Origin of the sequence: Bacteroides timonensis, assembly GCF_000513195.1 — a bacterium.
GTDB lineage: Bacteria > Bacteroidota > Bacteroidia > Bacteroidales > Bacteroidaceae > Bacteroides > Bacteroides timonensis.
Map to the genome: position 1 here is coordinate 1 of NZ_CBVI010000094.1, position 57,671 is coordinate 57,671.

The 57,671-nt window shown below is 42.9% G+C and carries 51 protein-coding genes and 3 pseudogenes (1 of these 54 running past the window's edge); 36 read left to right on the top strand and 18 right to left on the bottom strand.

Features of this window, described 5'->3' with window-relative positions; all coding sequences use genetic code 11:
- Positions 1-161: 161 nt before the first annotated feature.
- Positions 162-752: an HdeD family acid-resistance protein gene (locus BN161_RS17600; protein ID WP_044268803.1), complete on the bottom strand. Its 591-nt coding sequence runs from the start codon at positions 750-752 to the stop codon at positions 162-164.
- A 373-nt stretch (positions 753-1,125) separates the two neighbouring features.
- Between BN161_RS17600 and BN161_RS17605 the strand changes: the two genes are divergently transcribed.
- The 27 genes and pseudogenes from BN161_RS17605 to BN161_RS17730 all read left to right on the top strand — a co-directional run bounded on the left by BN161_RS17605 (position 1,126) and on the right by BN161_RS17730 (position 30,818).
- Positions 1,126-1,812, top strand: a complete 687-nt coding sequence (locus tag BN161_RS17605) for a hypothetical protein (RefSeq protein WP_044268805.1) — start codon at positions 1,126-1,128, stop codon at positions 1,810-1,812.
- Positions 1,813-1,818: 6 nt separating this feature from the next.
- On the top strand, positions 1,819-2,283 hold the full coding sequence (locus BN161_RS17610; RefSeq protein WP_044268806.1) for a T9SS type A sorting domain-containing protein: 465 nt from the start codon (positions 1,819-1,821) through the stop codon (positions 2,281-2,283).
- A 292-nt stretch (positions 2,284-2,575) separates the two neighbouring features.
- The gene (gene trpB, locus BN161_RS17615; protein ID WP_209441911.1) at positions 2,576-3,754 is read left to right on the top strand and encodes a tryptophan synthase subunit beta; all 1,179 of its coding nucleotides are present in this window, start codon (positions 2,576-2,578) and stop codon (positions 3,752-3,754) included.
- A 25-nt stretch (positions 3,755-3,779) separates the two neighbouring features.
- Positions 3,780-5,180: an anthranilate synthase component I family protein gene (locus BN161_RS17620; RefSeq protein ID WP_044268808.1), complete on the top strand. Its 1,401-nt coding sequence runs from the start codon at positions 3,780-3,782 to the stop codon at positions 5,178-5,180.
- A gap of 48 nt (positions 5,181-5,228) precedes the next feature.
- Positions 5,229-5,846: an anthranilate synthase component II gene (locus tag BN161_RS17625; protein ID WP_044268810.1), complete on the top strand. Its 618-nt coding sequence runs from the start codon at positions 5,229-5,231 to the stop codon at positions 5,844-5,846.
- Between the two features lie 181 nt (positions 5,847-6,027).
- Positions 6,028-7,023 carry an anthranilate phosphoribosyltransferase gene (trpD, locus tag BN161_RS17630; RefSeq protein WP_044268812.1) on the top strand — a complete coding sequence of 332 codons (996 nt, stop codon included), beginning with the start codon at positions 6,028-6,030 and terminating at the stop codon, positions 7,021-7,023.
- A gap of 11 nt (positions 7,024-7,034) precedes the next feature.
- Positions 7,035-7,877: an indole-3-glycerol phosphate synthase TrpC gene (gene trpC / locus BN161_RS17635; RefSeq protein ID WP_044268814.1), complete on the top strand. Its 843-nt coding sequence runs from the start codon at positions 7,035-7,037 to the stop codon at positions 7,875-7,877.
- A gap of 94 nt (positions 7,878-7,971) precedes the next feature.
- A complete protein-coding gene (locus tag BN161_RS17640) occupies positions 7,972-8,595 on the top strand; it encodes a phosphoribosylanthranilate isomerase (protein ID WP_044268817.1) in 624 nt (207 codons plus the stop codon).
- An 89-nt stretch (positions 8,596-8,684) separates the two neighbouring features.
- Entirely contained in the window at positions 8,685-9,461 is a 777-nt protein-coding gene (gene trpA / locus BN161_RS17645) for a tryptophan synthase subunit alpha (RefSeq protein ID WP_044268819.1), read from the top strand.
- A 122-nt stretch (positions 9,462-9,583) separates the two neighbouring features.
- Entirely contained in the window at positions 9,584-9,877 is a 294-nt protein-coding gene (locus tag BN161_RS17650) for a nucleotidyltransferase family protein (RefSeq protein WP_044268822.1), read from the top strand.
- The gene (locus BN161_RS17655; protein ID WP_044268824.1) at positions 9,870-10,241 is read left to right on the top strand and encodes a HepT-like ribonuclease domain-containing protein; all 372 of its coding nucleotides are present in this window, start codon (positions 9,870-9,872) and stop codon (positions 10,239-10,241) included. The genes BN161_RS17650 and BN161_RS17655 overlap by 8 nt, the downstream gene beginning before the upstream one ends.
- Positions 10,242-10,254: 13 nt before the next feature.
- Positions 10,255-11,294: pseudogene (locus BN161_RS17660) on the top strand (asparaginase).
- A gap of 242 nt (positions 11,295-11,536) precedes the next feature.
- The gene (locus tag BN161_RS17665) at positions 11,537-14,104 is read left to right on the top strand and encodes an LruC domain-containing protein (protein ID WP_044268828.1); all 2,568 of its coding nucleotides are present in this window, start codon (positions 11,537-11,539) and stop codon (positions 14,102-14,104) included.
- 199 nt (positions 14,105-14,303) lie between these two features.
- Complete coding sequence (locus tag BN161_RS17670; protein ID WP_044268830.1) at positions 14,304-16,703, top strand: LruC domain-containing protein; 2,400 nt, start codon at positions 14,304-14,306, stop codon at positions 16,701-16,703.
- A 58-nt stretch (positions 16,704-16,761) separates the two neighbouring features.
- Entirely contained in the window at positions 16,762-17,121 is a 360-nt protein-coding gene (locus tag BN161_RS17675; protein WP_044268832.1) for a response regulator, read from the top strand.
- Between the two features lie 23 nt (positions 17,122-17,144).
- On the top strand, positions 17,145-18,317 hold the full coding sequence (locus tag BN161_RS17680; protein ID WP_044268834.1) for a sugar transferase: 1,173 nt from the start codon (positions 17,145-17,147) through the stop codon (positions 18,315-18,317).
- Between the two features lie 27 nt (positions 18,318-18,344).
- Positions 18,345-19,178, top strand: a complete 834-nt coding sequence (locus BN161_RS17685) for a TolC family protein (RefSeq protein WP_044268838.1) — start codon at positions 18,345-18,347, stop codon at positions 19,176-19,178.
- 7 nt (positions 19,179-19,185) lie between these two features.
- Complete coding sequence (locus BN161_RS17690; protein WP_044268841.1) at positions 19,186-21,345, top strand: GumC domain-containing protein; 2,160 nt, start codon at positions 19,186-19,188, stop codon at positions 21,343-21,345.
- Between the two features lie 28 nt (positions 21,346-21,373).
- Complete coding sequence (locus BN161_RS17695) at positions 21,374-22,852, top strand: O-antigen ligase family protein (protein ID WP_044268843.1); 1,479 nt, start codon at positions 21,374-21,376, stop codon at positions 22,850-22,852.
- 6 nt (positions 22,853-22,858) lie between these two features.
- Positions 22,859-24,049 carry a glycosyltransferase family 2 protein gene (locus BN161_RS17700; protein WP_044268846.1) on the top strand — a complete coding sequence of 397 codons (1,191 nt, stop codon included), beginning with the start codon at positions 22,859-22,861 and terminating at the stop codon, positions 24,047-24,049.
- Positions 24,050-24,066: 17 nt separating this feature from the next.
- Positions 24,067-25,194, top strand: coding sequence for a glycosyltransferase family 4 protein (locus BN161_RS17705; RefSeq protein WP_044268849.1), 1,128 nt, complete (start codon positions 24,067-24,069; stop codon positions 25,192-25,194).
- Between the two features lie 18 nt (positions 25,195-25,212).
- Positions 25,213-26,361 carry a glycosyltransferase gene (locus tag BN161_RS17710; protein WP_044268853.1) on the top strand — a complete coding sequence of 383 codons (1,149 nt, stop codon included), beginning with the start codon at positions 25,213-25,215 and terminating at the stop codon, positions 26,359-26,361.
- Positions 26,336-26,956, top strand: coding sequence for an acyltransferase (locus BN161_RS17715; protein WP_044268856.1), 621 nt, complete (start codon positions 26,336-26,338; stop codon positions 26,954-26,956). The genes BN161_RS17710 and BN161_RS17715 overlap by 26 nt, the downstream gene beginning before the upstream one ends.
- 140 nt (positions 26,957-27,096) lie before the next feature.
- Positions 27,097-27,255, top strand: coding sequence for a hypothetical protein (locus tag BN161_RS29910; RefSeq protein WP_167332551.1), 159 nt, complete (start codon positions 27,097-27,099; stop codon positions 27,253-27,255).
- A gap of 309 nt (positions 27,256-27,564) precedes the next feature.
- Complete coding sequence (locus BN161_RS17720; protein ID WP_044268860.1) at positions 27,565-28,515, top strand: DUF7833 domain-containing protein; 951 nt, start codon at positions 27,565-27,567, stop codon at positions 28,513-28,515.
- A 180-nt stretch (positions 28,516-28,695) separates the two neighbouring features.
- Positions 28,696-30,510, top strand: a complete 1,815-nt coding sequence (locus tag BN161_RS17725; RefSeq protein ID WP_044268861.1) for a DnaB-like helicase C-terminal domain-containing protein — start codon at positions 28,696-28,698, stop codon at positions 30,508-30,510.
- A 62-nt stretch (positions 30,511-30,572) separates the two neighbouring features.
- Entirely contained in the window at positions 30,573-30,818 is a 246-nt protein-coding gene (locus tag BN161_RS17730; protein WP_044268862.1) for a DUF4248 domain-containing protein, read from the top strand.
- Between the two features lie 136 nt (positions 30,819-30,954).
- Here BN161_RS17730 and BN161_RS17735 read toward each other — a convergent pair whose 3' ends face one another.
- The 3 genes from BN161_RS17735 to BN161_RS17740 all read right to left on the bottom strand — a co-directional run bounded on the left by BN161_RS17735 (position 30,955) and on the right by BN161_RS17740 (position 33,727).
- Complete coding sequence (locus tag BN161_RS17735; protein ID WP_052356320.1) at positions 30,955-32,280, bottom strand: DEAD/DEAH box helicase; 1,326 nt, start codon at positions 32,278-32,280, stop codon at positions 30,955-30,957.
- 14 nt (positions 32,281-32,294) lie between these two features.
- Entirely contained in the window at positions 32,295-32,495 is a 201-nt protein-coding gene (locus BN161_RS28165) for a DEAD/DEAH box helicase family protein (protein WP_052356321.1), read from the bottom strand.
- 140 nt (positions 32,496-32,635) lie between these two features.
- Positions 32,636-33,727: a helicase-related protein gene (locus BN161_RS17740; RefSeq protein WP_044268866.1), complete on the bottom strand. Its 1,092-nt coding sequence runs from the start codon at positions 33,725-33,727 to the stop codon at positions 32,636-32,638.
- Between the two features lie 407 nt (positions 33,728-34,134).
- Here BN161_RS17740 and BN161_RS17745 point away from each other — a divergent pair, with 407 nt between their 5' ends.
- Positions 34,135-34,944, top strand: coding sequence for an MBL fold metallo-hydrolase (locus BN161_RS17745; RefSeq protein WP_044268868.1), 810 nt, complete (start codon positions 34,135-34,137; stop codon positions 34,942-34,944).
- Between the two features lie 27 nt (positions 34,945-34,971).
- On the opposite strand, the gene BN161_RS17750 is transcribed toward BN161_RS17745, so the two are convergent.
- Together BN161_RS17750 and BN161_RS17755 are read right to left on the bottom strand one after the other, a co-directional pair.
- The gene (locus BN161_RS17750) at positions 34,972-35,694 is read right to left on the bottom strand and encodes a head GIN domain-containing protein (protein WP_167332552.1); all 723 of its coding nucleotides are present in this window, start codon (positions 35,692-35,694) and stop codon (positions 34,972-34,974) included.
- 141 nt (positions 35,695-35,835) lie between these two features.
- Positions 35,836-36,918, bottom strand: coding sequence for a helix-turn-helix domain-containing protein (locus BN161_RS17755; RefSeq protein ID WP_081743737.1), 1,083 nt, complete (start codon positions 36,916-36,918; stop codon positions 35,836-35,838).
- Between the two features lie 121 nt (positions 36,919-37,039).
- On the opposite strand from BN161_RS17755, the pseudogene BN161_RS17760 reads away from it, so the two are divergent.
- The 5 genes and pseudogenes from BN161_RS17760 to BN161_RS17775 all read left to right on the top strand — a co-directional run.
- Positions 37,040-37,433 (top strand): annotated as a pseudogene (locus tag BN161_RS17760) (IS982 family transposase); the annotation flags it as partial.
- Positions 37,434-37,689: 256 nt separating this feature from the next.
- A pseudogene (locus BN161_RS17765) lies at positions 37,690-38,832 on the top strand (ATP-binding protein); the annotation flags it as partial.
- Between the two features lie 292 nt (positions 38,833-39,124).
- Positions 39,125-39,625 (top strand): HU family DNA-binding protein, encoded by a 501-nt coding sequence (locus tag BN161_RS17770; protein WP_044268879.1) that lies wholly within the window; start codon positions 39,125-39,127, stop codon positions 39,623-39,625.
- 39 nt (positions 39,626-39,664) lie between these two features.
- On the top strand, positions 39,665-39,760 hold the full coding sequence (locus tag BN161_RS29915) for a smalltalk protein (protein ID WP_149934701.1): 96 nt from the start codon (positions 39,665-39,667) through the stop codon (positions 39,758-39,760).
- Positions 39,757-40,206: an N-acetylmuramoyl-L-alanine amidase gene (locus tag BN161_RS17775; RefSeq protein ID WP_044268882.1), complete on the top strand. Its 450-nt coding sequence runs from the start codon at positions 39,757-39,759 to the stop codon at positions 40,204-40,206. Before BN161_RS29915 ends, BN161_RS17775 begins: the two co-directional genes overlap by 4 nt.
- Before the next feature lie 273 nt (positions 40,207-40,479).
- Here the strand turns inward: BN161_RS17775 and BN161_RS17780 are convergent, their stop codons facing one another.
- The 6 genes from BN161_RS17780 to BN161_RS17805 all read right to left on the bottom strand — a co-directional run bounded on the left by BN161_RS17780 (position 40,480) and on the right by BN161_RS17805 (position 46,716).
- Positions 40,480-41,655 carry a glycosyltransferase family 4 protein gene (locus BN161_RS17780; RefSeq protein ID WP_044268886.1) on the bottom strand — a complete coding sequence of 392 codons (1,176 nt, stop codon included), beginning with the start codon at positions 41,653-41,655 and terminating at the stop codon, positions 40,480-40,482.
- 105 nt (positions 41,656-41,760) lie between these two features.
- Positions 41,761-42,663, bottom strand: a complete 903-nt coding sequence (locus BN161_RS17785) for a glycosyltransferase family 2 protein (RefSeq protein WP_044268962.1) — start codon at positions 42,661-42,663, stop codon at positions 41,761-41,763.
- 8 nt (positions 42,664-42,671) lie between these two features.
- Complete coding sequence (locus tag BN161_RS17790) at positions 42,672-43,730, bottom strand: glycosyltransferase family 2 protein (RefSeq protein ID WP_044268890.1); 1,059 nt, start codon at positions 43,728-43,730, stop codon at positions 42,672-42,674.
- Positions 43,727-44,710 (bottom strand): glycosyltransferase, encoded by a 984-nt coding sequence (locus BN161_RS17795; protein WP_044268893.1) that lies wholly within the window; start codon positions 44,708-44,710, stop codon positions 43,727-43,729. The genes BN161_RS17790 and BN161_RS17795 overlap by 4 nt, the downstream gene beginning before the upstream one ends.
- A gap of 7 nt (positions 44,711-44,717) precedes the next feature.
- Positions 44,718-45,590: a glycosyltransferase family A protein gene (locus tag BN161_RS17800; protein ID WP_044268897.1), complete on the bottom strand. Its 873-nt coding sequence runs from the start codon at positions 45,588-45,590 to the stop codon at positions 44,718-44,720.
- Positions 45,577-46,716, bottom strand: coding sequence for a glycosyltransferase family 2 protein (locus tag BN161_RS17805; RefSeq protein ID WP_044268900.1), 1,140 nt, complete (start codon positions 46,714-46,716; stop codon positions 45,577-45,579). Before BN161_RS17805 ends, BN161_RS17800 begins: the two co-directional genes overlap by 14 nt.
- 102 nt (positions 46,717-46,818) lie before the next feature.
- Between BN161_RS17805 and BN161_RS17810 the strand changes: the two genes are divergently transcribed.
- Positions 46,819-48,348, top strand: a complete 1,530-nt coding sequence (locus tag BN161_RS17810) for a lipopolysaccharide biosynthesis protein (protein ID WP_044268903.1) — start codon at positions 46,819-46,821, stop codon at positions 48,346-48,348.
- A 6-nt stretch (positions 48,349-48,354) separates the two neighbouring features.
- On the opposite strand, the gene BN161_RS17815 is transcribed toward BN161_RS17810, so the two are convergent.
- The 6 genes from BN161_RS17815 to BN161_RS17845 form a co-directional block, all read right to left on the bottom strand.
- Positions 48,355-49,230 carry an alpha-1,2-fucosyltransferase gene (locus tag BN161_RS17815; RefSeq protein ID WP_044268905.1) on the bottom strand — a complete coding sequence of 292 codons (876 nt, stop codon included), beginning with the start codon at positions 49,228-49,230 and terminating at the stop codon, positions 48,355-48,357.
- The gene (locus BN161_RS17820) at positions 49,227-50,282 is read right to left on the bottom strand and encodes a glycosyltransferase family 2 protein (RefSeq protein WP_044268908.1); all 1,056 of its coding nucleotides are present in this window, start codon (positions 50,280-50,282) and stop codon (positions 49,227-49,229) included. The genes BN161_RS17815 and BN161_RS17820 overlap by 4 nt, the downstream gene beginning before the upstream one ends.
- 34 nt (positions 50,283-50,316) lie before the next feature.
- Positions 50,317-51,489, bottom strand: a complete 1,173-nt coding sequence (locus BN161_RS17825; protein WP_044268911.1) for a glycosyltransferase — start codon at positions 51,487-51,489, stop codon at positions 50,317-50,319.
- Positions 51,490-51,500: 11 nt separating this feature from the next.
- Positions 51,501-53,591 carry an LruC domain-containing protein gene (locus BN161_RS29510; RefSeq protein ID WP_044268914.1) on the bottom strand — a complete coding sequence of 697 codons (2,091 nt, stop codon included), beginning with the start codon at positions 53,589-53,591 and terminating at the stop codon, positions 51,501-51,503.
- Positions 53,592-54,166: 575 nt separating this feature from the next.
- Positions 54,167-54,835, bottom strand: a complete 669-nt coding sequence (locus BN161_RS17840; protein WP_044268920.1) for a bifunctional 4-hydroxy-2-oxoglutarate aldolase/2-dehydro-3-deoxy-phosphogluconate aldolase — start codon at positions 54,833-54,835, stop codon at positions 54,167-54,169.
- Positions 54,836-54,852: 17 nt separating this feature from the next.
- Positions 54,853-55,878 carry a sugar kinase gene (locus BN161_RS17845; protein ID WP_022210192.1) on the bottom strand — a complete coding sequence of 342 codons (1,026 nt, stop codon included), beginning with the start codon at positions 55,876-55,878 and terminating at the stop codon, positions 54,853-54,855.
- 255 nt (positions 55,879-56,133) lie between these two features.
- On the opposite strand from BN161_RS17845, the gene BN161_RS17850 reads away from it, so the two are divergent.
- Positions 56,134-57,192 (top strand): LacI family DNA-binding transcriptional regulator, encoded by a 1,059-nt coding sequence (locus BN161_RS17850; RefSeq protein ID WP_007218685.1) that lies wholly within the window; start codon positions 56,134-56,136, stop codon positions 57,190-57,192.
- Between the two features lie 10 nt (positions 57,193-57,202).
- Positions 57,203-57,671, top strand: the start of a protein-coding gene (locus BN161_RS17855; RefSeq protein WP_044268963.1) for a UxaA family hydrolase. Its footprint extends 1,022 nt past the window's final position; only the first 469 of its 1,491 coding nucleotides appear in the window; the start codon lies at positions 57,203-57,205; the stop codon falls past the right edge of the window.

Here is a 57,671-nt window from a genome sequence, read left to right on the forward strand (position 1 = left end):
CAGAAAAAGGGATGCACATTACGTAGAGCGATGCCCTACGCTATATAATGCAAGCCTTTCAGGCTTAAAATTCAGCCCGATAAATTATCATTTCACCGCGTAGCCTAACACTGCGTAGCCCCTTGTTCCCTTGTCAACTTGTTCCCTTGTCAACTAAATTTTCATTTATCTTCTATAATTTCCGCGTCCTCAATATTGTCTACAGCCTTTGAAGAAGCTCCCGGCATACCCGGTGCTTTCGGCCGTTTGCGAGTGAATGTGAACCAATTTATCAATTCGGAAACTGCATATACGATGCTGGTGATACCGATAATGATAAATGCCGTGGAACGCACGCCCGTCGGATTGAACAAGGCAATCAGCCCTGCAATCAGAATGAGCACCGGAATGATGTAAAATCCCACACGAACCGGCATCCAGCGACGGGCTGCGGAAAGCGATGCAATCTGTTGCACACCACCCAGCACAAGGATAAATCCCAGTACAAACGTCAGCAAATCCGCAAAGAAACCGGGCATAATGATCAGCCACAGGCCAAACAGCAAACTACCGATTCCTTCGATAGGAAGGCGACGTCTCTCTTCCGCACTCATGGCAAAATACCCGATGATACTTAGAAGTGCCGGTATCAGAAATATAACACCGATCGTTATAACAAAATAATCTCCGGCTTCATTGGGAAACATCACCAATACCAAACCGATTATCAGCGCACATATCGTACGCAAAAATGAGTTACTTATTCCTTTCATGAGCTTATGATTTTTTGCGAAGATACATTTTTATCCGCACAACTCCACAAGAAAGTCACGAAAAATTAGTTTACGTCCAACCAAGCGTTCATATCTTCGGCCACCAATAGCCAATAAAGTAACAAGAGTATAGCAATAGATACGCCAATGGCTACTAAATGTTTTCGTTTCATAGTTCATCCTTTCTTTATTTATATAAATAATAGTTGTTCAAAACACGACTATAAAACAAGTTCGCATACAAAAGGTTTACTGATTTCCCTAAATACAATAAGAAAGAGTAAAAGAAAAAGAGCACACCTATACTAACAATCTACAAAATAATTCCTTATATTTGCATCACTCATTATTAACATTGTAACATTATAAAACAATGAAAAAAATTATTCTTTTATTTTTTCTGATTGCCAGTTGTTGTATTCAGAACTTATCAGCACAAGCCCCTCAAGAAATGGCTTATCAAATCATGGTTCTCGACCCTAAAACAGGTAAAATTCAAGCAGATGAAGATGTAAGCATCCGCATTGAAATCCGTAAAAATACCCCCAACGGGAGTGTGGTCTGGGAAAAAGATTTTAATGGACATACTGACCAAACAGGAGTATGTAATCTCACTCTCGATTTTTCAGACAAAATAGACTGGAGTGCGGAAAGTTACTATTTGGCTACTATCATAAATGGCATCGAATGTGGAAGTCCTAAAATAACTTCTGTTCCTTATGCATTGCATGCGGCATCTCTTGAAGGTATCATAACGCAGAAAGAGTTGATAGGTACCTGGAAATACTCCGGAGACGAATTTACAGACGTTTTCACTTTCAAAGAAGATGGTACAGGACTATTTCAAACATCTGAAGATGGAATCACAGACTATCACGGTTATCCTTTTAAGTGGATGCTCAACAAAGCAGGATTTTTAGCAATCCAAGATACAGGAAGCGAAAGTTATGATGGAAAAGGATTTGATAGAAACAGTATATGGTACACTATGAAAATAGCTGATAACCAAATATTTCTCGCTAGCGACGGAGATGGAGGATATATTTATATAAAACAATAAGTAGCCATGAAAAAATACATTATTTTCCTCCTATTTACTTGTACGGCCACTCTTGTCTATGCACAAGAAGTTTCGGTCATAGTACAACCCGTAGTTTGCACCTCAAGATCGGCAAATGGAAATGTTCTTGTTTCATCAGTACCGACTGCCGGAGCAAAAGATGGAAAGAACCACTACCAGATAGGTTCCTTTGTATATACTCCAGAAAGCTTCCCAACAGGAATTGAAACACCCTCTTCTGAAATTAAGCAATATCCGCTATACAATCCAGAAAGTGATTCTTTCATAATTTCCGCTTTCCCAGTAAAAAGCGTAATATCCCTTTATTCTGTAGAAGGAAAATTATTGCAGCGGATACAGCCTACAGGAGAGAATATCACACTGGATGCCAATGCTCTACCTACCATTACAATTCTTCGTATTATGAACGGGGAGTATTCCTATAGTTTCAAGCTGATGAAACAAAAATGAGCCGTTTAAAGAAAAAAAGCAAGAAATTCTTTGGTAATTAAAACAAAGTGCTTACATTTGCCCCCAGCTAAAACAAAAAGACAATGAAAACAATGCTCATAAATACATATTGGTGGTGGCGCCCGTTACAACTCCGACAGTCGTAAGGGAGCAGCGCTCGTATGTATATATGTAAACATAATACTGATTAAGAAAGAGCCCTGTCGCAACCTGCGACAGGGCCCTTTTCTTTTATCCGGTTTTGAAACCCGGACAAATCCCAATAGTAAATAGTTAAATCGTAAATAAAATGATGAGTTTTTTAGTAAATCAAGATGGTTATTACGGAGAATTCGGTGGAGCATATGTTCCCGAAATACTCCACAAATGTGTGGAAGAGTTGCAGAACACCTATCTCAAAGTACTGCAAAGCGAAGATTTCAAGCAAGAGTTCGACCAGCTGTTGCGTGACTACGTAGGACGTCCTTCCCCACTCTACTATGCCCGCCGACTTTCCGAAAAGTATGGCTGCAAACTCTACCTCAAACGTGAAGACCTGAACCACACAGGAGCTCACAAGATTAACAACACCATCGGACAGATTCTTCTGGCACGCCGCATGGGCAAGCATCGCATCATCGCCGAAACCGGTGCCGGACAACACGGCGTAGCTACTGCCACCGTATGTGCCCTGATGAACATGGAATGCATCGTCTACATGGGAAAAACGGATGTAGAACGCCAGCATGTCAATGTAGAAAAAATGAAGATGCTGGGTGCAACCGTCATCCCCGTCACTTCCGGAAACATGACGCTGAAAGATGCTACCAACGAGGCAATCCGCGACTGGTGTTGTCATCCTGCCGATACCTACTACATCATTGGTTCTACAGTCGGTCCTCATCCTTATCCCGACATGGTGGCTCGCCTGCAATCCGTCATCAGCGAGGAAATCAAAAAGCAACTCATTGAAAAAGAAGGCCGTGACTGCCCCGACTACCTTATCGCTTGTGTAGGTGGTGGTAGCAATGCCGCCGGAACCATTTATCATTATATCGACGATAGCCGCGTGCAGATCGTCCTTGCCGAAGCCGGTGGTAAAGGAATAGATACGGGTATGACTGCCGCTACTATCGCCCTCGGACAGATGGGAATCATCCACGGTGCACGCACGTACGTCATTCAGAACGAAGACGGCCAGATCGAAGAGCCCTATTCCATCTCTGCCGGACTGGATTACCCGGGTATCGGCCCCATGCATGCCAATCTGGCTGCACAAAAACGTGCCATCGTACTTGCTGTTAATGATGATGAAGCCATCCGCGCCGCCTACGAACTGACGAAACTGGAAGGTATCATCCCCGCCTTGGAAAGCGCCCACGCCCTCGGTGCTCTCGAAAAACTGAACTTCAAACCCGATGATGTCGTTGTACTGACCGTTTCGGGACGTGGAGACAAGGATATAGAAACTTATCTTAATGAAGAATTATGAATTATGAATTAAAAATTGAAGGGTTATGAATACATATAATTATCAAACACATAGCCGTACTATTCTTGGGGACTTGCACACTCCTGTAAGTACTTATCTGAAAGTTCGTGATGTGTTTCCCCAAAGTGCACTTATGGAAAGCTCCGACTATCACGGCAGTGAAAACAACCGTTCATTCATCGGACTCTGTCCATTGGCAAGCGTCAGCATCGACCATGGAACAGCCATCTTCCGCCTGCCCGACGGTACTCGCGAAGAACGCCCCATCTCACCGGAATACCCTGTAGAAAAAGCTTTAGAGGATTTCCTCGGGCGCTTCCATGTGGAAGGCGAATATGCCAATTACTGCGGTCTTTATGGCTACACTTCTTTCAATGCCGTACGCTATTTCGAAAATATTCCCGTAAAAGACAGCCGCGAAGCCACTAACGACGCACCGGATATGCTCTACATCTTGTATCAATACCTCATTGTCTTCAACGACTTTAAGAATGAAATGGTTCTTCTTGAAATGCTTGCCCCCGGTGAAGAAAGTGAGCTGGATACGGTGCAGAAAGCCATCAACAACCGCAATTACACCGCCTATGATTTCCGTGCCGTTGGTGAAACCACTTCCCCACTGACCGACGAACAGCATAAAGCAAATATCCGTCAGGGAATCGCCCACTGCCTGCGCGGGGATGTTTTCCAGATTGTTCTCTCCCGCCGTTTCGAGCAACGTTTCGTAGGCGATGACTTCAAACTTTATCGTGCCTTGCGCAGCATCAACCCCTCTCCTTATCTGTTCTATTTCGATTTCGGAGGTTTCCGCATCTTCGGTTCATCACCTGAGACGCACTGCCGCATCGAAGGCCGCCACGCCTACATCGACCCCATCGCCGGTACTACCAAGCGCACCGGAGATCCCGAACAGGATGCGCTGAACGCCCAATACCTGCATGATGATCCCAAAGAAAATGCAGAGCATGTCATGCTGGTCGATCTCGCCCGTAACGATCTTTCCCGCAACTGCCACGATGTAAAAGTGGATTTCTACAAGGAAATGCAGTATTACAGTCATGTTATCCACCTGGTAAGCCGCGTCAGCGGTACGCTGAACGAGGATGCCCGCCCTATCAAAGCATTCATCGACACTTTCCCGGCAGGCACTCTGAGTGGTGCACCCAAGGTACGCGCCATGCAACTCATCAGCGAACTGGAACCGCACAATCGCGGCGCTTACGGCGGTTGCATCGGCTTCATCGGACTGAACGGTTCACTGAACCAGGCCATTACCATCCGTACTTTTGTCAGTCGCAACGGTGTACTTTGGTTTCAGGCAGGCGGCGGCATCGTGGCCAAGAGCAATGAAGAATACGAATTGCAAGAGGTGAACAACAAACTGGGAGCACTGAAAAAGGCAATCGTAATGGCGGAGAAAATGTGAGGAATCACCACCTTCTATTTAATTTTTAATTATTAATTTTTAATTCCCATGATAGTAATCATAGACAACTACGACTCTTTCACCTACAACCTTGCCCATCTGGTAAAAGAACTCGGCGCAGAAGTAGATGTGCTGCGCAATGATAAATTTGAACTTGAGGAATTGGAGAAATATGATAAGATCATCCTTTCACCCGGTCCCGGCATTCCCGAGGAGGCAGGCTTACTATTAGAGGTCATCCGTACTTACGCAGGACGGAAACCCATACTTGGCGTCTGCCTGGGTGAACAGGCCATCGGACAAGCATTCGGTGGAAAGCTCACCAATCTGAGTGAAGTCTTTCACGGCATACAAACGAATATAGCGATAAAGGATGAGGGATTATTGATTAGTAACTCATCGCTAAACACTAAGCACTTACCGCTAAGCGCTGATTACATTTTCGATGGTCTTCCCAGTGAAATACCAGTCGGTCGTTATCACTCCTGGGTAGTGGATACGGACGGATTTCCCGAAGAATTGGTTATCACCGCCATCAGCCCCGAAGGTCAAATCATGGCACTGAAACATCGGGAATACGATGTTCACGGCATCCAATTCCATCCGGAATCGGTACTGACTCCCGATGGAAAACAGATTGTAGGCAACTGGATGAAAGGCATCTGAAATGCCACATCTCATGAGGCCAAATGCCACACTTCATGAGGCCAAATGCCACACCTCACAGGTCGGAATGCCACACCTCATGACCGTCAACATGTGGCATTCCGAACGCTAAAGTGAGGCATTCCAAACACTACAGAATTTTCAATCGTAAATTGTAAATCGTCTAATCGTAAATAAGAAAATGAAAGATATATTAACCCGTCTCTTCAACCACGAAGAGCTCACTTCGGAAGAGACCAAGCAAATTCTCCTGAACATCACCCGGGAAGCTTACCCCGAAGCACAGATTTCCGCATTACTCACTGTATTTCAGATGCGTAGCATCACAGTAGATGAACTGATCGGCTTTCGCGAAGCCCTCATGGAGACTCGCATTCCTATCGACTTCGCGCCTTATCGGCCTATCGATATCGTAGGTACGGGAGGTGATGGAAAGAACACGTTCAACATTTCCACTTGTGCCTGTTTTGTGGTAGCCGGAGCCGGTTACAAAGTTGCCAAACACGGCAATTACGGCGCCACTTCCGTCAGCGGCGCAAGCAACGTCATCGAACAGCACGGCGTCCGTTTCACCAACAACCCCGACAAGCTGAAACGCAGCATGGACGAGTGTAACATCGCCTACCTGCACGCCCAACTTTTCAATCCGGCAATGAAGTTCGTCGGTCCTGTGCGCAAGGCATTGGGCGTACGTACACTGTTCAACCTTCTTGGCCCGCTTGTCAATCCCTGCAAGCCTGCTTACCAGTTGCTCGGTGTGGCCGATCTTGCACAGATGCGGCTCTACACAAATGTTTTTTACAAACTCGGCATTGATTTTGCGGTAGTCAACAGCCTCGACAGCTACGACGAAATCTCCCTCACGGACGAATTCAAAGTCATGACGCGCAATTACGAACGGATTTATCGTCCGCAAGCGCTGGGTTTCAATGCCGCGCAACCCGAAGAACTCTTCGGCGGAGCCTGCAAAGAGGATGCCGCCCGCATCTTTGACAACATCCTTAATAACCGTGCCACACGTGCCCAAACGCAATGTGTCATTGTCAACGCCGCCTTCGCCATCCAGGTGATGGAACCCGAAAAGGAAATCGAAGAATGCATTGCCATCGCTCGCCAATCGCTGGAAAGTGGACGGGCGCTGGAGACGCTGAAGAAATTTATAGAAATCAATCAATGAGCTAAAAAAATATGAAAGATATTTTATCCGAAATCATCGCCCACAAGCGGATTGAGATTGAGCAGCAAAAGCAAGCTGTCTCTCTCAGTCAATTGCAAGAGCAAGCTGCTGTCATGATGCAGGAAGCTGTCGGAACCGGAGCTTCCGGTACAACGCCCGTCCGCAGCATGAAGCGTGCACTCGCAAGCTCTCCATCCGGCATCATTGCCGAGTTCAAACGCCGTTCCCCTTCCAAGGGCTGGATCAAGGAAAGCGCACAGGCCGGTCTCATTCCACCAGCTTATGAAACTGCCGGAGCTTCCGCCCTCTCCATCCTCACGGATGAAAAGTTCTTCGGCGGAACTCTGCGTGACATCCGTACAGCGCGCCCTCTGGTCAACATCCCGATCCTGCGTAAGGACTTCATCATCGACAAGTATCAGCTTCTGCAAGCCCGTATTGTGGGTGCCGATGCAGTGCTGCTCATTGCCGCCTGCCTCACGCCTGATGAGTGCCGCACGCTTACTATGCAGGCGCACGAACTTGGACTTGAAGTCCTGCTCGAAGTACACAGCACCTCCGAACTCTCCTATATATATAAGGAGACGGATATGGTCGGTGTCAACAACCGTAATCTGGGCAGCTTCGTCACCAATACAGAAAACTCTTTCCGCATTGCGGAAGAGTTGAAAAATGCTGTTGCTGAAATTGATTTTCAGACGCCTCCGCTGCTCGTTTCCGAAAGTGGTATTTCGCACCCTGAAACCATCCGTGAGCTACGCTCGGCAGGCTTCCGTGGTTTCCTTATGGGAGAGACTTTCATGCGTACAGACGATCCCGGGAACACATTGAAAGAACTCATCCACAGCATATAAATTTGGAAATTCACACATAATTTCATATATTCGTGATTTTTAAACAAAGAGTTTTCAATCGTAAATTGTAAATCGTCCAATCGTACATATTATCATGAATACAATGATCAAAGTATGCGGAATGACCGATGCAGACAATATCCGCGATGTAGAAGTATTAGGTGTAGATATGATCGGTTTCATCTTCTATCCCAAATCCCCCAGATACCTGTATCAGATACCCGGGTACCTGCCTACGCTTGCCAAACGTGTCGGTGTTTTCGTCAACGAAACCAAAGAAAACATCCTTATGTATGTCGACCGTTTCGGCCTGAACTATGTCCAGCTGCACGGTGACGAATCACCCGAATATTGCCGCACCCTTCATTCACAGGGTATCCGGATCATCAAAGCGTTTTCCATCGCTTTGCCCAAGGATCTTCTTGCCGTTTCCTATTATGAAGGTTTCTGCGACTACTTCCTGTTCGATACCCGCAGCGTCCATTATGGTGGCTCCGGACAGCAATTCGACTGGAGTATCCTGCAACGTTACATCGGCAGTACCCCTTTCCTGCTTAGCGGCGGCATCAATTCCTACAGCGTCAAAGCTCTGAAAGAATTCCACCATCCCCGCCTTGCCGGTATCGATATCAACAGCCGATTCGAGACATCTCCGGGCATCAAGGATGTGGAACGGATCGGGCGCTTTCTCAAAGAAATGGGAAAATGCACCATTTGACGACTGAAGCACGCCATTGTGAAGAGCAATCGTCAAGTGAAAAGTAATTTCAATCGTAAATCGTAAATAATAAAATCGTAAATAATAAGATGAATCGTATAAATCAACTTTTTCAGGACAGCCCTAAAAACTTGCTGTCCATTTACTTCTGTGCCGGTTGTCCAACCCTGGAAGGTACTGCCGACGTCATCCGTACCCTCGAACGCAATGGGGTCCATTCAATTGAAATCGGTATTCCTTTCAGTGACCCGATGGCTGACGGCATCGTTATCCAGGAAGCTGCCACGCGCGCGCTTCGCAATGGTATGTCACTGCGTATTTTGTTTGAGCAGCTTCGCGATATCCGCAGCGATGTCCGCATTCCGCTCATCCTGATGGGGTATCTCAACCCTATTATGAAATTCGGGTTCGAGGCTTTCTGTCAGAAATGCGTAGAATGTGGTATCGACGGCGTTATTATTCCCGATCTTCCTTTCAAGGATTACGAAGAGACGTATAAACCTATTGCCGACCGTTACGACATCCGTGTCATCATGCTCATCACCCCCGAAACCAGCGAAGCCCGTGTCCGCGAAATCGACGAGCATACCGACGGCTTCATCTATATGGTATCCAGCGCTGCTACTACCGGTGCCCAGAAAGATTTCGATAGCCAGAAGCAAGCTTATTTCAAAAAGATACAGGATATGCACCTCCGCAATCCCCGTATGGTTGGCTTCGGCATCAGTAACAAACAGACATTTGACGCTGCTTGCACCAACTCTTCCGGTGCCATCATCGGCAGCCGTTTCGTCACCCTGCTGAATGAAGCTGAAGGAGATGCGGAAAAGGCGATCAAGCAACTAAAAGAAGGATTGAAGAAATAATTAGTAGGGAGCGATTAGTGATAAGCGGATTGTACAATAACAACAAAATGACACTTATCACTAATCACTTACCGCTAATCACTGTTTTTTTCTTATCTTTGCACTAGTAAAACCGAAATGTGATGAAAACTGTTGCCGAATATATTTCATTATTGCGTGACTATATGCAAAAAAATGCCGGTAAATATGGTATTTCCCGGATGGGCATATTCGGTTCTGTTGCTCGGAACGAACAAACAGAAACGAGCGACGTCGATATATACATTGAAGGGCAACTACATGGCTTCTTTGCTTTATCCGGCATAAAAAAAGAATTGGAAGAACTGTTAGGCTGTCCGGTTGATATTGTACGTCTACGTGATAAGATGGATGCACTCCTACGTGAAAAGATATTAAAGGAGGGTATTTATGTTTGATAAATTAATAGCTCTTCATACACTGAAATTAATTTGTGACTCTCTTGAACTAATAGAGAAAAGATGTTCTGATATTTACTCTGTAGATGATTTCCTGTTAAGTGATAGTGGAATGATGAAACTTGACAGTGTCTGCATGAAACTCACAGCCATAGGAGAAAGCATTAAAAATCTGGATAAAATCACCAATAAAGAATTATTTGTGAAATATCCGGAAATTCCGTGGAGGAATGTAATGGGTATTCGTGATATTATCGTACATCATTACTTTGATGTAGATGCCGACGAAATATTTAGAATTTGCAAGGAAGATGTTCCACAATTATATAAGGTGATTATTAAAATAATAAATGACTTGAAGTAACCCGATTATGTTTATGAAGATTGACTACCCATCCGTGTTGCTAATTTATACCGGCGGAACCATTGGTATGATAGAGAATCCAGAGACAGGTGCGCTTGAAAACTTCAACTTCGATCATCTTCTCAAACATGTTCCCGAACTGAAGCGTTTCAATTATCGCATCTCTTCCTATCAGTTCAATCCGCCCATTGACTCCTCCGACATGGAGCCCTCCCTCTGGGCAAAGATCGTAAAGATTATCAACTACAACTATGATTACTTCGACGGCTTTGTCATTCTCCACGGCACCGACACCATGGCCTATACCGCCTCCGCCCTTAGCTTCATGCTCGAAAACCTTGCCAAGCCTGTTATTCTCACCGGTTCTCAGCTCCCTATCGGCACCCTGCGTACAGATGGAAAAGAAATCTTATTACCTCTATAGAAATAGCCGCGGCCAAGAATCCCGATGGTACTCCCGTTGTCCCCGAAGTATGTATATTTTTCGAGAACGAACTGATGCGCGGCAATCGCACCACCAAGATAAATTCCGAAAACTTCAACGCATTCCGTTCCTTCAATTACCCCTCGCTGGCCCATGCAGGCATCCACATCAAGTACGATGCACATATCATCCGCCGTCCTGATCCGACACGCCCCATGAAGCCCCATTACCTGTTCGATACAAACGTCGTCATGCTCACCCTCTTTCCCGGCATCCAGGAGAGCATCATCAATTCAGTCCTCCACGTTCCCGGCCTGAAAGCCGTTGTGCTCAAAACCTTCGGTTCAGGCAATGCCCCTCAGAAAGACTGGTTCATCCGCCAACTGAAAGAAGCTACCGAACGTGGCATCATTATTGTGAATATCACCCAGTGCCAACGCGGCGCGGTCGAAATGGGACGCTACGAAACCGGCTTGAAGCTTCTCCAGGCAGGCGTCGTCAGCGGCTACGACAGCACCCCCGAATGCGCAGTGACCAAACTCATGTTTCTCCTCGGTCACGGCCTCGATCAAGCGGAAATCCGTTACCAGATGAATTCCGATCTCGCAGGAGAAATCACGAAAGCCTGAAACAGCCCCACCATCGGAAGGCCTGCTCGTGAGCGGAATATACAAGTCCGGTCAATCCCCGACCTTATCCACATTAAACAAATAAAACAGTGGAGAAGAACAAAAAAAGCAATATTCCTGATTGAGATATTAAATATAATCTATATCTTTGTGGCGAGAATATGCAAGAATTACGCATTCTCGAAATATTTCAAATAACTTAAGGACAACAAAACAAGCAAATATCATCAGTATTATTAATAATGAAACAAGTTAAACAATTATCAGTAATGGCTTTCATGGCAAGCGCCATGCTCTTAGCCAGTTGCGCGGACGATGTTTACGACCCCAGCAAAGAGCCGGAAACACTACCGACAGAAAATCCTTTCGGCGAAGGCTTCGCAGCACCGGACGGCTTCAGTTGGTCTATGATCAACACGGTCAGCCTGAATATTGAGGTAAAAGACGAATTCAACGGCCAGTACCAGTACCTGATTGAAGTATTCACCAGCAATCCGCTGACCGACGAGACGGCAAGCCCGATTGCAGCAGGTACGGCAAAGCAAGGAACAAATTATATTGCAGAGGTCAATATTCCTCAAACGGCTGAGAACTTCTATATCCGCCAGACGGATCCCAAACTGCGAAAGGAAATATATACATACGCAGTACCTGAAAACGGAGGTGCATTAAGCTGCAAATTGTACTATACCGAAGTTGACACAAGAGCCGCAGGAAATTCAGGTTCAGCATTTGAAGCCGCCAAACTGGATGGATTTACAGAACCGGAGCCTAAGGTATATAATGAGAAAGATGTAATACCTGAGGTACCTGCAACTTCTGACGGCTATGTTGCGTATAATCCGGGAGCCATAAACGCCGGAGGTAATTTCATTATCGGTAAAGATTACACATATAATACTCCTTTTAAAGATAATATACGAGTTTATAACAATGGCAGGGCAACCGTATTCGTTCAAGGCGTATGGGATCTGTCAGGCAAAGGTTTACAATCCAGCCTTGACATTTACATAATGAATGGCGGTAAAATTATCGGTTCAGGCATCACGTTCGGTGGTAACAACACCCTTACCATTCAAAGCGGAGGAAGCATTGAATCTAAGAGCGGTATTTTAAAGTTAGGATGTCCTGTTAAAGTTTATGGTTCCATCACAACAACAAACGTTAGGGTAAATGAGGGTACGCCGGAAATATACATTGGCGAAAACGGCAGCATCAAAGCCGTAGAAGCTTATTTCAACAATTCTCAAATATTCAATTACGGCGTGTTAAGCGCAGACAAGCTTGAGCTTGTCAATGCTACCATCTTAAATAAGTCAGATATAGAAGAATGTAAAGACATTCTGATCAACGGCAGTAAGATATTCAACTATGGTGATATTAAATTCAATGGAACACTTACAACCAATAACAATACGGATAAGGCAGTTCTTATTAATCACAATCAAGCTTCCATGACAGGAACTGAATGGGAGAATGGGGCTTCGGTCTACAATGACGGACGTATCCAACTTACCAATTTCTATAACACCGCAGTAGGCAATATTTATAACAGCTGTGCATTTATCATTGAAAAAGAGTTTACTTTCATTAATTTGATATTGGACAACGGTTCCATTACAGCTGGTCAGGATCAAGCAACCCACGAATGGTTACCCGTTCCAACCATTACCTGTAATCAAATGGTTAATCTCAAGATGAGAAATGGTTCAATAATCAAAGCAAACAATTTCACCTTGGGTAATTCACCCAATAGTATTATAGGCGAGACAAACGATATGTCTATGATAAAAGTCAGTAAATTATCATTAACGAGCGGTGGTCTGACCACTTTCAAAGGCAATTTGGTACTTGAAAGAGAGGATACACAAGAGTATGAGTCCTGGCGACTCAAGGTAGATTGCGCTACAACCGGCTACGATGAATCCAAATACACCATTGAAACCTGCGGCGGCATTTTCAACGAAGGCAACGAAGGCAAAGACCCCTCCACCACTCCTGAGTTTGAACCGACAGTAAACGACGCTAATACATATACTTATGTATTTGAGGACAACTGGCCTGCATATGGCGACTTCGACCTTAACGACATTGTCTTGACAATAGACGGAAGAGGAACGAAAGAAGTAGATGGTGGTGGTTATCTGAAAAGGGCCAACCTAGATGTCAATCTTGAGGCAGTCGGTGCAAGCAAAATCTTAGGAGTCGGCATCCGCTTCTTGAAGTTGCCAGCTAATATTACTCCAACGAAATTCAGAGTCTCCGGCAAAGACCGCTCCTTTGAAGCCGGACAAAGCCTCCCGACTTTGATACTGTTTGAAAATGCGCATAGCGAATGCGGGCATAACGACGAGAGACCATTCATCAACACCGTGCAAGATGCAACAACCAACACCAACGACGAACATAACTATGACATAATCTTTGAATTTGACGGATCCGACAACGTCCCCGTCTCTGCATTCAACATCAACAACTTAGATGTATTTATCATCACGAAAGCCGCTGATAAGAAGGGCAAACGTACGGAGGTTCACGTAGCGGGTTACGCTCCTACGGATTTGGCAAACAACAGCTTGTTCGGACAAGGCAATGACAATTCTTCATCGTCTGCCCAAAACTACTATTTCAGCAAAGAAAACTTAGCGTGGGGCATTGTTATTCCCGATAAATTCGCTTGGCCTTTGGAATACAGAAACATAAAAGATGTTTATACAGAATTTGCAAGTTGGGTGACCAGCGGAGGAAAAGAAGGCAAAGGCTGGTATAACAATTCCAATGGCAACGTATACAAAAAGAAAGAAAAATAAGCAAATACCCTCTTTAATGCAAAAGCCGATGAATGTCTTTATTCATCGGCTTTTTTAAAGCGATTTGGAAAGCGTACTATTCAAAAGCCATCATCATTGTTAAAAAACACTAATATACAAGTTTTTTCAAGCCTATAAAAGTTGCTGTTATTTTAATAGTCCGTACTTTTGTTAATAATCAAGCAAAGCAAACAGATTTATGAAGAAGAGAATCAAAATAGATCTAATCCTATCCATTGCATTGTTCACTTTAAGTGCTTTGTTGGGTAGTTGTGAAAAAGACGTCTTTAGCCCCGAGAGAGTAAAAGCTACTTACGAAGACAAGTTTCCGGTAAAAGACATCGACCCCGATATGGACTGGAAGATGACCAGACAGGTTACGATAGACATCTCTGTCTACGAAGATTATGGAGTAGATTATACCGTAGAAGTATTCGACCGCAATCCTTACTCCACTGACACTATACCCCATTTATTGGCAAGAGGAACCGCCAATCAGGAATTATCTTTCCGCACCACAATCGATTGCCCGTCCGCGCTTTCCACCCTTTATGTATCACGTACCGATGAAGCCGGGCGCAGAATATTCAAGCCTGTAGCCATAGCCAACGACAAACTGACCACCTCATTCGGTAGCCGGACATCGACACGTTCCTTTTCTCCCTCAACCAAAAGCGAGGATGATTTCAATATATCCGCAATGTCCCGCCCATACACCGATAACGAAATAGCGAACATGCTTTCCAAAGCCATCGAATATACAGGTCAAGACATGGATGCAGACATAGCCAATCAAAACATCTTCAAAATAACCGACACCTATAGAGGCGGCATCAATCATGGAGGTACCCCTACCCCTTCAGTAAGTACCCTAAAGTTGATCATTGCCCCGGGAGGCAAATGGAAAGTCACCTCTCCCCAAACCGTCAATCAAGGTCTTGAAATCATTGTCGCCTCCGACGGCAAGATAGAGTTGAGTTCCGGCAGTAACAACACCCCCGCCCTTAAATTCACCAACACCGCATCCCTCGCGGTTTTAGGAACCGCCTATCAGGAAGATGAGGAAGAAAAAGACGATGAAGACGATGATGTGGAAGACACCCGTGGAAGAATTTCCGGTAACGGCTGGATAGAATTCTCCAATGGAGGCACCAATTACAATGCCGGGCACATTGACATTGACGGTATCAACAACAACGGCGGCACCTTCTTCAATTACGGCAAAATCGACGTAAAGAAACTCTACGGTTCCTCTACCGGAAGCCTCTTTGTCAATCACGGAGATTTCGAAGCCGGTCAGATAGGCGACGATAATCAAAGCGTAGGTCCCTTGTTAGAGAATACTTGCAAAATCGAAGTTGATAATGATTTGACCTCTTATGGCATCACACTAGGAAGAGGGGCATACATCGAGTGCCAACATCTGCATGCTTCCGGCCATATCAACATGAGCGACAATTCCATGATAGAAGTCGAGAACAACTCATGGTTCAACAATTGCAATATTACTGGCCCCACAGCACCCAACAGCTATGCATTATTGAAACTTAAAAATATACAATATGCGAATTGGACGGGAAGTTGGCAAAGCGAAGTGACGCAAGGTTATGTCATCAATAACATATATTGCGAATATAAAGGCGGCGGTCAAAACGCTACATGGAATTTTGAGTACTGCTGCCTGAACGGCACTGCAGGAGGAAACGGAAGAAAAGGAAATGGTAACGCGGTTGCATGCAAGCCCGGAGAAGCTCCCAAATATATCCCCGGAGGCAGATGCACCGGTGAAGGCAATACCCCGGGAGAAGGCGATCCGGGAGAAGAGCCCCAATTAATGCCCTATACCTACGTCTTCGAGGACAATTACCCATTGGTAGGCGACTATGACTTCAACGACGTGGTATTAGACGTAACCATCAACTACGATCGAGGTCGTGACAATAAAATCACAACCACCCGCATCGACGTCAAACTCGTGGCAGCCGGTGCCGGCAAAACCGTCGGAGCCGGATTGCGCCTTGTGGGCATAGACAATTCAGTAGTCAGCAACATCAGCTTTGAAGGAGCGGACCAAAGCCGTTTCCAGTCCACCCTATCAGGTTCTATGTTCAGCACCGACATGGAAAGTGACGGAACAATTCCCCTTCTTGGCAGCGTGCACAAGGTGTTTGGCGTAACTGCAGGAACTCTGGTCAATACCGGTGGAGAAACAGCGCCCATTTACACTTATCAAATCAAGATAGAACAAAATAACGCCTACCAACGAGAAGCCCCCGTTATCACCAAGGACAATCTCGACTTCTTCATCACCTATGGATACAAGACGATGCAGAAACGCATGGAAGTTCATCTTTATGAATTCTGGAAATACGGCGCCACCGCCGCCGGAACCGTCCAGCAGGAAAATCTTGACTTGGCGGGAAACAACACGTGGGCCATCTGCGTGCCTAACTTCCGCTATCCCAAAGAAAGAATCAATATCAGCAACCAAAAAGATGAAAAAGATTGCGCATACCCCAAGTTCCTGGATTGGGCCCGCAACCGCAATGTCAACCAAGACTGGTATAAGTATCCCAACGAAGAGAATGTATATAGATAACAACTATCTATTCCCCTATAGCGAATAAAACAAGTATAGAATAATATAAATAACAATAATGAAACAAATTTTATTAGTAGACGATAAAGCCTCCATAGGTAAAGTGCTCTCTATGTATTTGGGAAAAGAGTATGATTTGGTATACTGCGAAGATCCCTTGAAAGCCATCGAGTGGTTACACGAAGGTAATGAACCCGACCTGATCATATCCGACATCCGTATGCCGAAGATGACCGGTTCCGAATTCCTCCATTACCTAAAGAGTAATGAGTTGTTCAGCCACATCCCCGTCATGATGCTTTCCAGCGAAGAGAGTACTACCGAACGTATCCGCCTGCTCGAAGAAGGTGCGGTAGATTACATTCTGAAGCCTTTCAATCCTATGGAATTGAAAGTACGTTTAAAGAAATTCCTTTAATTGACAAAAATACGTAAAAGGATATGTTATATTACATCTATATCGGAAATAACCGGATAATAATCGACCATCTGAGTAAAGTGACAGGTGGCATGTTTGTCGCCGTCTCTTCTCCACAGAAAGCGGCTAAAGTCATCGACGGTATTCGCGAACGCTATAACACATCCATCCTCTACGAACAGACGGAAAATCCGGAAGCGGACTGCATCGAGCTTTCTTATTTACGCAAACGTTATCCCCGGGTTTACATAACCCTTATAACAGAAATGCTAAAACCTGAAAGCCGGAAAGCTTATCTTCAGGCAGGCGTCAATAATACACTTCCACCACATGCCGATGAAGACAGTATTCAAAGCATGAATTCTTATCTCAAGGCACGTAAGGACAGTAAGCTGAAAGAATTCAGCGAGACACATCGCAAAGTGCTGAATACCTTCCATCTTCCTATGTGGAAACGCACCTTCGATGTTCTCTTTGCCGGTACCGCCGTTATCCTTCTTTCGCCATTGCTGATAGGGACAGCCATTGCCGTCCGTGCGGAGAGCAAAGGAAGAGTTATTTATAAGTCGCAACGCGTAGGCTCCAATTATCAGATTTTCAATTTTCTGAAATTCCGTTCCATGTACATCAACGCGGATAAGCGGTTGAAAGAATTGAATGCGCTTAATCAATATCAGATTGAAGAAGTGGAGAGTTCTGATGAAGATCCGGAAATCCGCTTTGACGACCTTGCCGGGACGCCGGACGAGGAAGAAAGCCTGTTGATTTCAGATGATTTCGTGATCTCCGAAGAAGATTTCATCAAAAAGAAAGAGAAAACAAAACAGAATACATTCGTCAAGATTGAAAACGATCCGCGCGTTACCCGTGTCGGAAGGTTTATTCGCAAATACAGTATTGATGAATTGCCGCAGTTATTCAATATACTGAAAGGAGATATGAGTATTGTAGGCAACCGCCCTCTCCCACTCTATGAGGCTGAGCTATTGACTAGCGATGCCTACATAGACCGTTTCATGGCCCCGGCTGGTTTGACGGGATTGTGGCAAGTAGAGAAACGAGGTGGTGCAGGTAAGTTGTCAGCGGAAGAACGGAAACAATTGGATATCAAGTATGCAAGGGATTTCTCTTTTTGGCTGGATATGAAGATTATCTTTAAGACGCTGACAGCGTTTGTACAAAAGGAGAATGTATAAAACGACATCAATAAAAACAAAAAAGAAATGACCAAGAAATATATAAGAATTATAATTTGCAGCATAACCTTTATTGGGTTATATTCGTTTCCATCCTTTGTGTCCGCACAAGAGATGACGCGGGAGGAGCGCATCAAAGCACTGGAAAAGCTAAAAATGGATGATGAGAAATGGGAAAATAATACTATCAAGCAAGCAACTAAGAACATACCATTAGAACTTGAAAAGCTTGAGCTTCCTCCATTAGCAACGTTTTTAGATGCTGTTGTAGAAAATGCGACGGTAAAACGAGCACGGTCACAAGTGGAACAAATAAAAAATGAATACCGCTTGCAAAAGCGAGACTGGTGGAACTATTTTAAACTAAATGGAGTATATTCATATGGACGGTACAATGTTATTGGCAATGCTAGTGATGAATTTACACCTATGTACCAAACAACCATGTCTAGCGCGCAACATAATTTTAATGTTGGAGCTAATGTTAGTGTTAGTCTTGGCGATTTAATAAATCGACCACTCAAATTAAAAAAATACAAATATGACATTGAACAGTTGCAATACACACAAGAAGAAGTAATGGAAGAACGGCGATTAAAAGTACTAGAAGTATATAATGCCGTTACCGAGCAATTGGCTACCATGAAAGCTAAAGCTGAAACAGCCGCTCTTTACAATGCCTTAATGAAAATCAGCGAATATGATTTCATTCATGGAAAGATTGATATAAGTTCTTTAGCTTTGGAGCGTAATCGACGTACAGGTGCTGTCACCTCTTACGAACAAAGCCGTGTTACTTTACATAACTCAATCGTGTTGTTGGAAATGCTAACCAATGTAAGGATTCTAAAAGATAAATAAGGAAAGTATGGATATATCACTATTTGTATCGCAATTTCTCTACCGTATCCGCTATTGGCTGCTATGGGGTACACTATTTGTCACTGGATTAGTTGTCTATTTCACACAGTTTCTCCCGTATAGTTACACCGTAGAAGGCAGTTTGTATGCGGGCATTACTAATGCAGTCAATCTGGATGGAACGGCATCAGTCAATGTCATTAGTACGTTTGATAACCTTATTAATATAGCTAAGTCACGTGGAACTTTAGCCAAAGTATCTATCCGTTTGTTAGCCAATGCTTATACATTTGGTGAAGAATGGAAAGACAATAATTATATTCAGGCTAAGCATTACCGTCAGTTACTACAAATGACCCCTAAAGAGGTATTGGCATTAGTCGATAGGAAAGATGTGCAAAAAACCACTGCTAATTTAGAAGAATACTGCAAAAAAAACAGTGAGAATTTCATTAATACTCTTTTCAATCGCCCCGTAGCTTTTTACGGAGCACGAGCATTAGAGGAAATCATTGTTGAAAGAGAAGGCAATAGTGATATTTTGATGATAACCTATACCTCAGCCGATCCAGGGATAACTCAACAAACTGTTGCTATTTTAATTGAAGAATTGAGAAAAGCCTATAAATTGTTACGTTTTAAATCTACTAATGATGTAATCGCCTATTTTGAAGAACAAGTACGTATCACTAAACAAAAGTTGAGTGCAGAGGAAGACGATTTAATGAAATATTGTATAGAACAACGAGTCATTAATTATACGGAAGAATCTAAAGCACTCGCCAATATCCGTTATACCTCGGACGATGTGTTCACTGAGATTTCACGCGAATATGAAAGTGCCGTTGCTCTACGCAAAATGTTAGATGAGAAAATGGACATTCGCGCTAAAATCATTCGTGATAATACTAATTTACTTAATGAGTTGGAAAAAGTCAGTGACTTAAACCAAAACATAATGGAACAAGAGATTTTTATAACGGATAAAGCTCAGAATAAAAACCTAAAGTTACAACGGGAAAAAAGAGAGTTAAAAAAGGCAGAAGAAAATATAAACAGACTTTCGGACAATCTAAATGAATATGGAATGTCAAAGGAAGGAGTGGGCATTCAAGAAATGGTAAAAGAATGGCTTAACGCTTGCGTAAACGAAGCCAAAATGAGTGCTGAAATGAAAGTTATGTCAAAGCGCCAACAGGATATTTTTGACCAATACAGCCTAATGTCTCCTGTAGGAACTCAAGTTAGTCGCAAACAACGCGCTATTGACATTGCAGAAGATAATTATCGAACTCAAATCAGCGGCTTAGCCCAAGCTAATTTACAATTAAAAAATCTTGAAATGACTACAAGTAATCTGCAAACTATTGCTCCTCCCGCTTATCCGTTAACAGATAATGGACGGCGTCGAATGATCTATGTTCTAATAGCTTTTGTAGGAAGTCTCATATTTATTACGACTTATTTCTTGCTGATTGAGTTGTTAGACCGTACGTTACGTGACCCTCTTCGCAGTAAGCGATTAACTAAACTTCCAGTTATTGCAGCATTCAATGGTACCAATAATCTGAAGTTTCGTGGTTTCTTAAGGGCTTGCAACCGTCTTGCAGCAGCATATAGTTGCCGACAGATGAATAATTATCTTCAACCTGGCAGACCGACCATTATCAACCTGCTCAGTATGGATCCCAAAGAGGGAAAATCATTCCTTGCGCAGTTCTTTGCTGATTACTGGAAAACAGAAGGACTTCATGTACGCATAGTTAATCATGATATTGATTTTGAGAATGAGACTCCCCAATATGTGCAAGCTCAAAAATTGTCAGACTTTTGGATGTTAAATGAAGCTGAAAAAACTCCAGATATTATTTTAGTGGAATATCCGGCAATCAGTACATCTAGTATCCCACTTCATGTACTGGAGGAAGCTGACTTGACTTTATTAATAGCCAATGCGCGCCGCTTATGGAGTTCGGATAATGATGCCCTATTGGAAGCTGTCAAAAAGAGCTTAGAAAATAAGCCATTCTTCCTATACTTAAATAACGCTGACCGCGAGACAGTGGAGATGTTTACTGGAAAATTGCCACCTAACACTCTGCTCCACTCATGGTTAAGACGTATGGCACAGTTAGGACTAACAAGTCAAAAAGCTGCCGTTAAATAATAATTAACAACGATAATAAGGGAAAAATATGCCACTTAGCACACAACTGAAGGAGATACCTCCTCGCATTACTACCTATTTATTACTCTTAATAGGTTTGGTGGTGATGGCTTACGCCCTTATCTTTCAGAAATTAATTATTTTTGCGGCAGTAGTATTTCTTCCATTGGGATTAATTATCTTTAGATATAGCATTCAGGTACCTCGTTTCAGCTTCCTGCTCTATGTCGTTTTTTCTTACTACCTTACAGCGATAATGCGATATAGTCGCACAGAGGGGCTCAGTGTTATTGGAGATACATTATTGGTTTTTATCTTTGTAACCATTCTGATTCATTCCGCCCGACACAAAGAAAAAATAGATTTTTCTAATGCCATCAATTATGTTACAGTAGGATATGCCGTATGGATGCTTTATTTGCTGATACAATTCCTCAATCCACATGCAAGCTTCAATGGAGAAGACATCACCGCCACTGTTCGTGGTTGGTTTCTCGGAATACCAGTGCTCTATATCATTACATCTCTGCTTCTTGACAAACCTCAGTTATTAAAAAAGGCTCTGATCATTGTTGGTATTTTAACATTAACGGCTTTTATAAAAGTTTTGTATCAAAAATATCGTTGGTTTGATGCGGCAGAGGTAGAATGGTTAATGGAAGTAGGAGCTGGAACCCACCTGCTCATTAGTGGTATTCGTTATTTCTCAATCTTCAGTGATGCCGGAAATTTTGGAGCAAATATGGGTATGGTAACCATTGTCTACGGAATCATTGCTTTCCACACTCCTCAGAAATGGTTACGTTGGTTTTATTTTGGAGTTATGGGTATGGGAATAGCTGGAATGCTTTTTTCTGGAACTCGCAGTGCCATTATCATTCCTTTGGGGGGATTAATGCTCTATTGCTTCCTTGGTAAAAGTATTAAAATAGTAATAATATCTGCTCTCGCGCTCGCTGTACTATATTCTTTTTTTACTTTTACTACTATTGGTGATGATAATCCCATCATTCGACGTATGAGAACAGCGTTTACTCCACAAGAAGATGCTTCTTTTAATACACGCCTAAAAAACCGAGAGGATATAGCAATTTATCTTTCTAATCATCCTTGGGGAGCTGGAGTTGGAAAAAATGTAACAAAGGCAACTGAGACTGAAAAAGGAATAGTTATGAAGAACATCCCTCCAGATTCTTTCTATGTCAATATTTGGATACAAACAGGCTATACCGGCTTGATTCTTTATCTTGCCATTTATGCAGTCATATTCTTGCGCTGCTGTTATATTATAATGTTCCGAATCCGTAATAAGAGTTTATACCACATGCTATCAGCCTTACTATGCGGAATATTTGGCATGTGGCTAAATGGTTATGCCGGTGAAGCTATGGGAATGCCTCCCAATACCGTGATGCTTGCCTCTGCACTTATATTTATAATGAACGGTCCTTATATGGACAAACAAATCGAATCAAAGCAATCTGATATAAAACCCAATAAAGCATAGAACTATATGAATGACTTTTTTCAAATTTTGAATCCTGACTGGTGGTTAGACGAAAACAATAATGCCCTGCAAATTGCTGACGCGATTTTATACTTATTGCTAGCCATCCCAGTAATGTATCTTTTAATATGTGCTTTTTTCTCTATGGGAAAATATAAGAACCCATACCCTCAAGCAAAGATACAACACCGTTTTCTTGTAATATTTGCCGTACTTAGGAATGGGAAAGAAGTAATTCAATCAATTGAACATTTTCTAGACACACAGCAATATCCTCGTGAAAAATACGATATTGCAGTTGCAGCTACTCAGTTATCTGAAGAGGATCTTATAAAATTACTTCAGATGCCTGTTAATATTGTTGTTCCTGATAATGAAAAATGTACTAAAGTTTATGCCATCCAGCAGGTTATGCAACGCTATTCGCCCGATGAGTATGACATGGTAGTCATATTTAATTCTGATAACCGCATAGTCCCCAAAGCTTTAGAATTATTCAACAATGCCTATTATTCCGGTTGTGATGCTATACAAGCGCATCGCATGACTGAAAATCTAACTACCAATATTGCTATATTGAATGCTACCAGTGAAGAGATCAATAATAACCTTTTCCGTAAGTCGCATACTCGTATGGGATTTTCATCAGCCCTTATTGGTTCAGCCATGGCTTTCGATTTTCGTATGTTTCATGAAATTACTCCTACTCTGAAAGGCTCTGATTTGAGCAAATCTTTGGAAACAGCTTTGCTCAATCAAAATATCTATACGGAATACCTTGAAGAAGTTGTATGTTACAGTAAAAAAGAGGAGAACGCCAATGGTTATGAAATGCAGCGACTCAATTGGCTCCGTTCGCAATATAGCAGTACTTTCCTTGCAATCAAGCGATTGCCTTTTGCCTTAATAAGAGGACAATGGGACTATTCTTTAAAGCTATTCCAGTGGTTAATACCTTCTCGTTTTATGCTTATCGCCTTAATAGCCTTATGTGGTTTTTTAACCATGTTATACGACTGGCCTCTTAGTCTCAAATGGTTTGCCTTATTAGGTATTATTGCCATGTCTTTCCTTATGGCTTTACCTGAAGGTGAAATTAACAAGCGCTTCAAACGTGCTATTTGGGGAGTCCCTATGCTTATACTTGTAACCTTATTCAGCCATATATCTAATATTTTCCGGAAAAAAGGAAAATAAAATGAAACAGTCACCGTATGAAAATAGCCATCGAAGCTCAACGCATATTTCGTTCTAATAAGCATGGTATGGATTTTGTGGCACTAGAAACCATACGTGAGCTTCAGAAACGAAATGACGGTAATGAGTATTATATCATCGTTGCTCCGGGTGAAGATCACTGTATAGAATCTTCTAATAACCTGTCCATCATAGAATTGAAGAGTTCTGGTGGTTATCCATTTTGGGAACAAGTAGCATTACCGCGAATAGTAAAACAATTAGGAGTTGATTTGCTCCATTGTACTTCTAATACAGCTCCACTACGATGCCCCGTACCATTAGTGCTGACTCTTCATGATATTATCTATCTAGAGCCTCGTTTACGTCGTAGCCCTTCCCTTTACCAAGAAATGGGATGGTATTATCGTCGTCTCATAGTTCCACATATTTTAAAAAATTGTAAAATGATAATTACTGTATCCCAGTATGAATGTAATCGTATTCGCCAGGCTTTGCAAATACCGGCAGAACGAATAACATCTATTTACAATGGTTACAATTCTCATTTTTTCCTCCAAGAAGAGATTAACATGGAGATTGTACATCGGTACATTTCTGAAGAAGGTTTTTTATTATTCTTGGGCAATACTGACCCCAAAAAGAATGCCCTAGGTACACTAAAATCTTATAGTCTCTATCTACAACAATCAACTGTAAAACGCCCATTGCTCATTGCAGATTTAAAAGAATCCTACATAAACGCGTTGTTGAAGCAAAATGAACTTGAACACATCAAACCTCATTTATATTATCCAGGATATATAGCCAATAGCGATTTACCTACGCTCTACAATGCAGCTTTCGCCTTTCTCTATCCTTCACTACGTGAGAGTTTCGGTATTCCTATGCTGGAAGCCATGGCCTGCGGAACCCCAGTCATAACCAGCAATACTTCTGCTATGCCCGAAGTTGCCGGTGAAGGAGGTATCCTTATCTCCCCACAGCATCCTCAAGAAATAGCAGATGCAATATTGCATTTAGAAAACAACAAAGCATTTTATCAGCAACAAAGTTCTTGTGGATTGGAACGCGTTAAACAATTCTCTTGGAAATATACTGCTGAAGAGTACGTGAAAATATACAAAGAAATTCTATATCCATAACTCATAACACCAGTACTTATGGCAGACTTCATTATCACGGCGCTTCAGACTTGGGAATTCAGCATTGGTTCTAATGCTAAAGATATTGCATTGGAACTGTCTAGACAACATCGTGTTTTGTTTATTAACACCCCTGTTCCTTCCCGGCATTCTCATTCAAAGCTACGTACCATCCAAGAGAATTTATGGGTGCTTGACTGTAATTTCACAATACTACCAGTTAATAAACTCCCGGACGGTTTTCTTTTTGATTTCGCAAACCGCTTCAATAATAAATTAATTTTTCATGCCGTCAATCAAGCAGCTAAGCAGCTTGGATTTCAAAATATCATACATTTCTGCGACAATGATATATATCGTAGTTTTTATGCCCGCACATATCTACATGCCTCATTATATATTTACTATCGGCGTGACAATCTTCATGCCGTACCTTATTGGAAACGCCATATCCGACGTTTGGAACCTGCACTCATTCAAAAAAGCGACTTAGTAATGTGCAACTCTGAGGAATTGGCAGAATATGTACGCAGTTATCTCCCAACTACCCAAGTTCATAATGTCGGGCAAGGTGTGGATTTATCAGCCTATCATGCCGATGCAAATTATGTTTTGCCGAAAGAGTACCTTTCTTTGCCACACCCTATCATTGGATATACAGGAGTAATATATTCGCTACGCCTTGATATAGAATTATTATATAAGATAGCTTTAGATTGTCCTCAATACACTTTTATATTCATCGGACCAGAAGATGAAGTTTTTCAAAATCATCGTATTCATAATCTTCCTAATACACACTTTACAGGAATTCGTCCACCAGAACAAATGCCAGCCTATATTCGGTTTATGGATGTATGCATGAATCCTCAGATAGTAAACGAAGTAACTATTGGAAATTATCCACGAAAAATAGATGAGTATTTAGCTATGGGAAAACCTGTCGTGGCTACCCGTACCCGAACTATGGAGTTCTTCAAAGATTATGTATACTTATGTTCATCAGTTGATGAATACAAAAGGGCTATCGCCAATGCACTTAAAACTGACTCGCCCACATTACAGAAACGCCGTATCATTTTTTCTCAAACCCATACATGGGAATATGGCGTAAGACGAATTTTAAAAATAATCGAAGACTATGACATTGCAAGAAATAAAAGATAGACTCAAGGAAAATCCAAACCTGAAAGCACGTCTCCATCGAATGATGTTCAGCAATGCCCGTCCCCGTCTATGGGTAAAATGGCTGGTCAATCCGTTCGTATTTCGTCATGGCAAAAAAGCTGTCATCCGCCGACAGACAGTGATGAACGTATCCCCCATCAACCGATTCCACTTGGGAACGCGCAGCACCATCGAAGAATACACGATAGTAGACAATGGCGTGGGTGATGTCATAATCGGAGATCATACGCGCATTGGGCTGCGCTGCACCATCATTGGACCTGTACAAATAGGAAACCACGTGATACTGGCGCAAAATATCGCAATATCCGGCCTGAACCACCGCTATGAAGATCCTCAACTCCCCATACATCAACAGGGAGTGACAACCACACCTATACAAATAGGAGATGACTCATGGATAGGAGCCAATTCTGTAATAACAGCAGGTGTAAATATAGGAAAACATGTTGTCGTGGGTGCCGGCAGTGTGATTACCAAAGATATACCTGACTATAGTATAGCAGTAGGAAATCCCGCAAGAGTAATAAAGAACTTCGATTTCGATCAAAAGAAATGGATATCTGTAAAATAATCTCTTCCTTTCCCCACTTTTTTATACCTTTGCCACTTTTTATTTTATTAATATCAAATTTATGAAAAAATTCATTTAATTTATCCATCACCAACAAGAATGGTGTAGAAATTTTCAGTGTCCAAACCGAGACCGAACACATGAAACTGGAATTTGTCGCATTGGAACTTTTTGCCCGGGGCATAGAGAAGTTACTGGAAGACAAAGGCAACATCAGTACGCGCATGGAGCGAATGTTAGGAACCCTTCGCGATGTCACCCACCGTTTCAGGCACACCCCAGACAAAAAAGGCGAATAAGACTGACAGACAGATGTTTGTGTATAATAATCGCAATGCGCATTTCAGCGCAAGAGCCCCACCAAACGTTAAGGAATAATAAATCATCTCTTTTTTCAAGATGTGCGGTCTTGCCCGACAAAACCGCTTTCACGATTATTCTGACAACGGAACAAACGGACAAGACCGCACATTCCAGCCGTATTATCAATGATTATCTTTGCTGTCGCTAAGAGAAAAACGCTACGAAAAAACGCTGTCGCCACACCAAGCAACTCCGCTTTGCGCAACCTTTTCCCACGAACAATAAACGAATAAAAACAATTCAGAATGAAAAGAAACTTTTACCTGCAGCACCAGCTCATGGCCATGCACGACCCGCGGATGAAAAAACTCTTCGACGAGGAAGGCCCCAGAGGTATAGGAACCTACTGGATCATCATCGAAAAACTATCCATGCTGCCCGACGCCAGAGCGCAACTGAAATATCTGCGCTCTTCCACGAGCAAAAGACTGACGCTCGCCTACATGGAGAAAATCATCCGCAACTTCCAGCTTTTCGTACTCGAAGAAGACGGATCCTTCAGTCCCGAAGAACTGAATCCGGTGAAAAAGAAGGAGAAAAAAACGGCAAAAAGTGATAGAGCAAATGCCGTTGCTGATGCAAAAAATGACGAAAATCGGCAAAAAACCGCAGAGGAAAAAACGGAAAATTCGAACGAAAAACAAGCTAACGCGCTAAATACCAGCACCGATAAAGAAACAAGCCGTGAAGTATTTAAAGAGAATATAAAAGATATAACAACATCAGCAATAAAAGAAAAAGAAACTGCTGCCGCTGAAGATGTCAATTTCAATCCCATACGTCCCTGGCGGGAAGTAGTGGACGGACTGGCCGTGAGAACGCCCTGGCTGGAAGCAGCCTGCATGCACAGCGGCTACGGAGAACTGCTGATGCGACACATCGGGGCGGCCGTGGACTGCTTCAAGAAGCATATCGAAATCTACGACAAATGGCGCAACCTGCTGAACGAAAGCGATGCGCGCCGCTATTTCGTGAATTTCACAAATCCCGGACAGCGCACTTCGCAAGCCCTGTACGCAACCCTTCTGGCACTCGACGCCAAGCAACAGTCCGCCGCTCCGCCCGACCCTTACCGCTACGAACAGCGCATCGACGGCCGACGCACCTACCTGGGCTGCCCCATCCCCGACAATGCCCCGCCCCGGCCGGACAACACCGCTTTCTGGAATGAAACCACGAATTCATGGAGATCGTAAATGCCACACCCGAACAAGGCAAACGCCACACCTCAGCAAGGCAAATGCCACACCTCACGCCCATCCAAGTGCGGCATCCGCCCCCACAAAGTGCGGCATCCGAGACGCTGAAATGTGGCATTCGAGCCACTGAAGTGTGGCATTTCCAAACGAAAATAAATCTTAAATAATTCAACAAAAATGAGAAATTTCCATCAGCACGGCATCGACACCCGTGGCCGCACCAGCGGAAAAGTAAAGACCATCTGCCCCCAGTGCAACGACACCCGCGGACACAAAGGCAACAAATCCCTCTCCATCGACCTGGACAAGGGCGTGTGCTACTGCCACCACTGCGGCTACAAGCTCTACGTGCCCGACGATGCCGAAGAACGGGAACGCCAGCAGCGGAAAGAGAATTACAACCGTGCCCGCAAGCTCCCCTCCCACTTCCGCCGCCCCGTCTTCGACCCCAAGCGCACGACCCTCAGCGAGAAGCTGGAGCAATACTGGACGCAGGAACGCTGCCTGGCGCAACACCTGCTGACCGACCTGCGCATCACCGAAGAACGCGTGAGGCTGCCCGAAAGCTGCGAAGAGGAGAACTGCCTCTGCTTCAACTACTTCGAAGGCGGCACGCTCGTCAACACCAAGTATCGCAGCGGCCGGAAGCACTTCATGATGGTGAAGGGCGCCGAGCTGATCCCCTACAACATCGACGCCATACTGGACACCCCGGAATGCATCATCACCGAGGGCGAATTCGACGCCGCCGCCTTCATGACCGTCGGCCGCAAGGACGTCATCTCCGTGCCCGCCGGCGCGCAAAGCAACCTGGGCTGGATGGACCGCTTCGTAGAAAGCCACTTCGAACCCAAGAAGCTCATCTACATCGCCGTCGACGAGGACAGCTCCGGACGGTTACTGAGCCAGGAACTGGTGCGACGCCTCGGATCGGACCGTTGCCGCCTGGTGCACTTCGGCCCCGAATGCAAAGACGCCAACGAGCACCTGATAAAGTATGGCGCGGAAAGTCTGCTCATCACGCTGGAACAGGCCGAAGAAATCCCGCTGGAGGGCGTCTTTACCGCCGAAGACCGTCAGGAGCCTCTCCGCACGCTCTTCGAAAACGGGCTGCAACGGGGCGCTGAAACGGGCTGGGACAACCTGGACGAAAACTGCACCTTTGAGACGGGGCGCCTCGCGGTGTGGACAGGACGCACCGGCGAGGGAAAATCGGAATTCATCGACGAACTCGTCCTGCGCCTCTGCCTGCGCCACGAATGGAAAATCGGCTTCTTCAGTCCCGAAAACATGCCGATGGAATACCATCTGGCCAAGCTCGCCGAAAAGCTGACCGGACATCCCTTCCGCCCCGGACCGGGCATGACGGAAGCCCTCTACAACCGGACGACGCGCTGGCTGACAGACAACGTGACGCACATCTTGCCGGACTCGGGAAGCTATACCGTGGACTGCATTCTTGAGAAGGCCCGCCAACTGGTGCGCCGCCGCGGAGTGCGCATCCTTGTCGTGGACCCGCTGAACCGCATCGACCAGCAGCTGGAACCGGGACAAACGGAACTGCAATACATCACCTCGCTGCTGAACAAGCTGAGCCGCTTCGCCCTGCAGCACAAGTGCCTCGTCATCCTCGTGGCGCATCCGCGCAAGGTGAACCGCAACACCACCAACGGCGAACTGCGGCGGGTGGAGATGAATGACATCAACGGTTCCGCCAACTTCGGCAATATGGCCGACTTCTGCTTTACCATAGACCGGAATGACGCGAAAGAAATCGTCACCATCTACATCGACAAAGTGAGGTTTAAGCATCTGGGCAGCGCCAACACCTGCGCCAAGTTCGTCTACAACCGCATCAACGGGCGTTACTGGCCCTGCGAGGAGGATATCGTGCACCGTCCCGACGGTGACAAACCGGGACCGGTGAACACGGTGTTCGACAATGGAAATTGGTTGAAAAACATTACAGAAGAAGGTTGTCTATTTGATTAATATTCAGTATATTTGTAGAGATAATAGACTCACAAAAAGGAACAATTTATTCAAATTAAAGTATGATGAAAACTGATGATTCTATCTTAGAAGTCTGCTTCCTGATACGCAGCTACGGGAAAGGCGAACTGGCCATGTGCTACATTCACGGAGTGACCCAACAGGCAGCAGTCAACCGCTTCAACACCTGGATACGCAAAGCGCCCGGACTGGAACAACGCCTGCTGGAAATGGGAATGAGCCGCACGGGCAGGAACTACACTCCCGCCCAGGTACAAGCCATAGTCAATGTTTTCGGCGAGCCTTAGAAAAGGGACGAGGAACAAGGGGCCAAGTTTGTTCCCTTGTCCGTATGCCGAAAGTAGAGTATAATAATCACAAAGTTGTTGCCGACCCAAAAAATTTCCCTAATTCCGGAAGACTTTTGTTAGTGACTTATACAAATCACTTTAGAAGAATTACCCGTTTCGGAGGTAATGACTTGGCAATTGTGCTATTTGCTGCGTTCTGCCTTGAATTGTCGTAGTCGATGTCGTCATAGTTGATCAATTCGCTGACAATCTGGTTTCTTGGAGAGTGAGAAAGCGCACCGCTTTCTGAAACAGAGAAAGTCTCAACCATTTTGTCAACCAGCCCCATACGGATAATTTCCGGGTTAATGTACTGGTATTTGAATCTCTCTTTCGAGGTGTCAAGGTCAAACCAATTATATATGGCTTTTACCTCGTCTTGCAGAATAGTGATACGTGGAATGGGTATCACGTTTTCCACAAATTCACTGATAACCACTTTCAGTACCTGCTTGACTTGTGCGATTTGCTCCTCTGCTTCTTTTTGTGCGAATAGTGAATTTGACGTGGCGGCATTGGTTTGTATATAGGCGACAGCGGCTTCTTCCACTTTCTGTGTTTCCTCGTTAGTTAAGAGCTGGGTTGTACTTTTTACAGTGACATTGTGTTTTTCAAGCACTTGCCATACGGCACGCCGCGCGTCAATGTTCGCTTGCGCCCGCTTCTGCTCTTGTTCGGTGGGGGCGGTGGCAACCTTCTGTTGTAAATTGGCTATCGTAGCCTCCTGCTGTGTCTGAGCCGTAACGATAGTAGTGCCCGGCACAACATTCTCGTCCTCATTAAGTTCGATAAACGACAATTTGGAGAGAATGGAATTCGGGTCATTCGCTTTGGCGATTACAGCCTCAAAATTTTCGTGGGCGATTACCGTGAGTTTGTCAACTTCGGGATTGCCTGTACGCAGACCGCCGTAAGGCAAACGCAGCCCACGACCGATTGACTGCTCAACGAGTATAGGAGCATCTGCTGCACGAAGTGGCACAATAGTATAAAGATTGGTCACGTCCCAACCCTCCTTAAGCATATTGACATGCACAACAATCTCTATCTTGTTATCGGGTTTCTCCAATGAAACGAAAAGTTGCTCAACTTCTTCGTCCTTTTTCGTTGAACTGTCAATCTGCAACACTTTGCCTTTGTAGCGACCCTCGTAAAAACTATCACTTTCAAGCAGTGCAACAGTGTCGTTGGCATGATTGATGTTTCGGCAGACAACCAAAATGAATGGTTTCACCAACGGCACATTGTTGTTTTTGGCGTACATCTGCAAGTGGAGTTTCGCCTTTTCGTGTACAGAAACGGCATCTTCGAGTTTGATTGTGTCAAGCTCTATATCCGACAGATTGCCGCGTTTGAAGTCCTTACGCTTGGCAACAGTCGGGTTCTTCACATATTTTCCACCTGCGAGCGCTTGTGCCAAGTTGTATTCATAGACTATATTTTAAACGACTTACCCTTTTCATCGGTCGGTGTGGCTGTCATTTCAAGTCCGAGAACCGGGCGCAATTCATTGACCGCCTTTCTCGAAGCATCGGCATGGTAGCGGTGTGCCTCGTCCATCAAAATAACAAGATCGGGTAGATTAGACAGATAGTCGTAATACGATTCACTGAGGTATTCCGACAGTCGTCCCATGCGAGGTGCGACCGTCTGACCTCCTTTTTTGCTCGACTTATTCTCGGTGTTAAATATTCGAGATATTGAAGATGTTTATCTCAACGGGGCTTAATAAACCGGGGATAGCCGTTCCTTGATTGCGGTGCTTTTCGTAATTGTCACCTGTCACCACCACCGGGGGATTGGCGAGCATTTTCCTCAATAAGGACAGCTCGTTGTCGGGCAATGATGCCATCGTATAGGTTGATAACCTTAGCCGGCTTGATAATAGCCCCGACTTGTTCGGCGGCATAAAGCCCAAACAGATGTTGCGCCACATCGGGGAACACCTCGTTACCTTCTTCATCGAAGCAAGCGGTGTTTCGCAACGCATAGCGGGTGAGCAGCCAAAGAGCCTTGTTGAATTTTGTAAGACTTGCCGCACTCTCCTTGAAGTTGATGCGCAGCTTCTGCGCCACTTCCTCATCGAAGTTTTCAAGCAGCGAACTTCGTGCCGCCAACATATTGCCAGAGATACGCTCTTGGAACTCGGCTTGCAGTTCATCGAATGCCTGTTTGATTTCTTGCGGTGTGCGGCACGAATTGTAGATGTCGGCAATGCGCTTTTCAAAGTCCACGCCGTTGCCTATCGTACCCAACACCTCATCGCTTGCACCGAAGATGCCATCGAAAAGTTGGAACTTTTCCGAGAGCGGCTGATACACACGAATGTCGGCTTCATTCTTGATATTGAGAAAGTTGATTACCACCACATCGAATTGTTGTCCGTAACGGTGGCAACGCCCGATACGTTGCTCGATGCGTTGCGGATTCCAAGGCATATCATAGTTGACTATGAGCGAGCAGAATTGCAAGTTGATACCTTCGGCGGCAGCCTCGGTAGCAATCATAATGGTGGCTTCCTCACGGAAGAAATCGACAATGGCGGCACGGCGGTCGGCAGTAGGCGAGCCGGTAATCTTGTCGCTATCTTTATCCTTTTCGAGCCATGCCTTGTATATGGCGGTGGATTGTTTGTCGGTGTTCGTACCATTGAAACGCACCACTTTTCCTTTGTAACCACGTTCTTCGAGCAACTCGTAAAGATATTCCTGCGTGCGCCTCGATTCAGTGAAGATAAGAACTTTCTGCGGTGCACCAAGTTCTTTCAACTTTTCAAAGCCTTTGGTAAGAGCCTTGAAAAGATGCTCGGCTTTGCTGTTGCGCTTAATCTTAACAGCGAGGTCGCGAAACGCTTGCAGTTCCGACATTTCGTTTTTGATGCCCTCGCTATCCCTGCGAGGCTGACCAAAGCCTATAAGATAGCGAAGGAGTTTCGTATGTTGTTTTCAATTGTTCTCTTAGGTCATTGGCAGCCCGATTTGAGTGTAAAGATAGTGGTTTTGTCGGTTTATCCTTGCTCGTTTGAATAAAAAGTAAAGGAGGAAAGTCGTGCTATCAGTCTATCCTCGGTTTGACGGTAATAAACCGTCAGTTTAGCGGCACTAAATTGGAGGTTTATCAGCGATAAATCGGAATAAACCCATAACATTCTGTCTGTAAACAGATTATTCCCCTGTTTCCTCTCTTGGCCGATTGCCGAATTATTTCTTGGAGAAAAAGTTTGAGGAGAGGAGGAATTGAAGTAGCTTTGCACACTCAAAAAAGCAATAGAAAGATGAGCCATACCGAACTGATTATGCTGGGTACGGGCAATGCCACTGTGACCCGCTGCTACAACACTTGCTTCGTGCTGAAGACGGAGAACGCCCTGCTGATGGTGGATGCGGGCGGTGGAAACGGAATCCTGAACCAACTGGAGAAGGCGGAGGTGAAGCTGGAGGACGTGCATCACCTTTTCATCACCCATGCCCACACGGACCACATTTTGGGTGCAGTGTGGGTGGTGCGCATGATAGCCCAGCGCATCAACGCCGGACGCTACACGGGCACGCTCCGCGTGTATGGTCACGACAAGTCGCTCCAAGTGCTGGAGTGGATATGCCGCATGACGCTTCCCTGTAAGATTGTGGCGCGGCTGAACAAGGAAATTGAGTTCTGCGAGGTGAAGGACGGTGACGGCTTCTCAGTGGGCGACCTGCGCCTGCAATGCTTTGACATCGCTTCCACCAAGGAGAAGCAGTACGGCTTCCGTGCCTCCTTGCCTGACGGGCAGACCGTGGCGTGCCTGGGCGACGAGCCTTATAACGAACTGAACCGCAAGCAGGTGGCAGGTGCCGACTGGTTGCTGTGTGAGGCGTTCTGTCTCTACGAAGACCGCGAGACCTTCAAGCCCTACGAGAAGCACCACAGCACGGCCATGGATGCCGGACGCTTGGCAGAGCAGCTCGGCGTGAAGCATCTGCTGCTCTATCACACCGAAGACCGCACGCTGGACAGCCGCAAGCAGCGATATACGGCAGAGGCGTCGGCAGAGTTCAGCGGAACGGTGTGCGTGCCCGATGACTTGGAGAGGCTGTTGCTTTGAGGATGCCTCTGCAAGGTGCCCCCTTTTTCATAGTTTGGAGATAGTCGATCCTCCGGTAACGCTCGATGTCACCACTTGAGCCGTTCCTTTATAGTATATCCTGCTGCCTCCTGATGCGGTTATGACATGGATGCTTCTATCGGCATACAGCTCTGCTGTGGAACCGCCTCTTATATCCATATTGATGCCCTCCGTTTCCAATCCGAAAAGATGTAGGCCGCTGGCTCCTGTCAAGTTGCAGTTCAAGGTTTCGCAAGTGCCGTTTATATCGGCAGTTCCCCCGCCGGAGATATTCAGCGACATTTCCGAGCACCTGACACTCCCCGAAATGGAACCGCCGCCGCTTGTGCTGATATCCAGAATGTCTTGATTCAGGACAGATGAGAATAAGATTCTTGAGCCTCCGGTTGTGGTAAGCGCGTTCAGCTCATCGACAGACAGCGTGATATTTACCGTTTTTGTCCTGTTGCCCGATATGTGTACGCCATCTTTGATTTTCAGTATTAATGTGCCATCGGTCACATAAGTTTCAATATACTGAATGACGTTATTGTCTGCTTGGACAAGCAGGGGCGCAGAACCGCCCTGTGAAATGTTGAGAGTAAAACCATTGGAAGCTTCAATCTTCGAGAAAGAAGATGTGACTTCTCGGTTTTCAGATGTCAATACTCCCGATGGAGTTACATCATAGTCGTCTTCTGAGCAAGAAATTGCCAATAGCGACAAGGCTAAAATAAGAAACTGTTTCATTGTTGTAAATTTGATTATTAAAATTTCACTGCAAAGGAAATCTAAAACCTGCCGCAAAACAATGAAACCTAAAACAGACAAGTCCGATATGCTGTTTTGTATCAGCATATTGGACTTGTTCATAGAATTCCGGACTACGGATTATTGTTTTTCGGACGCTGCCTTATACTCGGATGGTGTCTTTCCCGTCACCTTCTTGAAGACACTCTGGAAGGTGGACTTGGAACTGAAGCCTACTTCCATTGCCAAACTGATGATTGTCTTGTTGTGGTATTCCCTGTTTCTGATTCTTTCTATCACTTCCGCCACTCGGTATTGGTTGACCAGCTCACTGAAGCCGTCGTCCGATGTCTCGTTGATAATCCGGGACAAGTAGTTGGGAGAGATGGACAGCCGCTCTGCAACGTCGGAGATTCTCAAATTGGGATTCCGGTATATCTTTTCGCTTTCCAGCAGCGATATGAGCTGTGTGTAATATGGATTCTCGGCTTTCCGGACCTCTCTGTATTCTTCGGCAAACACTGTGGCGATGCTTTGATTGATGATTAGGTTATACCCTCCCCAGCCGATGAAATATAAGCCTATCATAATCTGAGGAATATAGAAGATTAATCTATCTACCCTTGCCACCATCAATGGAATTATTATCGAGATGCCCAGTAAAATGGAAAGTACCACGGTCATCATGATGAATAGGCGTATTCCGTTGTATATTTTCCGGTCGAGTCCTTCCTGTGTATGCACGTTTTTAATGTTGGCATTCGCCTTGACAGCCCCCGCAATGACAAATAGTATAAACGCCAAGAAGCAAATGCTTCTTATTTGAAACAAGAAATCCAGGATGGCCCGTGAGTACTCACCCGTAAAGAGAATGACGCCTATCGGCAAGAGGTGAGCGCCAATTTCGCCTATAGCCAGGTATTTTATGGAAGAGACAAACCTTTTGGGGAACAATTCCTGCTGCGAAAACGCCTCTATATACCTGATGGAAAAGTAATATGGCAGAAAGGTTAGGTTCAGTGGCAATAACAATATTACGTGAATGCGTGTGCTTGGTGGCTCCATAAAGTATAGATTCTGGAATACACCCAGTGCCACGAGCAACATGGCTATACCCAGATGTCGATTGGCCTTGTTGCAAGGGCGTTGCACGAACTGAAGGATTCCTATGATGCAAAGGGGCAAAAAGATGGAATATAGTATAACTGACAGGGGGTTCATCATTTACAATCTATTTTACGTGAGTTCGATATAAGATTAAATTTATTATCTTGATTATTATGAACATAGCGATAAAAGTATTAAATTTATAGTGCTTAAATATAACATTTAAACGATTATCACTATGTTCTCAGAGGCTAAAATTACAGAGATTTATTATATGGCGGATGATTTCTGCAAGGAATTTACGTTGCAACAGAAAAAAATATATGGTTGAAGATACGACTCATAAGCATCGGAACAAACCGAACCGTATGAATGATGCGGAAATAATGGTTATCCTTATCCTGTTCCATTCGGGAAGGTTCAGATGTTTCAAGCATTATTACAAGGAATATGTTTGCAAACATTTGACACATCTTTTTCCACACCATGTATCGTACAACCGTTTTGTGGAATTGGAAAAAGAAGTCCTGTTTCCATTAACCATCTTCATCAAGCAAGTGCTATTGGGTACATGTACCGGCATTAGCTTCGTGGATTCCACCCCGCTTCGTGTATGCCGTAATCAACGTGTTAAACCTTGATAAGCAAACCTAAGCAGAGCAGCGCAAACGGTACGGAGACTGTTAAATGTCACATTTGAACGGGTAATGATTTGAAAACCTAACTGCTTCCTAAATCCGCTTTTCTTTGCGTTTTCCCTTTTTCTCTATTGGCTTCGCTTGTCACCGCAATTGCTTTATTAATAAGCCATTCAGTGCCATTTATCCCTTTCTATTCGTTTATTCCAGAGATTTTGTAAAACTTTGTCACAAAACAAAGCTGAATCGTATGAAATACCCTATCGGAATACAGAGTTTTGAAAGCCTTATCAAGGATGGATATGTCTATGTGGACAAGACCGAATTGATCTATCAACTGGCTAACACAGGCAGCTATTACTTCCTGAGCCGCCCGCGCCGATTCGGAAAAAGCCTGCTGATTTCTACGCTCGAAGCCTACTTCAGCGGACATCGGGAACTCTTCGAGGGACTTGCCATAGAGAAACTGGAAAAGGACTGGACGAAATACCCCATTCTGCATCTGGACCTGAACACGGGCAAATATGACGAAAAGCGCAGCCTTGACGATGTGCTGAACGACACCCTGCATTTTTGGGAGGATTTGTACGGAAGCTCGCCAAGCGAAGTAACCCCGGAGCTGCGCTTCAAGGGCATTATCAGGCGTGCCGCCGAGAAGGCCGGACAGCGAGTGGTCATCCTTGTGGACGAATATGACAAACCCATACTCCAGACACTCGGCAACAAGGAGTTGCAGGACGAATACCGAAACACGCTCAAGGCATTCTATTCGGTGATGAAGACGCAGGACAGGTACATACGCTTCGGACTGCTGACAGGAGTGACTAAATTCGGGAAGGTAAGCGTGTTCAGCGACCTGAACAACCTCATCGACCTTTCGATGGACAGGCAGTTCCAAAGCATCTGCGGAATAACCGATGAAGAGATACACACTTATTTTGAAGAGCCGCTCCGGGAAATAGCGGAAAACTACGGCATCACTTACGATGAAGCCTGCAAACAACTGAAAGAACGATACGACGGCTATCACTTCCTGCGAAACGGAACCGACTTATACAATCCCTTCAGTCTGATGAATACATTCCGTTCAAAAGAATTCGGCAGTTACTGGTTCGAGACAGGCACGCCCTCCTACCTCGTGAAACTATTGAAGGACAACGACTTCCGCCTGCCAAACCTGACCGATGAGGGGGTCACTGCAAAAACTCTGACCGATGTGGAGTCGTTCAAGGACAATCCAATAGCGGTGATCTATCAAAGCGGGTATCTGACGATAAAAGGATATGACGAGGAATTCGACATCTATCGGCTGGGATTCCCCAACAAGGAAGTGGCGGAGGGGTTCATCAAGTATTTAGCGCCCTATTATATGCCGGTGAAGAGCGATGAATCGGGGTGAACTTCTCGCTGGAGAAAAGAAGCATTGACGGATGGAAGATTGAGTAATAAAAACAAGCGGAGGAATAAAACCCCTCCGTACCTCGTTATTTTTTGGGGACTACACGAAACCTCACATAACCTCCGTTAACCTCATTTATCCTCACGGAACCTCACGAAACCTCACGGAACCCCTCGCCGCGCCGTCCGCCTGACGTATCTTTGTTTCACCGGAGCGAAAGAAGTCCCTGTCTCCTCCCCCGCTCCGGAGATTTTATTACTCATTTAATTTAAAAAATCACAAAGTTATGTCAAATGCTTTAGTAGTGCGCACACAACGCCACAAGAAAATCGGCGACGCGAAATCGCCGATGGTTTACACCCTGAAACGCAAACCGAAAGACGCCAAGATCTTCGACCTTGAACGCATCGCCCAAGACATTGAAGCCTTGGGCGGAATGTCGGCCGAAGACGTGGTGCACGTCGGCAGAGCCATCGTCCGCCAAATGCGCCAGACGATGACCGACGGCAACAGTGTCCGTCTGGACGGCTTCGGGATTTTCCACACCACCTTTAAATGTCGTGCCACCGAAGTGGCAAAAGACTGTACGGTGAAGAATATCGAACGTGTCAATATCCGTTTCAAGGTGGCAAACACCTTGCGACTGGCAAACGACAGCATTGCCACCACCAAGGGAGGACCGAACAACATCGTCTTCGAACTGGTGGCGGAAGACAGCAGTTCGTCCACCGGTGGCGGTTCTTCTTCCGGTGGCGGCGGAGGTCTGGAGGAGAATCCGCTGGGATAGGGTAATCACTAAACATTCATCACTAATCTCTTAATCTTTATGAAAAAAACGACTTGGGACAAGATTTTGAAAGTAATCATCGCGGTGGCTTCGGCCGTAATCGGCGCTTTTAGCGCAAATGCGATGAACCTGTGAGAAGGATCGATTTAATTGTGATCCATTGCAGCGCCACGCGCGAGGACCGCCCCTTTACCGAACAGGACCTGGAAACCGCTCACCGCCTTCGCGGTTTTGATGGCATAGGCTATCATTTCTACGTTCGCCGTAACGGTGATATCAAGTCCACACGCCCGGTCGAGAGGGTCGGTGCCCACGCGCGTGGACACAATGCAAATTCAATCGGAATTTGCTATGAGGGTGGTCTGGATTGCCACGGGCTGGCAAAGGATACCCGGACGGAATGGCAAAGGCATTCACTGCGGGTACTGGTACGGGCTTTGAAGATGGATTATCCGGAAGCAAGGGTTGTGGGGCATCGGGATTTGAGTCCGGATGTCAATGGGAATGGTGAAGTGGAGCCGATGGAGTGGACGAAGGAGTGTCCGTGCTTCGAGGTAAAAAGCTTTATTACAAGCTGGTGACAGAAAGAGGGGGAACGCCCCTCTTTCTTATTTACTCGTTCTACCAACCTCTTTAACGAACCTCTCCTTTCTTCTTTAGTGTTTTCATATAAATAGAACTTTCTTGGAATTTTCCAGCAATATCAGTTTCTGAATATTCTAAAAAGAATAATCTTTATTTAATTTCAATCCTGTAATTTTTTGTTCCAACTGCTCACGACACTAACGATCTCCATATATTCTCAATACTTTATTTTAATGAGAAATTTATAGTTCAGTAGTTGATTAGATGAGTCATTTACTCAACTGAGTATTATGTTGTAATAGTTCTTCAAATAGTTCTTTCCACAAAACCACAATATTTTCCATATGATATCGCTGAACATTCTGCAAAGCATTCTTTCCCATTTGTCTACGTTCCTCTTCATTTTCTATCAACCGGAGAATGCTTTGTTCCATTTTTTCAACATTCCCTTTTTCAACTAGTATACCATCTTCTTGATCCCTTATTATATCTCGTGGTCCACAAGGACACTCAAAAGAAACAACAGGGAGACCACAACACATAGCCTCAATTATAACTAAGCCAAAACCTTCAAAACGTGAGCTCAATACAGATATTGAACTTTCAGCGTACTTATCAGCTATATTTTTAACAGGAAAATCCAAAAAACAATTGTTTGTAATCCCTTCTTGTATTACCTGCAATTCCAACTCTCCGCGTAGCGAACCATCACCAAATATTCGTAAAATCCAATCAGGATATTTCATCGTCACTTTCTTCCAAACAGAAATCAACATATCAAAACCTTTTTGTCTCTCATATCTACCAACAGCTATTACTTGCTTAGAAGTACATAAAGAAATCTTATCAGGCAAAAAAGTTAAAGGATTGGGAATGACTATCACATTTTTTAATTCATCCCAGGATTGCTTGTCCTCAGATGTTAATACGACAAATCTATCTAAACTCTTTACTTTCTTTATATATTGTGCTTTCCAATACTCCAATAAAAAATGAGGTACATATTTTGCCAGTAAAGGATTGATAGAAGTTAGATATCTATTTTTATCAATATGGTTTTCCGCAATTTTGATACTACTATCTGTCATCCGATGAACAAAACTAACCTCACGTCTTACAAGCAAGATAGTTATATCAGGTTGTATTTGAGCCAAAAGTTTATTCAAACGCTTTATATGTAATTTCCTTTTCTGAAGAAAACAAAAAAAACGACGATAAGGTGGAAGCCATTCGTCATAGTTAATGTCAAGCTGATGTACTTTAATAGAAGGATGCAAATCAAAAAATGGTTCTTTCTTTTTACCATCAGTTATTACAATATGAACTTCATATCCCAAATTTTCTGCAAAATAGTTTGCTTTTACAGATAAGACACGTTCAATTCCACCAGCTATATGTAATGAAGGATTACAATAGACTATTTTTAAAGGTTCATGACACACCATACATTTTTCACTTTATCCAATAATAAAGAATCACTATCTTTTGCTATAATATCAGGCCTATAATAACTTTTCTGATGAACAAACATCTGAGATACCGAATTAACATCAACCCTTTTTGGCAGTAATATTACAACTCAAATCCAAATGTAAAAACAATCCGGAAAGTCCTCCCTTCCAAATACCTTTTACCAAGTCCCACCTTCCTTTTAGTAAACAAAGAAAACTGTTTTTGGGAATAGCCAAAAACAATAAGTATGAACATGTAAGCAACTTCCTCAACCCTTTGCTATTTCTACGAGCATAAATCATACGTGAGCGCATCAAATAGTATTCCCGCAAGGGAGTTACTTTAGGTATACTCATACCTTCTTTGTGATAAACGACAGAAGCAGGCTCATAGAACAGGCGATATCCCGCTTCACGCATCCGACGACTCCAATCAAATTCCTCAAAAAACAGGAAATACACTTCTGTCATCAGCCCTACTCGTTCTATTACATCACGCCGCACCATCATGGCTCCGCCATGTAGCACTTCTGTCTCTTTTGGCTCTAGAAACTGCTCACGGCGAGCAGGTTCAAAAGATTCAGTAGTATGTCGTAGGGAAATCGAAGTAAGATCTTGGTAACCATAATACTGTAACTGTTCTGGATCAAAGTAGAAAGCAATACAAGGAGACACCCCTGCCCATCTATTATCCTCAAGCCGTTTAACCATGGCTTGCAGCACAGGAGCTTTTATTATCATATCATTGTTTAAGAAGAAAATAAACTCTCCTTTAGCATACTGATAACCTAAATTGTTTCCACCTGCAAAGCCCAAATTATGTTTACTGCTTATCACTGTAACCTCAGGAAAGGCCACTTGTATGTATTTAGCATCATCCTCTTGAGAGGCATTATCCACAACAATGATTTCATGAGGATACGTCTCATATCGTTTTAAAGAAGCTATCAACTCACAAGTATCTTTACAGCCATTATAATTGATAGTAATAATTGATACCATAGCCATTCTTACTCAAAGTGAATAATATCTTTCAATCTTCGTCTCAAATCCAATGCCACCATAATTCGTATTATCCCCCACTTCATCCATGGAGGACAGGCATACAGAAAAGCGTATGAAAGCATAATAACTGTATTTTTATCTCTGTATAAACGTGCAGGATAGACAAAACGACGTTTTAACAAACTCTTCACTAACTTGTTCTTCTGCTTTGAAGAAATAGCAGATGAAGCACATGCCCTATAAGCATGATAAATGCTTATCCTCATCGTGTCTATCAATAAACCCGAGTAGAATTTCTCCCCGGCAAAAGGACGCATATAATTCGCTTTTAGTCTTTCTGTCTCAATATATTGCTCTACATGAAAGTCTGTATAGCCCGCCTGCTCCTTAACACTGGTTACAGAACTGGGATTATAAGTAAAAATCAACGTACAATCGGGTATCAACCGACATGAACGGGCACATAAAATAACCTGATAAGTAAACCAAGGATCATCTATCAAAAAATGTGGAATGCAGTGAATATTATTCTGCCGCAAAAAATCTGTACGATACAATTTATTCCAGGTTGCAACAAATATATTTTGTCTTTGACCATAACGATATTCCACTACCGCATGTTCTCCCCCCTCAACCAAAAGGTCAGGGTATTGGCATCCGCCAGGATAAACATTGCCCTCCAAATCTTTCCGCACAAATGAAGCCGCAACAAAATCAACCGGATGCTCTTGCATCTTCCGATACAATATTTCTATACATTCCGGTACAATTACATCATCACAATCCATGGTAAAAAGATATTCTCCATTTGCATGGTTCACAATAGCATTACGAGCCGCACCAGTACCTTGATTATATATTTGATCGATAATGCGTACAACATTACCACGTGAATGGTTATTTACCACACTGTGAACAATATCCATACTATTTCCTTTATCATCTACTAAAATATATTCAATATTAGGGTATGTTTGAGCAAAAGCAGACAAAAGAGTACGTTCTATAAGATCTGCTGCATTATAAACAGGGATTCCTAATGTAATTAAAGGAAGTTCTTTCATTTCAATATTTTTTTTGCTGTCCGTAAAATTCGTTGTGCTTTTAAGATAAAAAACGGTGAAAATGAGGCTATAAATAAAACAATAAAATCAATAGATAAAAATATTGAAAGATGCTTCATTATTTCTTTCAATATTACTTTTTCTTTCTGAATAAAATCATACCTTTCTCGTGATGTACATCCCTCCCCCTCCAACCATATATGTATTCTACGTATATCATGCACAAAAGCACGCATCCAGAATTTTTGTGCCGGATGTCCAGCTATCATATACTTAAAATGATTGTTCAAACATTCTAGTAAATAATAAATATACTTTTTCTTATTTTTTACATCATGCGAGACAGACTGGTCTATAATACGATAATAATAAGCATCCACAGCTACCGCTTTCACTCTCTGCGCATGGTAAAAGCAACGTGTGCTCAATTCACAATCTTCCGCTAATTTCTGAAAAAAACGCAATTTATTGACATTCAGAAACTCACGACGAAAAATTTTATTCCATGGAACTACGTCATAATAAAAACCAAGATATGCATTTTGCCCGCTCAATACAGGAGTATCCCTTATTGCAAAATCAGCCATCTTCCAATGTATTTCTCCTTTGAACCTTATAGCATCAAAAATTAATATATCCAGATTATATTTCTGCGTATACCCATGTAGAATAGGAAGAATATCTATGGTTATATGATCATCATTATCTATAAACCAAACATATTCTCCAACTGCATTCTCCAAAGCGGCATTTCGAGTCTCAGAAGTTCCAGCATTAATGTGAGTAAATACGCGTATATTAGAATACTTTTGCGCATATTCCTTTGCTATGTACAAACTTCCATCCACAGAAGAGTCATCAAATAAAATTATTTCATATTTATCTTGTGGAAAGTTTTGATTCAACAAACTGTCTATACATTCCGGCAAATACCTTTCTGCATTATAAACCGGTACAATGAAACTTAACCATTTTTCCATAGAATAGCTATACTTCTTCTATCTTATTCTTATCAATCAAATTAGAATCTCTGTCTTTATATTCACTAGCCGTAGTAAACAAATATACTATGCCTTTCATTACTCCTATAAAACGACACCAAATATTCCTAAACAAACTACCTCCTCCATCTAAAGTACCACAGCTAGTAACTGCTCTCGCTTTTCGGCTTCTTATCAATTTTAACTTACCGTATTTTTTAAGTTCCAATGCCATCATTCCATCCTCACCACGAATTATGTCTGTTCTATATCCGACCATTTTGCCGAATTCTGTTCTAAAAGCAAGAACCATTCCACGGACACATAACTCCGGTCGATTTATATTTTGCAGGCATATATATATATCCCTCAACGATTCATAAAGAAATAGTCCTAATTTAGGATGATGTTCATCCGGCAAAAAGCTCCATAAGCCATATGTACAAACAACCTCCGGTTTTCGCAAATTATATACATGCATAGCTATGTAATAAGGGGGATATAAAGTGTCAGAATCTATACAAATATGATATTTCCCACGAGCATGATTTAATCCACACTGGCGAGCAAACCCCGGTCCTTTTTTTTCCTCACGAAACCAGCAAACACCAGTTTCTTCTAAAAGCCGGTCAGTAGCATCTGTAGAATTATTACTAACCACCAATATCTCAACAGAAAAATCACATATATTATCAACCAAAGACCAAAGTGAACCAAGAATATGCCTTTCTTCATTATGAGCAATCAGTACAACAGAGCATTCCGGATCTGTTACGGCACGAAAGGATTTCATCTTAGTAGTTATTTCCAACCTCACCTCAGACGGAATGTCCTGCCAAGGATATTCAAAAGCTGTTCGATATTTGTCATACCAAGCCATCTTCTTTCCTCCTAATTACTTTTTTAGATTCTTGAAACCTCACATTGTTCCTTATCGGACCATAGTATACAGGAACAAACTTTAACCAAAACAAAACACACATGTATATATCATAAATACGATAACAGCGCCAAACTAAAAAAAATTTGCCAAGACAATCACTCTTACACACCGGATGATAATATTGGTATATCACATTATAATTATTATCCACTAAATGTTTCAAATGTACCAATCTCTCTTTTTGGATAATTCTCTCAGCATGATAAGACTGGTAATCAGTCTTCAAAGCTCTTTCGAAAACATCTTCCATCATAGCATTTGTCAATAGCGGAAATGCGCTCCAAGAAAGTTTAAACTGCGAAGCTATTGCAGATAACCGTTGCTGATATTCCACAAAACATAAATATTGCATATCAAAACCATGAAGTTTTGCTGAGAGCGAGGAAGGGTACACTACATATACATAATCTTGCGAGTCTCCTAAAACCAAAAAATCAATATGTAATAAGTAATCATACATAAACAGAAGATCTTCACAAAAATAAATTCGCTCATCAAAGCGAATATGATAATCATCCAATAGGCTCTTATTGTATAATTTAGAAAAGGGAAATCCACATTTTCCTAAATCCTGTCCTGCAATCAACCGCCTTATTTCATCCAGTGTTTCAGCATATAACTTTTCAAACTTCATACCACGTAAAGCATACGATTCCTCATCTGATATATATTTCAAAAAACCTTGTATCACTAATCCGCGTCCACTCTTACCTGAAGCCGAGTCTAATAAATGATACAGATAATCCTCTTTTACCCAATCATCCGGGTCTATAAAAACAATGTATTTCCCTTTCGCACAGTCAAGGCCATTGTTACGCGCAGCACTTACACCACTATTTTTCTGATGAAGAACACGAATACGAACATCATGGATAGCCAATTCATTGCAGAGGACACCGGAATAATCAGTACTTCCATCATTTACTAATATAAGCTCAAAAGTAGCAAAAGATTGTCCCAAGATGCTTTCCACACATCTTGCCAATACATCCTCCTTATTATACACAGGTACAATAACCGAAATTACAGGATACTCTTCTGACGGAAATTTTTCATCTATCATAGGTTCACATATTCTGAGAAACAGGTAAACACAGAAAAACATTCTTTCTAATGGCAAAGATAAACAAAAATATATATCTTTGCCCACAAGTATCAAAAAAACATGCAACGAGAATCACGCACTAAAAAATCTTTGCTTAATGCCCGAGTAAATCTTTTATTCTACTTTCTGGCTTTAGTACTCTCTTTTTTCTCCCGAAAAATATTTCTGGATAATTTGGGAGCGAATTTTATGGGTATGACAGGAACCTTGGGTAATCTATTAGGATTTCTCAATTTGGCAGAATTAGGCATAGGCTCTGCCATAGGATACGTACTTTATAAACCACTCTTCGAACGTAATGAAGAAAAAATTAATGAAATCATAGCAGTATTTGGCTATATCTATCGCTGGATAGGCGTTATTATTTTAGGAACCGGCTGCATTATGGCATGCCTTTTACCCCTTATTTTTCCCCATGGAGTATTCGATTTACGAGTTATCTATTTTGCATTCTTCTCATATCTGGCATCTTCATTGATCGGCTATTTTGCTAACTACAAAATGACTTTACTGGGAGCTGACCAAAAAAATTATGTAGTAACAGCTTATTTCCAAAGCACTCTAATGTTGAAAACCATATTTCAAATATGGATAGCGTATTATACAAGCAATTATTATCTTTGGCTAATTATAGAACTACTCTCAGGCATTATATGTGCTATCATCTTGAACTGGAAAATCCGCCAAGTATATCCATGGTTAAGAAGTGAAGTAAAACATGGCAAAGTTTTATTCAAAAAATATCCAGAGGTAATGCGGTATACAAAACAGCTTTTTGTGCATAAGCTAGGAGCCTTTGCCCAGTATCAGACTGTACCTTTTTTAATTTACGCCTTTGTTTCTTTAAAAACAGTGGCGTATTATGGTAACTATACACTTATCATAAGCAAGATTACCCAATTATTGGAAAATTTATGGAGTAGCACAAGTGCGGGCGTAGGCAACTTAATAGCCGAAGGAGATCAAAAAAAAATTATTCAGGTTTTCTGGGAGCTACTTAGTGGGCGTTTTCTGATAGCTGGCATTGTTTCATTCGCCCTATTCTTATTAACAGCACCTTTTATCACATTATGGTTAGGAGAAGAATACATATTGTCCCAACATGTATTATTCCTCATTATTCTAAACGCTTTTATTGGCTATACCCGAGGAGCCACTGATCAATTTCTATTTGGTTATGGATTGTTTTATGACACATGGGCCCCAATAGTGGAAATTGGGATTAATCTACCTGTAGCAATTGTAGGAGGTATATTGTGGGGATTACCTGGAGTCTTAACAGGAGGAATTGTCAGTTCTTTGCTTATTGTTTGTATTTGGAAACCTTATTTTCTATACAGCAAAGGATTCAAAAAAACAGTTGCTCACTATTGGGTCAATTATTGCAAACATTTATTCGTTCTTTTATTTACCGGAGTGACATGCTATTACCTCTTTCCAAAAGATTATTTCGCACCAGAAACGTCTTTCGGACACTGGATTATCTATGGAGTAATACTCACAATAAGCTATACCCTCTCGACTTATATTTTACTCTATATAGTATCTCCCAGTATTCGTTCTTTCACAAGACGTATACTTAGGAAGTAAAGTTTATTACATCCTAAGCCAACTTTCTGGCACAACGTCATCTTTCTCAAAATAATACCACCAGCGTTTAGGGGCAATAACAATTTTATCATTATATGCATTTAAATAAGCCCCCCACCAACTAAATGTAGAATTTGCAATAATATTGTGATGACATCGACTCATTAAGAACATATCTTGCCAAGAGTCTTCTTTCCGATTTCCATCAATAAACACCATATTTTCTTCCCCAAAATACTCTCGCACATATTCTATATCATCAGAAAAAACATAAAAAACAGGGTGTGCCAAATGTGCCTTCATATATTCAACAGCCCGTTTAAAATAATCAATAGGACAACATAATAAAAAACCATCAAAATTGCCCGATGCATAATCTCCTCTCCTGACATGAATACTAACACTATCAGATGTCTCAATAATACGCATTAAAAATTCCTTGGTGTAAGGAGATAACATTTTTTCATCAAACGTAAATGTCTCTTTCACCTCCGATTGCACATGTTCAAAATACTTTAGACTTTGCCATGTACCACAAAGCATACAGTTTTTACGTCCATACTGAAATATGTCTTCATAAAAAATAAAATTTTCCTTTGGCCAGATTTCTTTAAAAAACCATGTTATCAATTTATAATGTGGCAAGCCACGACCACCTAAAAATTCAATAGTATGTATATAGGCTTTTTGAAACAAATTCAGCCCTTTATATGGATTTACCTTTTTAAACAACTTATCCAACTCGTATCCTTGATGGTCAAATTTCATACGACGATGCACAACAAAGCAGCATCCATCTTTACTTCGTGTGCGTAATTCGCATAAAAAGGCATACTGAAACATTACATTTCCTAATCCCCATGCAGGTATAACTATTTTCATACAACACCTCTATTGTTTATCAATTTCCGGACAATTCTTATAAAATAATACAATATACGTATATATAAATCATATATTACATAGTGACGAGAAAGCAAAAGATAACGCCCTAATCTATCATTTTTCCCATATACATAATAATAAGACTCTTTCACCACATCACTATTTTGAGAAACAAAATCTTTTAAATGGCGTATCCGCATATTTTTAGGTACTCTTCGTTCCACTTGATAGTCACTCTTTAAAATACGACGTACCAACATTTTTAAATGAAGAGGTATCCGTGTCTTGTCAATGTCAAAAGGCCAAACTGTTATCATTTTCTTCAAGAGTTCCTGATAGAGAGTCCAACATGCATATTCCGATTCGAATGGATGGATTCGAGCGGAAAGTGAAGTAAAAGGATAAGCTACATATACATAGTTTTTCGCATGTCCTAGCAGTAGATAATCACAATGTAACAAATATTGATACATAAAAAGCATATCTTCATAATAATTGATATTTTCAGGAAAGCGAATAGAGAACGTCTCTATAAGACTTCTCTTATACAATTTACCCCAAGGAAATCCGAACTCACAGATATGCTCTTTTATAAAGGCATCACCTATCTCCTGAAAAGAGAAGTAACGATCTGGCAATGATATATCAGATAATAAAACTCCCTCAATCGTAATCCGCACAGCACCTTGTATCACTAAACCATTTCCCGGAAGAGCAGACGCACTATCATACAAATCCTTCAGATAATTTCCTTGTACCCAGTCATCCGAATCAACAAAAACTATATACACACCTTTAGCTTGACACAAACCATAATTACGAGCTATACTCACTCCAGCATTCTTCTGATGAAAAACACGAATACGTTTATCCTTGCATGCATATTTCTCACAAATTTCCCCACTGTAATCAGGGCTACCATCATCTATCAATAATAACTCAAAATTTCTAAAAGACTGTTTCAGTATACTTTCTATACAACGAGGTAAACACCTTTCTACTCTATATACGGGAACAATCACAGATATTTCAGGATTACAAAGCTTCATATCAACATATGTACATAAGCGTTAATACACTAATTTATTCTTCTATTCCATGAGTAGTATGAATGAACTTTTTATTCGCCTCTTTTAACCGGAACAAATTAATTACCATCAATAAAAACGAATAGGGAACAAAGCATATTGCCTTCGCCAAACGCCATTTCCAGAAATAACGAGGTATTGCAACTATCAACGCAAGCAGCAATAGACCGAAAATAATCCACCATTTATATGCCAACGAAGGAAACCATATAGACAGGCATACGGAAAAAATAAACGTAAACCCTAATAATAGTACCCGTGAAAAAGCAGCTTGTTGAAACAACTTATCACAAAAATCCCATTTTCTACCATGAATAGCCGGGAGTAAATGACACATAAATTCTCCTAAGCTATAATATTGCGCAGACAGCCAACGCCTCCTTTGTTGATAGAAGTTTTTGGTTTTCTGTATCTTTTCATCCAGCACATAAGTATCCGGCAAATAGTGGAAAAAGACACGATGATAAAGCAATTTCATCTCTAAAACTCTGTCGAAACCGCCAACCGAAGTATTGCTCATCATTGCTTTATAAAACAGAGAATATTCAAAAGCCATACCGGAACCTATCAAAGCAGCCGACATACCCAGATTCACATGCCCCAAACGAAATATAGAATTATTTATCTCCTCACTGATCGCATCCAGATAAGCCATATCCGTATTCAGATTCTTCGCAACCCGATGTGTTTGAATGACATGTACCTCCGGATTGCCAAAAGCATTATTCACCTCTACGAGATAGGAAGGATTTATGATATTATCAGCATCTATTATTAGAGCCACATCATAGGAATCCTTATCCAAATACTCAAGGGCTGCCTTCAACGATTTCGTATTCGTACTTTTCTCAAAATCCACCTGAAGCAGCTTGATTGGTAACGCACGGAGTTTTTCGTTTGTAGAAGGCTGCATGTGATCTGAAATCACGACTACATCGTATTTATCACTTGGATAATCCTGCGCCAGACAGGCCTGTACCGTATCTATAATAACAGTATCTTCCTTATACGCAGCTATCAGCAAAGCAAACCGCTTATGCTCTTTCGCAAGAACTGGTTTATCGGGGTGATGCCGGAGCGACGCCAAACTATAAACCAATAAATACAATATATTTATCGTAAACAATACGTATAAAATCCAATCGAGTATAAGCAGTACCTGTTCCAAGATTAAAGTTTTTAATATAGTTTATCCTTATTTACGTTGCCCGCCACAGAGGCATCGAACCAATCATAATTCGTCTTATTCTGAGTCCACTTCTCATAATTCAGATAGACACCCGTAATATCCTCCGTCTCTGCCGGATAGCACCAGGAAGGTGAGGAAGAGGAAGTCCGGGGAATATCGAGTACCCACGGATAAGTATTATCCATACGATAGTATACACCTTTCGAAGCGTCGGAACGGTCAAGTTTCATGCCCAGCAAGGAAACGTCCATCTTCGAAGTGGGCGCATAATCTACCAGGTGTATCTCATGACCGCGCTCGCCATCGACGAAAATGAAGGGATTGAACCTGATGAAGTTCACTTCGGCATCAGCAAGAGGGGCGTTCAGGCCGACCGTGACCTCTGTTGCCGGTATGCTCCTGTAACTTTGGGACTTATAGGTATTGACTATTCCTGAACCGCCAAACACACTGTTCGTATTATTCCATACGATCAGGACGGCATTCTCACCGGAACCGGGGTTTTCCAACGTTGCTCCCGATACACCGTCTACCAGCCTAGCCGAAAAGGGCAATTCAATGCCAAAACCACTCTCTTTGGTTCCACCGCGTGCCACAGGCTTCAGCAACAGCTTTACCTTATCAATGCCCGAAGTATTCTTAACGCGCTTATAGGTATAATCAACCACCAAATCATTAAAATCATAGTCTCCCTTGGCAGGCCAAAGATCTTCAAAAGCCAAAGTGCCATGCTGAGCATCGAATGGGGACACCGGCTCGGGATCTATGTCATTCTCAGGAGTGATACCCTTCGGCGGATTGGCCACAATCTTAAAAAGTACATCATTATAATCGCGGTCATTTTTTACCGAAGTGTCATCCCAATAGCGTGCATCCATACCAGCTATAAGGCAATTATAATCGGGACAGGAACGTATGATGGCATTGGACTTATTGATACCTTTGCCATTCAGGCAGGGGGTGGAATAAAATAATTCATACTTCGGATAATTATAATTGGTTACCGGTGCATTTAGCGGTTGCGCAAACCAATAGGAACCGGCATCATCGATAGCGGTGCCCAGTTTTTTATACGCCGAACGGGCAAATACGAAACCAACGCGGGTATCCTTTGGGAAAACCGTATCGTATTTTCCTTTATTTTTATCCCAATATAGTAGTTGCACTTTTATACCGGATGCACATTGAACCGAATTGACATTCGGGAAAATCATTGTCAAACGCATCCCTATATCATCCGGAGTTCCATCCTCTCCTTTATAAGAATCAGCATTGGAAGCCAGTTCTCCGGCCTCATAGCTATAGTAAAGCAACGAGCCGTATCTATTATCGGCTCCAAAACCGCCATCGCCAATGTAGGTTACCCAGATTTCCGCGCCGGCATTATCCGTAACGACCAAATCACTGGAAAGGTTCAGCGCTTCCTCATTCTGAAATGACTTTTCAGGGTACCAGGAATTCACCAGGTCGAGGAAAGCGGCAGGCAGTTCTTCTTTTGTGACCAAAGGAGATTTGCCGGGAATCAGAATGCCGTTGCTGTTGGCGTCATCCGCCGCAAAAGCAGAAAAAACGTTATAGCGCTTATCGTAGATACGCTTATAAGCAATCTGTGATAAATCAACCGCCCGCGTCTCGGCACGAGTCCCTGTAAGCATGGGAAAAGCTACCGCATGGAAAGCGAGCGACATGTTTTCCGCCACATTTACTTCTTGCGTTTGTCCGTAACCGAAGGTTACAGGATATACATACAGCTTTCTTACATTTTCCGGCAAGGTGACCTGTGTTTGCAGAACGCCTTGGTTATTTGTGTAACCGGTATATACCGGTTCTACGTCGTGAGAGATACCTTCATCTGTACGGGGATCTTCAAGGTAGACATTAAATAGTACACCTCTTCCGGGATTGCCTTCAGCATTGAAAGCGGACAGAGAAAGATTTTTAGAAGATTTTAATGCGAATGAGAAAGACAGGTCAAGAGCTGGCTCGTCAGTGTTCTTGTTTGGGTCATACACATCATTATCCATGCAGGAAGCAACAGCCAAAGCGGCTATCATTGCCATCGAAAATAATGTTCTTTTCATACGTAGCTGTTTTTAATACATTTTGCTACAAAAATATACAAAATAACTGAAAGAATCATCATCTCTTTAAGAAAAAAATGTCCCATTTTTCGTAAATGGAACATAAAAACGAGCAAGCTCTCACGAACCCCTCGCCTCTGTAAGAAAAGCCATAGAGGCTTTTCTTTTAATTGCATCTAAAATTGTTACCTAAAAATCAATCTTCTTTTTACCTAAAAATCAATTACCTATAAAAACACAACCTTTTTTACCTAATTACCTATTAATCCAAAATTTATCCTATAAAAAAACTATTAACGAATCTTTTTACCTAACTAATCCCTTTATTGAAAACTTAAAAACTAATTTATTTAAAAGTCAAATTCATGAGCAGTTTCCCAACTGCGATGCAAAGGTAAGAAGATTTTCCGTGTGCGCAAACAGTTGCATATAAAATGGCATATTTTATAACATCTTTTAAAATTTATCCAGCTTCATTTACGGTTATCTATGAAAAAACAAACCACTGGAGTGGCTTTGACCCGCCAACTCCAATGGTTGTCCCCTTTAAACACCTTTAAACAAAATGAAATATCTTATTTTCTTGCTTCTGCGATATAAGCCAGAGCTTCCTTACATTTTTCCGTAACGTAAGTCCAGTCTTCCGCGGCTACCTTGTCCTTCGGGAAGAGTTTCGAACCCATACCCACACAGAATACACCGGCTTTGATCCAGGAAGTCAGGTTTTCCTGAGTAGGTTCTACCCCACCGGTAACCATCAGCTTAGACCACGGCATCGGAGCCAACAAACCTTTTACCAGTTTTGCTCCGAGAACGTCACCCGGAAATATTTTGCAAAGATCGCATCCTGCTTCCTGAGCGAAACCTACTTCTGAAACACTTCCGCATCCCGGAGTGTAGGCCACCAAACGGCGGTTGCAAATCTTAGCGATTTCAGGGTTAAACAATGGGCCTACAACGAAGTTGGCACCCAATTGCAAGTAAAGAGCAGCCGTAGCTGGATCAACGATAGAACCTACGCCCATAGCCATCTCCGGGCACTCTTTCGCTGCAAATTTCACAACCTCAGCAAATACTTCGTGAGCAAAGTCACCACGGTTAGTAAATTCGAAGGCACGAACACCACCTTCGTAACAAGCTTTCACTACTTTTTTTGCAACTTCTGCATCTTTATGGTAAAATACAGGAACCATGCCGGTTGAACCAATTTTGTTCAGCACAGCTATTTTATCAAACTTTGCCATTTTCTTATGATTATTTTTTAGCGTTGAACACGTCCACTTGCATCACCACCAGCCAATGCTTCAACTTCTTCTACCGATACCAGATTGAAGTCTCCATTGATAGTGTGCTTCAAGGCAGAAGCGGCTACGGCAAATTCGAGAGCTGCACCCTGGTTAGGCTTCGTCAGCAAACCGTGGATAATACCACCGGAGAAAGAGTCACCACCACCTACACGGTCAACGATCGGATTGATATCGTAACGTTTAGATTCGTAGAATTCTTCACCGTTATAAATCATTGCCTTCCAACCATTATGACTTGCAGAGAATGATTCACGCAAAGTAGAAATAACATATTTGAATCCGAATTCTTTAGCCATTGCCTTGAAGATACCCTTGTAGCCTTCAGCATCAGTCTTTCCACCTTCTACATCAGCGTCGGGTTTGAAGCCCAGACAGAGCTCCGCATCTTCTTCGTTACCGATACAAACATCAACAAACTGCATCAACGGCTTCATGATGGATTGTGCTTTTTCTTTCGTCCAGAGTTTCTTACGGAAGTTGAGGTCAACCGATACCGTAACGCCATGGCGTTTTGCAGCTTCACAAGCCAATTTTGTCAGTTCGGCTGCCTTATCGGAGATAGCGGGAGTGATACCGGACCAGTGGAACCAATCGGCACCTTCCATGATTGCATCAAAATCGAAGTCAGCTGCATCTGCTTCAGCAATGGCAGAATGTGCACGGTCATAGATTACTTTGCTGGGACGCATAGAAGCACCTGTTTCAAGATAGTAGATACCTACACGGTCGCCACCACGGGCAATGAAATCTGTTTTTACACCATATTTGCGCAGTGCGTTCACAGCTGATTGACCGATTTCGTGTTTCGGCAATTTAGTCACAAAGTAAGCGTCATGTCCATAGTTGGCACAGCTGACAGCTACATTTGCTTCACCACCACCATATACTACGTCAAATGAATCAGACTGAACAAAACGGGTATTTCCCGGGGTGGACAATCTCAACATGATCTCGCCTAATGTAACGACTTTCTTTCCCATAATCTTATTATTTTTTTAATATGTGATTAATTTATAACTTTCAATTTGTCATCTTAAGGCTAAAAACCGCCTTAACCACTTGATACTATGGAGAGTAAACTAAAATAAGGTTCGTTCTTCATAGCCTTCGTGTGCGGGCACAAAGATACAACAATTTTCGTAATTACAAAAATTGTCATATATTTGTGTCGAAAATATTAAGATTATTATTGTGTGCGGACACAAAGAACCGTAAATTGTTAAATCGTAATTGATATGGGGTCTGAAAGAATACGCATTAAAGATATCGCCAAAATGGCGGACGTATCGGTGGGAACAGTAGACCGGGTGATACACGGACGCAGCGGAGTATCGGAGGCCAGCCGGAAACGGGTGGAGGAAATTCTGAAACAGCTGGATTACCAACCCAATATGTACGCCAGCGCACTGGCATCGAACAAGAAATATGCATTCTCCTGTCTGCTGCCGCAACATGAGAAAGGCGAATATTGGACTGCCGTAGAAGCCGGTATCCAGGACGCACTGGTAGCGTACTCGGACTTCAATATCTCCGTGAACCTCTCCTATTACGATCCGTTCGACTATCATTCATTCGGAGATGTTGCCCGGAATATCCTGGAACAGGAGCCGGACGGGATTATGTTCGCCCCTACCGTACCGCAATATACGAAACCGTTTACAGAGGAACTAAACAAACGCTCTATACCTTATATATATATAGACTCCAATTTGAAAGATCAGCCTGCCCTCTCCTTTTTCGGGCAGAATTCGCACCAGAGTGGATACTTCGCCGCACGGATGATGATGTTGCTTGCAGGCGGGGAACGGGAAATTGTAATTTTCCGCAAGATAAACGAAGGTATTGTAGGTTCTAACCAGCAAGAGCGCCGGGAAATAGGATTTCGTGAATACATGCTGAAGCATCACCCCGATTGCCGCATCTGGGAACTGAACCTGCACGCCAAGCGAGACAGTGATGACGCACAGATGCTGAATGATTTTTTCAGAAAACATCCGAACGTAAAGAATGGCATCACTTTCAATTCAAAAGTTTACATTGTCGGAGAATATTTATTGAAGCAACAAAAAACAGACTTTAAACTGATGGGATATGACTTGCTGGAACGCAACGTGAAATGCCTGATGGAAGGCAGTGTATCCTTTCTCATCGCTCAACAGCCTGAATTACAGGGATTCGATGGCATCAAAGCATTGTGTGACTACCTGATCTTCAAAAAGGAAGTACCAAGAGAAAACTTTATGCCGATAGACTTGCTTACGAAGGAGAATATTGAATTTTATTCAAATAAATAATAAAGTAATTATGGAAACTAAGTACCTTAAAATCAACCCTGCGGATAATGTAGCTGTCGCTATCGTGACACTGCCGGCAGGAGAAAAGCTCACGGTGGACGGGACGGAAATCACTCTGAGTGAGGAAGTGCCCGCCGGACATAAATTTGCATTGAAAGACTTTGCAGAGGGCGAAAACGTCATTAAATACGGGTACCCTATCGGCCATGCACGCATGGCTAAGAAACAGGGGGATTGGATGAATGAGAATAATATTCAGACAAACCTGGCTGGGTTGCTGGACTATACATACAATCCGACAAGCGTTACGCTGGACATTCCACACAAGGATCTGACATTCAAAGGTTATCGTCGTAAAAGCGGCGAAGTGGGAATTCGCAACGAGGTGTGGATTATACCGACCGTAGGTTGCGTGAATGGTATCATCAACCAGCTGGCCGAAGGTCTGCGCCGGGAAACCGGCGGCAAAGGAGTGGATG

What these genes read in the sequence shown, in the direction of transcription:
- BN161_RS17670 (WP_044268830.1), top strand. Translation starts at nt 14,304, where the DNA reads ATGAAGAAGAGAATCAAAATAGATCTAATCCTATCCATTGCATTGTTC.
- BN161_RS17800 (WP_044268897.1), bottom strand. Translation starts at nt 45,590, where the DNA reads ATGGCTTGGTATGACAAATATCGAACAGCTTTTGAATATCCTTGGCAG.
- BN161_RS28165 (WP_052356321.1), bottom strand. Translation starts at nt 32,495, where the DNA reads ATGGGACGACTGTCGGAATACCTCAGTGAATCGTATTACGACTATCTG.
- BN161_RS17840 (WP_044268920.1), bottom strand. Translation starts at nt 54,835, where the DNA reads ATGGCAAAGTTTGATAAAATAGCTGTGCTGAACAAAATTGGTTCAACC.
- BN161_RS17730 (WP_044268862.1), top strand. Translation starts at nt 30,573, where the DNA reads ATGATGAAAACTGATGATTCTATCTTAGAAGTCTGCTTCCTGATACGC.
- BN161_RS17745 (WP_044268868.1), top strand. Translation starts at nt 34,135, where the DNA reads ATGAGCCATACCGAACTGATTATGCTGGGTACGGGCAATGCCACTGTG.
- BN161_RS29910 (WP_167332551.1), top strand. Translation starts at nt 27,097, where the DNA reads ATGAAACTGGAATTTGTCGCATTGGAACTTTTTGCCCGGGGCATAGAG.
- BN161_RS17750 (WP_167332552.1), bottom strand. Translation starts at nt 35,694, where the DNA reads ATGAAACAGTTTCTTATTTTAGCCTTGTCGCTATTGGCAATTTCTTGC.
- BN161_RS17725 (WP_044268861.1), top strand. Translation starts at nt 28,696, where the DNA reads ATGAGAAATTTCCATCAGCACGGCATCGACACCCGTGGCCGCACCAGC.
- BN161_RS17820 (WP_044268908.1), bottom strand. Translation starts at nt 50,282, where the DNA reads ATGAAGCTTTGTAATCCTGAAATATCTGTGATTGTTCCCGTATATAGA.
- BN161_RS17605 (WP_044268805.1), top strand. Translation starts at nt 1,126, where the DNA reads ATGAAAAAAATTATTCTTTTATTTTTTCTGATTGCCAGTTGTTGTATT.
- BN161_RS17600 (WP_044268803.1), bottom strand. Translation starts at nt 752, where the DNA reads ATGAAAGGAATAAGTAACTCATTTTTGCGTACGATATGTGCGCTGATA.
- BN161_RS17685 (WP_044268838.1), top strand. Translation starts at nt 18,345, where the DNA reads ATGACCAAGAAATATATAAGAATTATAATTTGCAGCATAACCTTTATT.
- BN161_RS17805 (WP_044268900.1), bottom strand. Translation starts at nt 46,716, where the DNA reads ATGATAGATGAAAAATTTCCGTCAGAAGAGTATCCTGTAATTTCGGTT.
- BN161_RS17690 (WP_044268841.1), top strand. Translation starts at nt 19,186, where the DNA reads ATGGATATATCACTATTTGTATCGCAATTTCTCTACCGTATCCGCTAT.
- BN161_RS29510 (WP_044268914.1), bottom strand. Translation starts at nt 53,591, where the DNA reads ATGAAAAGAACATTATTTTCGATGGCAATGATAGCCGCTTTGGCTGTT.
- BN161_RS17680 (WP_044268834.1), top strand. Translation starts at nt 17,145, where the DNA reads ATGTTATATTACATCTATATCGGAAATAACCGGATAATAATCGACCAT.
- BN161_RS17795 (WP_044268893.1), bottom strand. Translation starts at nt 44,710, where the DNA reads ATGGAAAAATGGTTAAGTTTCATTGTACCGGTTTATAATGCAGAAAGG.
- BN161_RS17610 (WP_044268806.1), top strand. Translation starts at nt 1,819, where the DNA reads ATGAAAAAATACATTATTTTCCTCCTATTTACTTGTACGGCCACTCTT.
- BN161_RS17650 (WP_044268822.1), top strand. Translation starts at nt 9,584, where the DNA reads ATGAAAACTGTTGCCGAATATATTTCATTATTGCGTGACTATATGCAA.
- BN161_RS17720 (WP_044268860.1), top strand. Translation starts at nt 27,565, where the DNA reads ATGAAAAGAAACTTTTACCTGCAGCACCAGCTCATGGCCATGCACGAC.
- BN161_RS17845 (WP_022210192.1), bottom strand. Translation starts at nt 55,878, where the DNA reads ATGGGAAAGAAAGTCGTTACATTAGGCGAGATCATGTTGAGATTGTCC.
- BN161_RS17665 (WP_044268828.1), top strand. Translation starts at nt 11,537, where the DNA reads ATGAAACAAGTTAAACAATTATCAGTAATGGCTTTCATGGCAAGCGCC.
- BN161_RS17770 (WP_044268879.1), top strand. Translation starts at nt 39,125, where the DNA reads ATGTCAAATGCTTTAGTAGTGCGCACACAACGCCACAAGAAAATCGGC.
- BN161_RS17710 (WP_044268853.1), top strand. Translation starts at nt 25,213, where the DNA reads ATGGCAGACTTCATTATCACGGCGCTTCAGACTTGGGAATTCAGCATT.
- BN161_RS17655 (WP_044268824.1), top strand. Translation starts at nt 9,870, where the DNA reads ATGTTTGATAAATTAATAGCTCTTCATACACTGAAATTAATTTGTGAC.
- trpB (WP_209441911.1), top strand. Translation starts at nt 2,576, where the DNA reads ATGAGTTTTTTAGTAAATCAAGATGGTTATTACGGAGAATTCGGTGGA.
- BN161_RS17790 (WP_044268890.1), bottom strand. Translation starts at nt 43,730, where the DNA reads ATGAAAGAACTTCCTTTAATTACATTAGGAATCCCTGTTTATAATGCA.
- BN161_RS17755 (WP_081743737.1), bottom strand. Translation starts at nt 36,918, where the DNA reads ATGATGAACCCCCTGTCAGTTATACTATATTCCATCTTTTTGCCCCTT.
- trpD (WP_044268812.1), top strand. Translation starts at nt 6,028, where the DNA reads ATGAAAGATATATTAACCCGTCTCTTCAACCACGAAGAGCTCACTTCG.
- BN161_RS17850 (WP_007218685.1), top strand. Translation starts at nt 56,134, where the DNA reads ATGGGGTCTGAAAGAATACGCATTAAAGATATCGCCAAAATGGCGGAC.
- BN161_RS17810 (WP_044268903.1), top strand. Translation starts at nt 46,819, where the DNA reads ATGCAACGAGAATCACGCACTAAAAAATCTTTGCTTAATGCCCGAGTA.
- trpA (WP_044268819.1), top strand. Translation starts at nt 8,685, where the DNA reads ATGAATCGTATAAATCAACTTTTTCAGGACAGCCCTAAAAACTTGCTG.
- BN161_RS17620 (WP_044268808.1), top strand. Translation starts at nt 3,780, where the DNA reads ATGAATACATATAATTATCAAACACATAGCCGTACTATTCTTGGGGAC.
- trpC (WP_044268814.1), top strand. Translation starts at nt 7,035, where the DNA reads ATGAAAGATATTTTATCCGAAATCATCGCCCACAAGCGGATTGAGATT.
- BN161_RS29915 (WP_149934701.1), top strand. Translation starts at nt 39,665, where the DNA reads ATGAAAAAAACGACTTGGGACAAGATTTTGAAAGTAATCATCGCGGTG.
- BN161_RS17705 (WP_044268849.1), top strand. Translation starts at nt 24,067, where the DNA reads ATGAAAATAGCCATCGAAGCTCAACGCATATTTCGTTCTAATAAGCAT.
- BN161_RS17815 (WP_044268905.1), bottom strand. Translation starts at nt 49,230, where the DNA reads ATGAAAATAGTTATACCTGCATGGGGATTAGGAAATGTAATGTTTCAG.
- BN161_RS17780 (WP_044268886.1), bottom strand. Translation starts at nt 41,655, where the DNA reads ATGGTGTGTCATGAACCTTTAAAAATAGTCTATTGTAATCCTTCATTA.
- BN161_RS17625 (WP_044268810.1), top strand. Translation starts at nt 5,229, where the DNA reads ATGATAGTAATCATAGACAACTACGACTCTTTCACCTACAACCTTGCC.
- BN161_RS17695 (WP_044268843.1), top strand. Translation starts at nt 21,374, where the DNA reads ATGCCACTTAGCACACAACTGAAGGAGATACCTCCTCGCATTACTACC.
- BN161_RS17675 (WP_044268832.1), top strand. Translation starts at nt 16,762, where the DNA reads ATGAAACAAATTTTATTAGTAGACGATAAAGCCTCCATAGGTAAAGTG.
- BN161_RS17715 (WP_044268856.1), top strand. Translation starts at nt 26,336, where the DNA reads ATGACATTGCAAGAAATAAAAGATAGACTCAAGGAAAATCCAAACCTG.
- BN161_RS17785 (WP_044268962.1), bottom strand. Translation starts at nt 42,663, where the DNA reads ATGGTATCAATTATTACTATCAATTATAATGGCTGTAAAGATACTTGT.
- BN161_RS17700 (WP_044268846.1), top strand. Translation starts at nt 22,859, where the DNA reads ATGAATGACTTTTTTCAAATTTTGAATCCTGACTGGTGGTTAGACGAA.
- BN161_RS17740 (WP_044268866.1), bottom strand. Translation starts at nt 33,727, where the DNA reads ATGTCGGAACTGCAAGCGTTTCGCGACCTCGCTGTTAAGATTAAGCGC.
- BN161_RS17640 (WP_044268817.1), top strand. Translation starts at nt 7,972, where the DNA reads ATGAATACAATGATCAAAGTATGCGGAATGACCGATGCAGACAATATC.